At 74.1% G+C, this 57200-nt stretch carries 53 protein-coding genes, 1 pseudogene and 1 riboswitch (1 of these 55 running past the window's edge); of the genes and pseudogenes, 14 read left to right on the plus strand and 40 right to left on the minus strand.

The window, feature by feature from the left end:
• Window positions 1-17: 17 nt before the first annotated feature.
• The 3 genes from AH6_RS11415 (at window position 18) to AH6_RS11425 (ending at window position 4181) form a co-directional block, all read left to right on the plus strand.
• A complete protein-coding gene (locus AH6_RS11415) occupies window positions 18-1460 on the plus strand; it encodes an AllF/FdrA family protein (RefSeq protein ID WP_067478096.1) in 1443 nt (480 codons plus the stop codon).
• Window positions 1450-2868 (plus strand): YlbE family protein, encoded by a 1419-nt coding sequence (locus AH6_RS11420; RefSeq protein WP_245679271.1) that lies wholly within the window; start codon window positions 1450-1452, stop codon window positions 2866-2868. Before AH6_RS11415 ends, AH6_RS11420 begins: the two co-directional genes overlap by 11 nt.
• A gap of 89 nt (window positions 2869-2957) precedes the next feature.
• On the plus strand, window positions 2958-4181 hold the full coding sequence (locus tag AH6_RS11425; protein WP_067478099.1) for a DUF6986 family protein: 1224 nt from the start codon (window positions 2958-2960) through the stop codon (window positions 4179-4181).
• An 18-nt stretch (window positions 4182-4199) separates the two neighbouring features.
• On the opposite strand, the gene AH6_RS11430 is transcribed toward AH6_RS11425, so the two are convergent.
• The 3 genes from AH6_RS11430 to AH6_RS11440 form a co-directional block, all read right to left on the minus strand.
• The gene (locus AH6_RS11430) at window positions 4200-4679 is read right to left on the minus strand and encodes a nitroreductase family deazaflavin-dependent oxidoreductase (RefSeq protein WP_245679272.1); all 480 of its coding nucleotides are present in this window, start codon (window positions 4677-4679) and stop codon (window positions 4200-4202) included.
• A 70-nt stretch (window positions 4680-4749) separates the two neighbouring features.
• Window positions 4750-5772, minus strand: a complete 1023-nt coding sequence (locus tag AH6_RS11435) for a carcinine hydrolase/isopenicillin-N N-acyltransferase family protein (RefSeq protein WP_067478101.1) — start codon at window positions 5770-5772, stop codon at window positions 4750-4752.
• A gap of 45 nt (window positions 5773-5817) precedes the next feature.
• Window positions 5818-6675: a nitroreductase/quinone reductase family protein gene (locus tag AH6_RS11440; protein WP_067478103.1), complete on the minus strand. Its 858-nt coding sequence runs from the start codon at window positions 6673-6675 to the stop codon at window positions 5818-5820.
• Window positions 6676-6781: 106 nt separating this feature from the next.
• Here AH6_RS11440 and AH6_RS11445 point away from each other — a divergent pair, with 106 nt between their 5' ends.
• On the plus strand, window positions 6782-7258 hold the full coding sequence (locus AH6_RS11445) for a MarR family transcriptional regulator (protein ID WP_245679273.1): 477 nt from the start codon (window positions 6782-6784) through the stop codon (window positions 7256-7258).
• Window positions 7259-7261: 3 nt separating this feature from the next.
• Here the strand turns inward: AH6_RS11445 and AH6_RS11450 are convergent, their stop codons facing one another.
• Genes AH6_RS11450 through AH6_RS11465 form a run of 4 tightly spaced genes read right to left on the minus strand, consistent with a single transcriptional unit; the run spans window position 7262 to window position 10994 of the window.
• Window positions 7262-7846 carry a nucleotidyltransferase family protein gene (locus AH6_RS11450; protein WP_067478105.1) on the minus strand — a complete coding sequence of 195 codons (585 nt, stop codon included), beginning with the start codon at window positions 7844-7846 and terminating at the stop codon, window positions 7262-7264.
• A gap of 9 nt (window positions 7847-7855) precedes the next feature.
• The gene (locus AH6_RS11455) at window positions 7856-9007 is read right to left on the minus strand and encodes an XdhC family protein (RefSeq protein ID WP_067478108.1); all 1152 of its coding nucleotides are present in this window, start codon (window positions 9005-9007) and stop codon (window positions 7856-7858) included.
• Complete coding sequence (locus tag AH6_RS11460) at window positions 9000-10103, minus strand: vWA domain-containing protein (protein WP_067478111.1); 1104 nt, start codon at window positions 10101-10103, stop codon at window positions 9000-9002. The genes AH6_RS11455 and AH6_RS11460 overlap by 8 nt, the downstream gene beginning before the upstream one ends.
• A 3-nt stretch (window positions 10104-10106) precedes the next feature.
• The gene (locus AH6_RS11465; protein ID WP_067478113.1) at window positions 10107-10994 is read right to left on the minus strand and encodes an AAA family ATPase; all 888 of its coding nucleotides are present in this window, start codon (window positions 10992-10994) and stop codon (window positions 10107-10109) included.
• An 83-nt stretch (window positions 10995-11077) separates the two neighbouring features.
• Between AH6_RS11465 and AH6_RS11470 the strand changes: the two genes are divergently transcribed.
• The 6 genes from AH6_RS11470 to AH6_RS11495 all read left to right on the plus strand — a co-directional run bounded on the left by AH6_RS11470 (window position 11078) and on the right by AH6_RS11495 (window position 18517).
• Window positions 11078-12361: a sulfite oxidase gene (locus tag AH6_RS11470; RefSeq protein ID WP_083982644.1), complete on the plus strand. Its 1284-nt coding sequence runs from the start codon at window positions 11078-11080 to the stop codon at window positions 12359-12361.
• Between the two features lie 8 nt (window positions 12362-12369).
• A complete protein-coding gene (locus AH6_RS11475) occupies window positions 12370-13770 on the plus strand; it encodes a selenium-binding family protein (protein ID WP_067478115.1) in 1401 nt (466 codons plus the stop codon).
• Window positions 13767-14390, plus strand: coding sequence for a hypothetical protein (locus AH6_RS11480; RefSeq protein ID WP_067478116.1), 624 nt, complete (start codon window positions 13767-13769; stop codon window positions 14388-14390). The genes AH6_RS11475 and AH6_RS11480 overlap by 4 nt, the downstream gene beginning before the upstream one ends.
• A 97-nt stretch (window positions 14391-14487) precedes the next feature.
• Window positions 14488-15405, plus strand: a complete 918-nt coding sequence (locus AH6_RS11485) for a D-alanyl-D-alanine carboxypeptidase family protein (RefSeq protein ID WP_067478119.1) — start codon at window positions 14488-14490, stop codon at window positions 15403-15405.
• Window positions 15405-15764 (plus strand): hypothetical protein, encoded by a 360-nt coding sequence (locus AH6_RS11490; protein WP_067478122.1) that lies wholly within the window; start codon window positions 15405-15407, stop codon window positions 15762-15764. Before AH6_RS11485 ends, AH6_RS11490 begins: the two co-directional genes overlap by 1 nt.
• A 32-nt stretch (window positions 15765-15796) precedes the next feature.
• Window positions 15797-18517, plus strand: coding sequence for a tetratricopeptide repeat protein (locus AH6_RS11495; protein ID WP_157431410.1), 2721 nt, complete (start codon window positions 15797-15799; stop codon window positions 18515-18517).
• A gap of 3 nt (window positions 18518-18520) precedes the next feature.
• Here the strand turns inward: AH6_RS11495 and AH6_RS11500 are convergent, their stop codons facing one another.
• From AH6_RS11500 to AH6_RS11570, 15 genes are all read right to left on the minus strand, one after another.
• Window positions 18521-19495 (minus strand): carbohydrate kinase family protein, encoded by a 975-nt coding sequence (locus AH6_RS11500; RefSeq protein WP_218005780.1) that lies wholly within the window; start codon window positions 19493-19495, stop codon window positions 18521-18523.
• Window positions 19496-19524: 29 nt separating this feature from the next.
• Window positions 19525-19971, minus strand: a complete 447-nt coding sequence (locus AH6_RS11505; protein WP_067478129.1) for a PH domain-containing protein — start codon at window positions 19969-19971, stop codon at window positions 19525-19527.
• Window positions 19964-20839, minus strand: a complete 876-nt coding sequence (gene hisG / locus AH6_RS11510; RefSeq protein WP_067478132.1) for an ATP phosphoribosyltransferase — start codon at window positions 20837-20839, stop codon at window positions 19964-19966. The genes AH6_RS11505 and hisG overlap by 8 nt, the downstream gene beginning before the upstream one ends.
• A gap of 49 nt (window positions 20840-20888) precedes the next feature.
• A complete protein-coding gene (ribH, locus tag AH6_RS11515; protein WP_067478135.1) occupies window positions 20889-21401 on the minus strand; it encodes a 6,7-dimethyl-8-ribityllumazine synthase in 513 nt (170 codons plus the stop codon).
• Window positions 21398-22642, minus strand: coding sequence for a bifunctional 3,4-dihydroxy-2-butanone-4-phosphate synthase/GTP cyclohydrolase II (locus AH6_RS11520; protein ID WP_067478138.1), 1245 nt, complete (start codon window positions 22640-22642; stop codon window positions 21398-21400). The genes ribH and AH6_RS11520 overlap by 4 nt, the downstream gene beginning before the upstream one ends.
• Window positions 22639-23286: a nicotinamide mononucleotide transporter family protein gene (locus AH6_RS11525; RefSeq protein ID WP_067478141.1), complete on the minus strand. Its 648-nt coding sequence runs from the start codon at window positions 23284-23286 to the stop codon at window positions 22639-22641. The genes AH6_RS11520 and AH6_RS11525 overlap by 4 nt, the downstream gene beginning before the upstream one ends.
• Entirely contained in the window at window positions 23283-23921 is a 639-nt protein-coding gene (locus tag AH6_RS11530; RefSeq protein ID WP_067478144.1) for a riboflavin synthase, read from the minus strand. Before AH6_RS11530 ends, AH6_RS11525 begins: the two co-directional genes overlap by 4 nt.
• Before the next feature lie 92 nt (window positions 23922-24013).
• Window positions 24014-24144: riboswitch (FMN riboswitch) on the minus strand.
• Window positions 24145-24282: 138 nt separating this feature from the next.
• Window positions 24283-24927, minus strand: coding sequence for an HAD-IA family hydrolase (locus tag AH6_RS11535; RefSeq protein ID WP_245679274.1), 645 nt, complete (start codon window positions 24925-24927; stop codon window positions 24283-24285).
• A gap of 26 nt (window positions 24928-24953) precedes the next feature.
• Window positions 24954-25637: a ribulose-phosphate 3-epimerase gene (gene rpe / locus AH6_RS11540; protein ID WP_067478147.1), complete on the minus strand. Its 684-nt coding sequence runs from the start codon at window positions 25635-25637 to the stop codon at window positions 24954-24956.
• A 12-nt stretch (window positions 25638-25649) separates the two neighbouring features.
• Window positions 25650-26597: a phosphatase PAP2 family protein gene (locus tag AH6_RS11545; RefSeq protein WP_067478150.1), complete on the minus strand. Its 948-nt coding sequence runs from the start codon at window positions 26595-26597 to the stop codon at window positions 25650-25652.
• Between the two features lie 111 nt (window positions 26598-26708).
• On the minus strand, window positions 26709-28124 hold the full coding sequence (locus AH6_RS11550) for an RsmB/NOP family class I SAM-dependent RNA methyltransferase (RefSeq protein ID WP_067478153.1): 1416 nt from the start codon (window positions 28122-28124) through the stop codon (window positions 26709-26711).
• A complete protein-coding gene (gene fmt, locus AH6_RS11555) occupies window positions 28124-29053 on the minus strand; it encodes a methionyl-tRNA formyltransferase (RefSeq protein ID WP_067478156.1) in 930 nt (309 codons plus the stop codon). The genes AH6_RS11550 and fmt overlap by 1 nt, the downstream gene beginning before the upstream one ends.
• 3 nt (window positions 29054-29056) lie before the next feature.
• Window positions 29057-29602 carry a peptide deformylase gene (gene def / locus AH6_RS11560; protein ID WP_067478160.1) on the minus strand — a complete coding sequence of 182 codons (546 nt, stop codon included), beginning with the start codon at window positions 29600-29602 and terminating at the stop codon, window positions 29057-29059.
• A gap of 70 nt (window positions 29603-29672) precedes the next feature.
• Window positions 29673-31481, minus strand: a complete 1809-nt coding sequence (locus tag AH6_RS11565; protein WP_067478163.1) for a hypothetical protein — start codon at window positions 31479-31481, stop codon at window positions 29673-29675.
• A gap of 25 nt (window positions 31482-31506) precedes the next feature.
• Complete coding sequence (locus AH6_RS11570; protein ID WP_067478168.1) at window positions 31507-33609, minus strand: primosomal protein N'; 2103 nt, start codon at window positions 33607-33609, stop codon at window positions 31507-31509.
• A 157-nt stretch (window positions 33610-33766) separates the two neighbouring features.
• Here AH6_RS11570 and AH6_RS11575 point away from each other — a divergent pair, with 157 nt between their 5' ends.
• On the plus strand, window positions 33767-35467 hold the full coding sequence (locus AH6_RS11575; RefSeq protein WP_245679275.1) for a DUF8823 domain-containing protein: 1701 nt from the start codon (window positions 33767-33769) through the stop codon (window positions 35465-35467).
• A gap of 210 nt (window positions 35468-35677) precedes the next feature.
• Here AH6_RS11575 and metK read toward each other — a convergent pair whose 3' ends face one another.
• From metK to pyrR, 13 genes are all read right to left on the minus strand, one after another.
• Window positions 35678-36871 (minus strand): methionine adenosyltransferase, encoded by a 1194-nt coding sequence (metK, locus tag AH6_RS11580; RefSeq protein WP_067478171.1) that lies wholly within the window; start codon window positions 36869-36871, stop codon window positions 35678-35680.
• A 171-nt stretch (window positions 36872-37042) separates the two neighbouring features.
• Window positions 37043-38293, minus strand: a complete 1251-nt coding sequence (gene coaBC, locus AH6_RS11585; protein WP_067478174.1) for a bifunctional phosphopantothenoylcysteine decarboxylase/phosphopantothenate--cysteine ligase CoaBC — start codon at window positions 38291-38293, stop codon at window positions 37043-37045.
• A gap of 28 nt (window positions 38294-38321) precedes the next feature.
• Window positions 38322-38576 carry a DNA-directed RNA polymerase subunit omega gene (rpoZ, locus tag AH6_RS11590; protein WP_067478177.1) on the minus strand — a complete coding sequence of 85 codons (255 nt, stop codon included), beginning with the start codon at window positions 38574-38576 and terminating at the stop codon, window positions 38322-38324.
• Between the two features lie 99 nt (window positions 38577-38675).
• A complete protein-coding gene (gene gmk, locus AH6_RS11595) occupies window positions 38676-39263 on the minus strand; it encodes a guanylate kinase (RefSeq protein WP_067478280.1) in 588 nt (195 codons plus the stop codon).
• Between the two features lie 94 nt (window positions 39264-39357).
• On the minus strand, window positions 39358-39684 hold the full coding sequence (gene mihF, locus AH6_RS11600) for an integration host factor, actinobacterial type (protein ID WP_067478180.1): 327 nt from the start codon (window positions 39682-39684) through the stop codon (window positions 39358-39360).
• 334 nt (window positions 39685-40018) lie between these two features.
• Window positions 40019-40771, minus strand: a complete 753-nt coding sequence (pyrF, locus tag AH6_RS11605; RefSeq protein ID WP_067478183.1) for an orotidine-5'-phosphate decarboxylase — start codon at window positions 40769-40771, stop codon at window positions 40019-40021.
• Window positions 40768-41790 (minus strand): dihydroorotate dehydrogenase, encoded by a 1023-nt coding sequence (locus AH6_RS11610; protein WP_067478186.1) that lies wholly within the window; start codon window positions 41788-41790, stop codon window positions 40768-40770. The genes pyrF and AH6_RS11610 overlap by 4 nt, the downstream gene beginning before the upstream one ends.
• A gap of 67 nt (window positions 41791-41857) precedes the next feature.
• On the minus strand, window positions 41858-42745 hold the full coding sequence (locus AH6_RS11615) for an iron-sulfur cluster-binding protein (protein WP_067478189.1): 888 nt from the start codon (window positions 42743-42745) through the stop codon (window positions 41858-41860).
• Window positions 42746-42828: 83 nt separating this feature from the next.
• Window positions 42829-46179, minus strand: a complete 3351-nt coding sequence (gene carB / locus AH6_RS11620) for a carbamoyl-phosphate synthase large subunit (protein WP_067478191.1) — start codon at window positions 46177-46179, stop codon at window positions 42829-42831.
• Entirely contained in the window at window positions 46179-47300 is a 1122-nt protein-coding gene (gene carA / locus AH6_RS11625; protein ID WP_067478194.1) for a glutamine-hydrolyzing carbamoyl-phosphate synthase small subunit, read from the minus strand. The genes carB and carA overlap by 1 nt, the downstream gene beginning before the upstream one ends.
• Window positions 47297-48583: a dihydroorotase gene (locus AH6_RS11630; protein WP_067478197.1), complete on the minus strand. Its 1287-nt coding sequence runs from the start codon at window positions 48581-48583 to the stop codon at window positions 47297-47299. The genes carA and AH6_RS11630 overlap by 4 nt, the downstream gene beginning before the upstream one ends.
• On the minus strand, window positions 48580-49521 hold the full coding sequence (locus tag AH6_RS11635; protein WP_067478200.1) for an aspartate carbamoyltransferase catalytic subunit: 942 nt from the start codon (window positions 49519-49521) through the stop codon (window positions 48580-48582). Before AH6_RS11635 ends, AH6_RS11630 begins: the two co-directional genes overlap by 4 nt.
• Entirely contained in the window at window positions 49522-50157 is a 636-nt protein-coding gene (gene pyrR, locus AH6_RS11640; RefSeq protein ID WP_083982637.1) for a bifunctional pyr operon transcriptional regulator/uracil phosphoribosyltransferase PyrR, read from the minus strand.
• A gap of 452 nt (window positions 50158-50609) precedes the next feature.
• Here pyrR and bldD point away from each other — a divergent pair, with 452 nt between their 5' ends.
• A complete protein-coding gene (bldD, locus tag AH6_RS11645; RefSeq protein ID WP_021597992.1) occupies window positions 50610-51104 on the plus strand; it encodes a transcriptional regulator BldD in 495 nt (164 codons plus the stop codon).
• Between the two features lie 266 nt (window positions 51105-51370).
• Here the strand turns inward: bldD and AH6_RS11650 are convergent, their stop codons facing one another.
• From AH6_RS11650 to AH6_RS11665, 5 genes and pseudogenes are all read right to left on the minus strand, one after another.
• A complete protein-coding gene (locus AH6_RS11650; RefSeq protein WP_067478283.1) occupies window positions 51371-52132 on the minus strand; it encodes a hypothetical protein in 762 nt (253 codons plus the stop codon).
• A 136-nt stretch (window positions 52133-52268) separates the two neighbouring features.
• The gene (locus AH6_RS11655; protein WP_169807836.1) at window positions 52269-53543 is read right to left on the minus strand and encodes an MFS transporter; all 1275 of its coding nucleotides are present in this window, start codon (window positions 53541-53543) and stop codon (window positions 52269-52271) included.
• Between the two features lie 180 nt (window positions 53544-53723).
• A complete protein-coding gene (locus AH6_RS47040; RefSeq protein ID WP_373861772.1) occupies window positions 53724-53990 on the minus strand; it encodes an ATP-binding protein in 267 nt (88 codons plus the stop codon).
• Window positions 53991-54220: 230 nt separating this feature from the next.
• A pseudogene (locus AH6_RS47045) lies at window positions 54221-54898 on the minus strand (histidine kinase dimerization/phosphoacceptor domain-containing protein); the annotation flags it as partial.
• Between the two features lie 17 nt (window positions 54899-54915).
• Entirely contained in the window at window positions 54916-56355 is a 1440-nt protein-coding gene (locus AH6_RS11665; protein ID WP_245679276.1) for an MFS transporter, read from the minus strand.
• 115 nt (window positions 56356-56470) lie between these two features.
• Here AH6_RS11665 and AH6_RS11670 point away from each other — a divergent pair, with 115 nt between their 5' ends.
• Complete coding sequence (locus AH6_RS11670; protein WP_067478206.1) at window positions 56471-57067, plus strand: TetR/AcrR family transcriptional regulator; 597 nt, start codon at window positions 56471-56473, stop codon at window positions 57065-57067.
• Window positions 57064-57200: the beginning of a crotonase/enoyl-CoA hydratase family protein gene (locus tag AH6_RS11675; protein WP_067478209.1), read on the plus strand. It continues 736 nt past the right edge of the window; 137 of the gene's 873 nt are visible here — the first part of the coding sequence; it begins with the start codon at window positions 57064-57066; its stop codon lies beyond the right edge, outside the window. Before AH6_RS11670 ends, AH6_RS11675 begins: the two co-directional genes overlap by 4 nt.

Here is a 57200-nt window from a genome sequence, read left to right on the forward strand (position 1 = left end):
TCCGCGGGAGACACAGCATGACGGACTTCGTGGAGGTGCGGCGGGGCGCCTACCACGATTCGGTGACGTTGATGCGGGTCAGCCGCAGGCTCGGCGGTCTGGCCGGGGTCAGCGACGCGATGGCGGCGATGGCGACCGACCTGAACCGGCGGATGCTGGCGGACCTGGGCTTCGCGGTGCCGGACGACGCCGGGCCCGCCGACCTGGTGGTGGCGGTCCGCGCCGACGGCGAGCCCGCGCTCGACGGCGCGCGAGCGGCGCTCGGCGACGTCCTGGACGCCCGGCCCGCCCCCGGGGACGGCCTGCTCGGCGCGGATGTTCCACCGCGCACGGTCGCGTCGGCGGCGGCGCGCGTCAAGGCGACCGTGGCGCTGGTGTCGGTGCCGGGCCCGCACGTGTTCCCCGAGGCGATGGACGCGCTGGACGCCGGGCTCAACGTGATGATCTTCAGTGACAACGTGCCGCTGGCGCAGGAGATCGCGCTGAAGGACACCGCCGCGCGGCGCGGCCTGATCGTCATGGGCCCCGACTGCGGCACCGCCGTGGTGGCGGGCGCGGGCCTGGGCTTCGCCAACGCGGTGCGGCCCGGCCCGGTCGGGGTCGTCGCCGCCTCCGGCACCGGCGCGCAGCAGGTGATGTGCCTGCTGGACGCGGCCGGGACCGGCGTCTCCCACGTGCTGGGCGTCGGCGGCCGGGACCTGTCGCCGGAGGTCAGCGGGCGGTCGGCGCTGGCCGCGCTCAAGGCGCTGGACGCCGATCCGGGCACCGCGCTGATCGTGGTGGTGTCCAAGCCGCCCGCGCCGCGCGTCGCCGACCTGATCCGCGAGGCCGCGCGGCGGCTCGACACCCCGGTGGTGTTCGCGCTGCCCGGCCCCGGCGAGGACGACCTGACGCAGGCGGTGGAACGGGCGCTGGCGCTGCTCGGCCGCCCCGTCCCGGCCTGGCCGCGCTGGCCCGCGCCGCACGCGCGCCCGCGGCCGGGCGGCGGGGCGCTGCGCGGGCTGTTCGCGGGCGGCACGCTGCGCGACGAGGCCGCGCTGATCGCGGGCGCGGCGCTCGGCTGGGACCTGGCGGCGGCCGGGCACCGGCTGATCGACTTCGGCGACGACGCCTACACCCGGGGCCGCGCGCACCCGATGATCGACCCGGCGCTGCGGCTGGCGGCCCTCGCCGAGCACGCCGCCGACCCCGCGTGCGGGGTGCTGCTGCTGGACGTCGTGCTGGGCCACGGGGCCGACCCCGCCCCGGCGGCGTCGCTGGCCCCCGCGCTGGCGGCGGCGCTCGCGGCGCGTCCCGACCTGGCGGCGGTGGTGTCGTTGTGCGGCGTGCCCGCCGATCCGCAGGACCGCGACCGGCAGGCGGGGGCCTTCCGGGACGCGGGCGCGGCGGTGTTCGCGTCCAACGCGCAGGCCGCGCGGCACGCCGTGCGGCTGGCCGAGGGGAAGGACGGTGTTCCCTGAGATGCCCGCCGACGCGCCGCGCCTGGGCGGCCTGCTGACCCGGCAGCCGACGGTGGTGGCGGCGGGCGTGGACGTGCTCGCCGACGCCCTGGCCGACCAGGCGGTGCCGGTGGAGCGGGTCCGCTGGCGTCCCCCGCCGCCCGGCACCGGGGACGACCTCGCCGCCGTCCTGGGCCGTCCCGGGCGCGCCGAGGCCGACGCCCGCGCCGTCGGCCGCATGTTGTCGGCCCGCCCGCACCTGGTGGACGTGCGGCCCGCGCGCGAGGTCCTCGGCCTGGAGCCGGGGACGTTCCTGCACGCCGGGCCGCCGCTGGAGTGGGAGCGGGCGTCCGGCCCGATGCGCGGCGCGCTCGTCGGCGCGATGTTGCTGGAGGGCCTGGCCGACACGCCCGAGGCGGCCGAACGGGCGCTGGACGGCGGCGCGGCGACGTTCGAGCCGTGCCACCACCACGGCGCGGTCGGGCCGATGGCGGGCGTGGTGAGCCCGTCGATGTGGATGCTGGTGGTCGAGGACGCCGAGCACGGCGGCACCGCCTGCTGCTCGCTCAACGAGGGCCTGGGCAAGGTCCTGCGGTACGGCGCCTACGGCCCGGAGGTCATCGAGCGGCTGCGCTGGATGGGCGCGGTGCTCGGCCCGCTGCTGCGCGCGGCGGTGCGGCGGCACGGCCCGCTGGAGCTGCTGCCGCTCATGGCGCAGGCCGTGCAGATGGGCGACGAGCTGCACAACCGCAACCGGGCGGCGTCGGCGCTGCTGTTGCGCGAGCTGGCCCCCGACCTGGTCGCGTCGGGCGGGTCGGCGGAGGTCGCGGAGGCGCTGCGGTTCGTCGGCGGCAACGAGCACTTCTTCCTCAACGTCGGCATGGCCGCCGCCAAGGCCGCCGCCGACGCCGCCCGCGACGTGCCGGGCTCGGGCCTGGTGGTGGCGATGGCGCGCAACGGCACCGATTTCGGCATCCAGGTGTCGGGCACCGGCGACCGCTGGTTCACCGGCCCCGCCGGGGTGCCCGACGGGCTCTATCTGGGCTCCTACGGACCCATCGACGCCAACCCCGACATCGGTGACTCCGCCATCACCGAGACCGCCGGGATGGGCGGGTTCGCGCTGGCCGCCGCGCCCGCCATCGTGCGGTTCGTCGGCGGCGAGGTGCCCGAGGCGATCGCCGCGACCCGCCGCATGTACGAGATCACGCTCGCCGAGCACCCGGCGTTGCGGGTGCCGCTGCTGTCGTTCCGGGGCACCCCGGCCGGGATCGAGGTGACGCGGGTGGTGCGCACCGGCGTGCTGCCCGTCATCGACACCGGCATCGCCGGGCGCGCCGCCGGGACGGGCCAGGTCGGCGCGGGCCTGGTGGAGCCGCCCGCGTCCGTCTTCACCGACGCGCTGCGCGCGCTGGCGGCGACCGGTTGACGGCGGGTTGACGACGAGATGACAGGGACCGGACGAAAAGGACCGCCGCCCGGGATGCCACAAATGCGATCTTGGGGGATCATGACGGGGTGAACCTCAGCGTCTCCTCGATCGACGACCTGTCCGCCCGCATCGCCGCCGTCCGCGACGAGCACGCGGAGCACTTCCCGGGCACGGCGTCGGGCCGCCAGCCGGTGCACACCGTCTACGTGCCGGCCGACCGCTTCTCCCCCACCACGCCCGCCGACTTCGGCGCCGAGGGGCTGCGGCTGCTCAACACCCACACCCCCGGCGCGGGCTCGTTCGGCTCGGCGTTCGGCCTGGACCCCGAGATCGCCGGGCTGGTGCGCGAGCGCGTCGCGGCCAAGCTGGCGGGCGAGCCGGTCGAGGACGTGCGCATCGACTTCGAGGACGGCTACGGCGTCCGCTCCGACGCCGAGGAGGACGCGCACGTCGCCCAGGTGGTGGAGGCGGTCGCGGCCGCCTACGAGGTCAAGAACCTGCCGCACTACTGGGGGCTGCGCGTCAAGTCCTTCGCCGACGGCGGCCACGAGCGCGCCATGCGCACCCTGGACGCGTTCCTGACCGCGCTGCGCGACCGGCTGGGGCGGCTGCCCGGCGGGTTCACCATCACCTTCCCCAAGGTCGTGATGGCCGAGCACGTCGCGCTGTTCGTGGAGTACCTGGAGGAGCTGGAGACCGCGCTCGGCCTGCCGGGCGGCATCCTGCGCTTCGAGGTGCAGGTGGAGACCACCGAGGCGATCGTCGACCACGAGGGCCGGATCGGGCTGCGCGCCATCGTCGGCGCCGCCAAGGGCCGCATGACCGCCGCGCACTTCGGGGTGTTCGACTACACCGCCGCCTGCGGGCTGCCGCCGCAGGAGCAGCGCCTCGACCACCCGGCCTGCGACTTCGCCCGGCACGTCATGCAGGTCACCCTCGCCGGGACCGGCGTCCGGCTGTCGGACGGCTCCACCAACGTGATCCCGCGCGACGACGGCCCCAACGAGGTCAACCAGGCGTGGGCGGTGCACGCCGCGCACGTGCGGCACTCGTTGCGGCACGGCTTCTACCAGGGCTGGGACATGCACCCGGCGCACCTGCCCAGCCGGTACGCGGCCGTCTACGGCTTCCATCTGACGGGCGTGGACGAGGTCATCGGCCGGGTCCGCGCCTGGCACGAGCAGGCCGCCACTGGCAACGGCGTCATGGACGAGCCCGCCACCGTCAAGGCGCTGGTCGGGCGGCTGCGCCGCGCGGTGGACTGCGGCGCGCTGGACGAGAGCGTGCTGCCCGAGTCGGCCCTGCACTGATCAGCGCCCGCACTGCTCTCAGGCGGGCTCGCAGATCACCACCGGGATCTCGCGCTCGGTCCACGCCTCGTAGTCGGTGAAGTCGGGGTACATCTCCACCAGCCGGGGCCAGAGCGCCGCGCGCTCGGCGGCGTCGGCCGTGCGCGCCCGCATCGGCCGCCGGTACCGGCGGACCTGCGCCAGCACGTTCGGGTTCGCGACCAGGTTGTGGTACCAGGCCGGGTGCCGGGGCAGGCCGCTCTGCGACGCCACCAGCACCACGCGCTCGGCGTCGGCCAGGTACAGCAGCGGCACGGTGCGGTGCCGGCCGGACTTGCGGCCGACCGTGGTGAGCAGGCACACCGGCGGCGCGCCGCGCCAGCGGCGCGAGCCCAGCCGGAACCGGCGGCCCAGCGCGCCGCCGGTGGCCTGGTAGAGCGCCACGTGCGCGACGGTGCCGTACTTCATGATCTGCGCGGTGCGGGGCTGGTCGAGATAACCGGGACGCGGCTTGGGCACGGTGACCTCCGCTGTGGGTGGGGAATCCGATCCTAGGCCGGGGCGCGGCGGGCGGGCGGCGGCGAAGCGGTCATCGGGCGAGCCGGGCGGTGCGCCGCCGCCGGAAGTCGCGGTCCAGCGCCAGGTGCACGGTCCCGCCGCGCAGCTCGTACACCGCCGACCAGCGGGTGTGGGCCTGCTCGACCTTCCGCAGCAGGTCCATCGCGCCGTCCACGTCCAGCCGCCCGCCGGTGGCGCGCATCCGCTCGGCGATGGCGCGGTAGCGGCGGTCGTCGGCGCGGCGCTCGCCGGGCGTGGTGGCGAGCACGAAGTTGACCATGTCGTGCCAGTTCCCGGCGCCGGGAACGGTCCGCAAGCGGCCGTCCACGAACTCGACGGCGGCCGAGTCGCCGTTCCGGTCGGCCAGCAGGTAGTGCAGCGGCGGCCCGTCCGCGCCGAAGTCCACGTTGTGGCGGGCGAAGACGGCCACCGCCTCCTCGACGGTGCGCGCCCGGTCCAGCACCAGGCGCTGGATGCGGGCGCTGCCGACCACCGGCCGCCCGGCGAGCCGGGGCGGCTCGCCGGTGGGCACCGCCGCCATCCCGACCGCGAGGCCGTGCTCGTTCATGCCGTCGAAGGGGATGCCGACCGCCTGGAGCAGCTTGCGGCCGACCGCCGCGTCGGAGGTGGCGCGGCGGGCGGCCTCACGGCCGATGCCCAGATAGGACACGTCCACCATCGAGATCGTGCGCGGGCCGCGCGGCGGGACGGTGGTGAGCAGCAGCGCGGCGTTGGCGTCCCAGTCGAAGTTGCGGCCGAACAGCGGGCCCTGCGGCCCCTCGCCCGCCAGGAACAGCGAGCAGGCCCACGGCCGGTCCCGCACCGGGGCGAGCGCGATCTGCCGCATCGGGTCGTAGGGGCCGTACAGGGTCATCGACAGCAGCGGGTGCGCGGCGTCGAGCACCTTCAGGGTGGCGAGGCTGCGCCGCTCGTCGGCGGTGAGCGGCGCGGCGGCGGAGCGGGCGGTGCTCCGCGCGTCCCCTCCGCACCCGGCGGCCAACGCGGCGGGCACGCCCAGCAGGACGGCGCGCCGGGACGGGCGAGGTGGCGTCATCCTTCCCGCTTAACACCGCTCCCCCGTCCCGGCAAGGCCCGATCCTCAGCCGAGCATGTCGTCCAGAGCGGCGACGAGGTGCTTCTCCTCGTAGTCGAAGTGGTCCTCCAGCTCGCCGATGAGCCGGTCGAGTTCGGCGGCGAAGCGGGCGGGATCGTCGGCGGTCTCCTGGCTCTCGACGAGGTCGAGCAGCTCCTGCTTCCGGCGGGCCACCACGACGTGCTCGCGGCGCAGCCGGTCCAGCGCGGGGGCCAGCTCCGGGGCGTGCTCCTGGAGCCGGGGGAAGACGGAGTCCTCCTTGCCGTGGTGCTCGGTCAGCGCCCCGCAGACGGTGCGGCAACGGGCGCGGAGCTGCTCGACCAGGTCGGGCGACGGGCGTCCGCTCTGGTGGACGGCCGTCTCGCGCAGGGCCGCCAGGTCGCGCCGCAGTTGCTCGTGCACCTTCACGAGGAACTCGCCTGCGGCACCGGCCTGGGCGTGCGCGTCCCGGTAGAGCGCGACGACGGGGATCACGCGGTCGGTGCCGCGCTGGTACTCGGCGAAGGCGGGCACCAGCTCGCTCTGCCTCCGGTACACCTCGTCGCGCTCGTCGCCTCGCAGCGGGACGGCGGTCGCCTCGAAGCGCGCCACCTCCCCGTCCTCCCCGATCTCCACGGTGACCTGCGGTTCGGCCAGCAGGTTGTGGTACCAGGCCGGGTTCGTGGGCGCGCCGCCGTTGGAGGCGAACACCAGCAGGCGGTCGCCGTCGGGCGTGCACATCACCGGCGTCGTGCGGCGGCGGCCGCTGCGCGCGCCGGTGGTGGTCAGCAGCAGGAGCGTCGCCCCGGCGAAGAAGCCGCCGACCCGGCCCGCGTTGGCCCGGAACTCCGCGATGATCTGCTCGTTGGTGAACGGCTGGGACATGGGGGGACCTCGTATCCTGACGGCGTACGGCAGATTTGCTTTGCAAGTAAAGCTATTTTGAGGTCAAAGCTATTTGGAGCGCGCAGCGGTGTCAACGCACGATCCCGTGGACCCCCCGGACGCCGACCTGGCGGCGGCCGTCCGCACGATGTTGTTGTCGATGCCCCGGATCGTGGGCACGGTGAAGAAGATCAAGATCCCGGAGGCGCTGCGCTCGTTCGACCTCGCGCCCCGGCACCTGTCGTTGTTGTCGTTCCTGCTGTTCGACGGGCCGCTCGGGGTGTCGGCGCTGGCCGAGCGGCTGGAGGTGGCCCCGGCGACCGTCAGCCTGATGGTCGGCGACCTGGGGCGGCAGGGCATCCTGGAGCGCCGCGCCGACCCCGCCGACCGGCGGCGCGCCATCATCGCGATCGCCGACGCGCACCGCCCGGCCATCGACGCCTGGCTCGCCACCGGCGCGAGCGCCTGGCGGGAGGCGCTGGAGCCCCTGACGCCCGAGCAGCGGCGGATGGTCATCGACACCTTCGCCCGCTACGAACAGGCGGCGGCCCGGAGCCGCACGGCGGCGGAGGGCGCGGGGTGAGGCTCAGCCGTCGGTGAGGGCGGCCAGGTCGGCGGGGGTGTCGATGTCGTCGGGGGCCGCCACGCCGTCGCACGGCACCGGCGTCACCAGGTCGGGGTGGGCGCGCAGGAACTCCCGCGCGCCGACGTCGCCCCGAGCGGCCTCGGCCACGGCCGCGAAGTGCTCGGCGGCGAACAGCACCGGGTTGCGCGGGCGTCCGCCGTAGGTCGCGACGGCGACGCGCGCCCCGGCCTCGTACGCCTCGATCAGGCGGCCCACCGCCCTCGGGGTGACGAGGGGCTGGTCCACCAGCGCGACCACCACGGCCGGGCAGCCCGGCGGCAGCGCGGCCAGCCCGGCGCGCAGCGAGGAGCCCATGCCGCTGCGCCAGTCGTCGTTGGGCACCACGACCGCGCCGATCACCTCGACCGTCGCCGCGCCCGCCACCACCAGCACCGGGGAGCAGCCGCCCTCGCGCAGGGTGCGCACGCCCCGGTCCACCAGGCGCTCGCCGTGCAGCTCCACCAGGGCTTTGGGGCGGCCGAGGCGGCTGCCCTCCCCCGCCGCGAGCAGCAGTCCGGCGGGCAGGTCGGCACCGTGCAGGGTCATCGTTCGAGCCTAGTCCGCGCGCTCGGGCCCGGCGGGGATCTCCCCGTGAATGCGGCCGTCCGTGTCGGTGAGGGGGTGGCCCGAACCACCCCAGCGCAGCTGCACCAGTTCCGCCGCGATCGACACCGCCGTCTCTTCTGGCGTGCGCGCGCCGAGGTCGAGGCCGATGGGCGAGCGCAGCCGGGCCAGCTCCGCGTCGGTCAGGCCCGCCTCGCGCAGCCGGGCGAGCCGGTCCTCGTGGGTGCGGCGCGAGCCCATCGCGCCGACGTACCCGGCGGGGGTGCGCAGCGCGACCTCCAGCAGCGGCACGTCGAACTTGGGGTCGTGGGTCAGCACGCAGACGGCGGTGCGCCCGTCCACGCCGCCCTCGCGCACGGCCTCGTCCAGGAACTTGTGCGGCCACTTCACCACGACCTCGTCGGCGTCGGGGAAGCGCTTGCGGGTGGCGAACACCGGGCGCGCGTCGCACACCGTCACGTGGTAGCCGAGGAACTTGCCGACGCGGGCGACGGCGGCGGCGAAGTCGATCGCGCCGAACACCAGCATCCGGGGCGGCGGCGCGAACGAGTGCACGAACACCGCCAGCTCGTCGAGGCGGCGTTCGCCCTGGCGGCCGTAGTGGCGCTGCCCGGTGAGGCCCTGGGCGAGCATCCCGCGCGCGTCGTCGTCCACGGCGGCGTCGAGCCGGGCGGCGTGCGGCTCGCCGGGGGCCAGCGAGCCGGACGCGCGGTCGGGCCAGACGACCCGGCGCGCCCCCACGCGGCCGGGCCCGGCGACGACGGTGGCGACCGCGACGGGCTCGTGCCCGCGGATGGACGCGGCGACCTGCGGGAACTCGGGGAAGGTCGCGGGCCCGACCGGCTCGACCAGCACGTCCAGGACGCCGCCGCAGGTCAGGCCCACGCTGAACGCGTCGTCGTCGCTGACGCCGTAGCGCTGCACGACCGGCTCGCCGCTCGCCAGGACCCGCTGCGCGAGGTCGTAGACCGCGCCCTCCACGCAGCCGCCCGACACGCTCCCGGCGACCTCGCCGCCCGGTGACACCGCCATGGCCGCGCCGGGCGGGCGGGGCGCGCTGCGGAAGGTGTCGACCACCGTGGCCAGGCCGAAGGTCTCCCCGGCCGTGTACCAGGCGGCGATGTCGCCGAGCACGTCACGCATGTGCGCCTCCCATCAGGCGGGCCAGTTCCTCCAGCGCCGCCAGGCTGTGCCCGGACACGAAGTCGTCGAGATGCGGCAGTGCGGCCTTCATGCCCGCCGTGAGGGGTTCGTATCCGGGACGGGCCTTGTGGGGATTGGCCCACACCACCCGGTGCGCGAGCCGCCGCAGCCGCGCCATCTGCGCGCCGAGCAGCTCCGCGTCGCCGCGCTCCCAGCCGTCGGACGCGATGACGACGGTCGCGCCGCGCGCCATGCCGCGCTGCCCGAACCGGTCGAGGAACTCCTTCAGCTCCTCGCCCAGCCGCGTGCCGCCGCTCCAGTCGGGGACCGCCGCCGACACCGCCGCCATCGCCGCGTCCGGATCGCGGTGGCGCAGCTCGCGGGTCAGACGGGTCAGCCGGGTGCCGACGCTGAACACCTCGGTGGTGCGGCCGCCGGAGCGGGCGGCGGCGTGCGCGAAGCGCAGCAGGGCGTCGGCGTAGGGGGTCATGGAGCCGCTGACGTCGACCAGCAGCACCGCGCGGCGCGGCCGGGTGCGGTGCGCGCGGTGCCGCAGGAGCGAGATCTCGCCGCCGCGCCGCAACGTCTCGCGGACGGTGCGGCCGGGGTCGAGCCGCCCGGTGGGCGCGGGCGCGAAGCGGCGGGAGCGGCGGCGGTCGGCGGCGGCGTCCAGCAAGGCGATCAGCCGGTTGACCTCGGCGCGCTCGGCGGCGGTCAGGCGGGACACGTCGCGGGCGCGCAGCACCTCCACGCCGCTGGCGGTGGCCAGTTCGGCGTTCTCGTCGCGCTCCTCGCCGCCGTTGTCGCGCGCCTGCGGGACGGCGGCGCGCCGCACGACCACCGGCGGCGGGACGCGGCGGCCGGGGCGCGGGACGGCCCCGGAGAAGTAGGCGGCGAAGCAGCGGTCGTAGCGGGCCAGGTCGTCGGGGTCGGCGCACAGGGTGAGCCGTCCGGCCCAGTAGACGTCCACCGGGTCGAGCACGTCGAGATGGTCGAGCGCGCGCACCATCGTCTGGACGCGCTCCGGATCGGCGCTGCCTCCCGCCGCGCGCAGCGTCCGCGCGAACCCGGTGACGGTGGCGACCACGTCCTGCACGCGTCACCCCCCGTTGAGCAGGGCGTCCAGGCCGCGCGCGGTCACCCGGTCCTGGTCCTCGCGGTACTTCAGCACCGTGCCGAGCGTGACGGCGGCGAGATCGGGGTCCAGGTCGCGCGCGCCGAGCGCCAGCAGCGCCTCGGTCCAGTCGAGCGACTCGGCGACGCCGGGCGGCTTGAGCAGGTCGGCGTCGCGCAACCGCTGTGCGGCGCGGGCCACCTGCCCGGCGAGCCGCGCGGCGGCGTCGGGCAGCCGCCGCCGGATGATGGCGACCTCCCGGTCGAAGGAGGGATGCTCCAGCCAGTGGTACAGGCAGCGCCGCTTGAGCGCGTCGTGCACCTCGCGGGTGCGGTTGGAGGTGACCACGACCACGGGCGGACGCTCGGCGCGGATGGTGCCGAACTCGGGCACGGTGATGGTGAAGTCGCTCAGCACCTCCAGCAGGAACGCCTCGAACTCGTCGTCGGCACGGTCGATCTCGTCCACCAGCAGCACGCTGGGCGCGGTCTCCAGCGCGCGCAGCAGCGGCCGGGCCAGCAGGAAGCGCCGGTCGTACAGCCCGCCCTCCAGCGCGGCCACGTCGCGCGCCCCGGCGGCCTCGGCGGCGCGCAGGTGCAGGAGCTGGCGGGGGAAGTCCCAGTCGTAGAGGGCCTGCGAGGCGTCCAGGCCCTCGTAGCACTGGAGGCGGATCAGCGGCGCGCCGAGCACCGCCGCCAGCGTCTTGGCCAGCTCGGTCTTGCCGACGCCCGCCTCGCCCTCCAGGAACAGCGGCCGGCCCATGCGCAGGGCGAGGAAGCAGGCGGTGGCCAGTCCGTCGTCGCAGAGGTAGGCGTGCCGGTCGAGCAGCTCGGCCAGTTCCGCTGGCGAGGTGACGGTCGGGGTGTCGGCCACGTCACACAGGCTACAACCCAAAAATCATGTTAATTCAGTAGGGAAAGTTGACTTCAAGCGCGCAGATCAGCAGCATCATGGGCATGGACGCAGACCTGACCGACGAGGCCGTCTACGAGCAGATCCGTGCAGAAGAGGCCCACCCCGGAGCGTTGTCCCGGCGCGGGTTGCTCCGCCTTTCGGCGGGCGCGGCCGGTGCGGGCCTGGGCGTGGTGCTCGCCGATCCCGCGCGCGCCGCCGCCCCCGCGCTCGCGGCACCGGCCGCCGCTCCCGCCACCGGGATCGTCAAGCCGCTGCCGCCGGAGCTGTTCGTCCCGCAGGGCACCAACGCCGAGATGCGGTGGGAGGCGATGCGCGGTCAGGGCTACACCACGCCCAACGACCGGTTCTTCGTGCGCAACCACGTCGCCACGCCGCTGATCGACGCGCGCACCTGGCGGCTGAAGTTGTGGGGCACCGGTCTGCACGGCTCCCCTGGCGAGGACCGGCCCGTCGAGTTCTCCTACGAGGACCTGCTCCGGATGCGCGCCGAGACGCTCACCGCGTTCATCGAATGTACGGGCAACAACCGCAGCTTCTACGCCTCCCAGCAGGGGCAGCAGGTGTCGGGCACCCCCTGGGGGCGGGGCGCGGTCGGCGTCGCGCGCTGGCGCGGGGTGCGGCTCGCGACCGTCCTGGAGCGCGCCGGGCTGACCCGGCGGGCCGTCGACCTGCTGCCGCGCGGCCTCGACGCCGACTACGTCGACAAGGGCGAGAACCTGGGCCGGGTGCGCCGCCCGCTGCCGCTCGCCAAGGCCCTCAAGGACGTGCTGCTCGCCTACGAGATGAACGGCGCGCCGCTGCCGCCCGACCACGGCTTCCCGGTCCGGCTCGTGGTGCCGTCGTGGGTCGGGATCGCCTCCGTCAAGTGGCTCGGCGACATCGAGGTGGCCGACCGGCCGCTGTTCTCGCCGTGGAACACCCGCTACTACCGGTTGTTCGGGCCGGACCAGCCCGCCGAGGGCAGCGCGCCGCTGACCCGGATGAACGTCAAGAGCGCGTTCGAGCTGCCGTTCGACGCGACGTTCGCGGCGGGCCGCGCCCACGTCCTGCACGGCCGCTCCTGGTCGGGCAACGGGCGCGTCCGGCGGGTGTCGGTCAGCGTGGACGGCGGCGCGAGCTGGCGGCCCGCCCACCTGCGCGGGCCCAACCACGCGCGCGGCTGGGTGCGCTGGGAGCTGCCGTGGCGGCCGCGCGCCGCCGGGCGGTACGAGCTGCTGGCGCGCGCCACCGACGAGACCGGCGCGCGGCAGCCCGACGTCGCCCCCTACAACACCCTCGGCTACCTCTTCGGGGCGGTCGTGCGGCACCCCGTCACCGTCAGATAAGGACCCCCATGGCGTTCTGGAAGCCCGACCCCACCTTCTACGCCTCCCCCCGGGACGCGGTCGCCGCGCCGCCGGAGAAGCTCGCCTACGTGGCCGCGTTCGACCGGTCGGCCACCGAGCCCGACGCCATCGCGGTGCTGGACGTCGATCCGGACTCGGCCTCCTACGGGGAGGTCGTCGGCTGGACCGAGCTGCCCTTCACCGGCGACGAGCTGCACCACTTCGGGTGGAACGCGTGCAGCAGCGCGTTGTGCCCGTACGCGCCGCACCCGCACGTGGAGCGCCGCTACCTGATCGTGCCGGGGCTGCGGTCGTCGCGGATCTACGTCATCGACACCAAGGAGAAGCCGACCTCCCCCGAGATCGTCAAGGTGATCGAGCCGGAGGAGCTGGCCGACAAGGCGGGCTACTCGCGCCCGCACACCGTGCACTGCGGGCCGGAGGGGCTGTACGTGACGGCCCTCGGCGGGGCGCACGGCAACGACGGGCCGGGCGGGATCGCGCTGCTGGACCACGACTCGTTCGAGGTGCGGGGCCGCTGGGAGGTGGACCGGGGGCCGCAACACTTCGCCTACGACGCCTGGTGGCACATCGCCCACGACGTGCTGGTGACCTCCGAGTGGGGCACCCCGTCGATGGTCGAGGACGGCGTGGTCGGCGAGCTGCTGCTCGGCCGCAAGTACGGCCACGCGCTGCACTTCTGGGACCTGCGCAAGCGCAAGCACGTCCAGACCGTGGACCTGGGCGACGAGCACCAGATGGTCCTGGAGCTGCGGCCCGCGCACGACCCGACCAAGCAGTACGGGTTCGTGGGCGTGGTGGTGAGCGTCGAGGACCTGTCGGCGTCGGTGTGGGTGTGGCACCGCGACGGCGACGCGTGGGCGGCCAAGAAGGTCATCACCATTCCCGCCGAACCGGCCGACGCGGCGGACCTGCCGCCGGTCATCCAGCCATTCGGCGCGGTCCCGCCGCTGGTCACCGACATCGACCTGTCGGTGGACGACCAGTGGCTCTACGTCTCGTGCTGGGGCACCGGCGAGCTGAAGCGCTACGACGTGTCCGACCCGTTCAACCCCGTCGAGGCGGGCTCGGTGCGCATCGGCGGCATCGTGAACCGCACGCCGCACCCGGCGCAGCCGGACGTGCCGCTGGCGGGCGGCCCGCAGATGGTCGAGGTCAGCCGCGACGGCAAGCGCGTCTACGTCACCAACTCCCTGTACGGGTCGTGGGACGACCAGTTCTACCCCGACGGCGTCGGCGCGTGGATGGCCAAGCTCGACTCCACCCCCGGCGGCTTCACCTTCGACGAGCGCTTCTTCCCCAACGGCGCCGACTTCCGGGGCCGCCGCCCCCACCAGACCCGCCTCCAGGGCGGCGACGCCTCCTCCGACTCCTACTGCTACCCGTGACCGACGGCTCCCTGGCCGCCCTGGTGGCCCTGGGCGCCTTCCACGGACTGAACCCCGGCATGGGGTGGTTGTTCGCGGTCGCCCGGGGCCTCCAGGAACGCAGCCGCGCCCTGGTGTTGCAGTCGTTGCCCGCCATCGCCGCCGGGCACGCCGCGTCGGTGGGCGCGGTCGCGGTGCTGGTGGCGCTCACCCGGTCGGTCGTCGCGGCCCAGGCCGTCGCGATCGGCGGCGGGCTGCTGCTGACGGCGTTCGGACTGTGGCGGCTGCTGTCGCGGCGGCACTTCCGCTGGGTCGGCATGAAGATCTCGCTGCTCCAGCTCGCCGGCTGGTCGTTCCTCATGTCGTCGGTGCACGGCGCGGGCCTGATGTTGCTGCCCGTGCTGACCTCCGCGCCCGCCCCCGAAGGCCACGACCACGGCCTGGGCGGCGACCTGTCGGCCGGGCTGTTCGTCACCGGCGTGCACACCCTCGCCATGTTCGCCGTCGCGGGGCTGATCGCGGTGCTGGTGTACGAGGTGGTGGGGCTGGCGGTGCTGCGCCGCGCCTGGTTCGACCTCGACCGGGTGTGGGCGGTCGCGCTCGTCGGCGCGGGCGCGGCCACCCTGTGGACCGCTTTTTGATCACGATTGCGGTGATCTGCTTGCCCCCGTCCGGGCGGCCTGCCACGCTCCGTAGTTCATTCGCGGGGCCCGCGGGGGCCGAGGGAACGGGGTCGACATGAGGGCGTCAGCACGCTGGACCGGACGTTGCGCGATCGCGGTGGTCACCACCGCCCCGCTGGTCGCGGTGCCCGCGCTCACCGCCGACGCCGCGGCCGGGCCCGCCGGGGTCGGCGCGAAGTCGGCCTACCTGTGGGACATCGGCGGCAAGAAGACCCGCTGGAACCGGGCCGCCGACACCCGCCGCCCCATCGCCAGCATCACCAAGGTGATGACCGCCGCCGTCGTGCTGCGCAGCGGCGGGCTCGACCGCGTCCTGACCGTCAAGCAGAAGCACCTGGACTACGCCTTCCGGCAGGGCGGCAGCTCGGCCGGGCTCCGCGCGGGCGACCGGCTGACGGTGCGCCAGCTCCTCAACGCGATGATGTTGCCCTCGGGCTGCGACGCCGCCTACGTGCTGGCCGACGCCTACGGCCCCGGCTGGCGCGGGTTCGTCACCAAGATGAACAAGACGGCCCGCGCGCTGAAGATGTCGCGCACCACCTACGCGAACTTCGACGGGCTGCCCTGGCCGTCGGCGACGTCGACGAACTCCACCGCGCGCGACCAGATCAGGCTGGGCCACTACCTGATGCTGGGCAAGGAGTTCCGCGCGATCGTGGGCCGCAAGACCTACAACCTGCCCGCCAACCGCTACCACAAGGCGTACTACTGGCGGAACACCAACCGCCTGCTGGGCTCCTACAGCGGCGCGGCCGGGGTGAAGACCGGCTCCACCAACGCGGCCGGGTACTCGCTGCTGTTCACCGCCCGGCGCGGCAACCGCAACCTGCTCGGCGTCGTGCTGAACAGCTCCACCACCAACGAGCAGGCCCGCTTCACCGACGCCGCGAAGATGCTCAACTGGGGCTTCGGCGTGCGGACCATGAGCGCCTACCGCGTCCCGGAGGTTCCGGCCGGGGCGAACGTCGACTGATGCGCAGAACCCTCGTCCCACTGCTCGCCGTCCCCCTCCTGGCCGCCGCGCTGACCGCCTGCGGCGGCGAGGAGAAGAAGGCCCCGGCGGGCCACCCGTTCGCCGGGACCTGGCGCAGCGGCGAAGGGGCGTCGCCCGGCGCGGGCGGCACCACCCTGACTGTGGACGCCAAGGGCGGCCTGCGCTTCAAGAGCAGCCGGGAGTGCACGGGCACGGTCGACGGCGGCGGCCCCTACCGCTTCGCGATCGACTGCGGGGAGAACAAGCTGACGGGGACGTCGGCGGGCCCGCCGACGTCCGGCGCGTTCACGATGACGTGGCCGGACGGCGACACCAGCGAGTTCCGCGCCGCGTCCTGACCGTCAGCCCACCAGGCCCCGGTCCCGTTCCGTTGGCCGTCTTCTACCTGCATGATGAAGGCCAGGGGACGCGGAACCTCGGACAGGTGGTCACGATGAGTGCCGACGGCGTGCGGAACACCTTCTCGGGCGTGGTGATCGGGCCGGTGATCATGGGCCGGGACATCACCCTGACACTGCCGCCGGTCGTGGCCCCGTCGTTGTACGGTCTGACCACCCCGGCGACCCACTTCGTCGGGCGAGAGACCGAACTGGACGGCCTGCTCAGCGTGCTGGCCCCTGCGGCCCCGCAGCCGGGGCGGGTCCGCGTCGCGGCGGTGGCGGGCCTGGCCGGGGTGGGCAAGACCGAACTGGTGCTGCAAACCGCGCACCGGGCCCTGGAGCGGGGATGGTTCGCCGGCGGGGCGCTGATGGTGGACCTCCAGGGCTACCAGGAGGGCGGGGCGCGCCTGCCGGTCACGGCGGTCCTGACCCGCCTGCTGCACGATCTGCGCGTCCCCCACCAGCACATCCCCTCCGACGCCGACGGCATGGCGACGATGTACCGGTCGATCCTGGCGGAGTACGCCAAGCAGGGCCGGCCGGTGCTGGTCGTGCTCGACAACGCGCCTCCGGCGGAGTCGATCCGGCCGTTGCTGCCCAACGCCGGGGCCGCCCTGGTGACCTCCCGGCACATCATGGCCGCCCTGGACGCGCGCCTCATGGACCTGCACCCCCTCGGCTCCGCCGCGGCGGTGGCACTGCTGGAGCGCCAGCTGCGGCACGCGCGCCCGGACGACCAGCGGGTCACCCGGGCGCCAGCCGACGCCCTGGAGATCGTCAGGCTCTGTGACGGGCTGCCCTTGGCCCTGGTCATCGTCAAGGCGTTGCTGACCGCCCATCCGACCAAGCCCTTGGATCATCTGGCCGCCGAGCTGCATGCCGAACGGACACGGCTGAGCCGTCTCCAGTACGGAGAGCTGAAGGTACGCGCGGTGTTCCAACTTTCCTACAACGCGTTGAACGACGCCCAACGGTTCCTGTTCCGCCTGTTGAGCATCAACCCGGGGCCTCACGTGTCCATCGACGCGGTGGCCGCGGCCGCCTCATGGGAGCGCGCCCCGGCCCGGCAGGTGCTGGAGGAGCTGGCAAGGGCCCACCTCACCGAACCGGGCGCCCTCTACGGTCGATGGCAGATGCACGACCTGGTCCGCTTGCACTCCTCCGAACTCGGGCGGGCCCATGCCAAAGCCGACGGGCGGGCTCCGGCGCTGGACCGGCTGCTGCGGTACTACCTGGACGCGACGAACGCCGCCTGCGACCGGCTCGATCCTCGCATGGCCGAGCGTGGATCGGACGGCTCGGTCCCCGCCCGGGCGGTCCAGACCGCTCCACAGCCCGACGGCCCCGCGCACGAGCTGGCATGGCTGGATGCGGAATTGCCCAACCTGATGGCCGCGATCGGCCTCTCGGCCGACCGGAGTCCCGGGATCTGTGTGCAGACGTCGCTCAGCCTGGCCGACTATCTGGAGCTGCGTCGGCACTTGAACGAGGCGCTCACGTTGTTCCCTCTTGCGGAACAGGTCGCGATAAGGATCGGCGACCAGCAGGCCGCAGGTCACGCCTGTAACAACTTCGGCAACGCACTGGTCCAGGCCGGCTCGTACGACGAGGCCGCCGACGCCTACCGCCGCGCCCTCGGCCACTACCGTGGAACCGGCGATCGGCAGGCCGCCGCGACCACGCTGAGCAATCTGGGAACAGTACTCCTGGACAAGAGCAGGCCCGCCGACGCGGCCGGCTGCTTCATCCAGGCGGACGAGGAGTTCACCGCGGTGAACGACCCGCACGGCCGAGCCCTGGCCTTGACCAACCTGGGCAACGCGATGCGGGAACTCGGCGCCCCCGAGCAGGCGTTGCGCGCCTACAAGGACGCCGGTCGGTTGCACCACGCGCTGTCGAATCCACGAGGTCTGGCCTTGGCGCTGACCAACACGGGCTCCCTCCTCATCGACGTCGGAGAGGCCGCGGAGGCCGTCCGCGTCTTCGGCCAGGCGCTCTCCCTCTTCCGCCAGCAGCACGACCGACCCAACGAGGCGAAGACGATGATCGGCCTGGGGATCGCCCTGCGCGTCATCGGCGACATCGACCGGGCACGTGAACTGCACGAGCGTGCCGCCGACCTCATGCACTTCTTAGGCGACCCGCGCGGCGAAGCGAACGCCCTCGACCAACTGGGCAACGATTTCCAGGATGCGGAAGCGGGCGGGGAGGCCATCGCGGCGCACGAGCGGGCGGCTCTCCTGTACCGGCGGCATGGCGACGCAAGGGGCGAAGCCGAGGCGTGCCACAACGGGGCCATGGCGCTGGCCACGCTCCAGAAGTTCGACGAAGCGATCCCGCTCCTCCGGCGCGCCGCCGACCGCTACCGAGCGGTGGGCGACGGGGAAGCGGCCGTCGAAGCCACCGGTGACCTGGGCATGGCGCTGGCGGCGTCCAAGAAGTACGCCGAGGCGATCGAACTTCTCACAACGGTCGCAGACCACTTCCGTGAAATGGGCAAGGGCCATTCCGAGGCCATGGCGTTGATGAACCTGAGTCAGGCTTTGCACCATGCCCACCGAAATGACCGGGCTCGCGTCGCTGCTGAACGCGCAGCCTCCCTGTTCAGGGCCGCTGGAGACCACGAGTCCGCACGGTTGGTCACGCGTCGCCTGAAAAAGTACGGCGCGCGGCGGGCCCTGCGTCCGAAGAGGCGCCGCGGACCCGGCTGAACACTATGCGCGACCGGGCATCGACAAGGCGCGGACGGCAGGGTCCAGCCGCTCGGCCCACGGCGGGTCGGCTCCCGGGACGCGGCAGGTCTCGGCCGCGACGCCGGTGGCGAACCCGAGCGCCCGCTCCAGGTCCGCTTCGGTCAGCGCCTCCAGCCGCCCGCCGAGGAACCCGCCGTGCCGGAAGGCGTGCAGCAGCCCGGCCATGAACGCGTCCCCCGCGCCCACGGTGTCCACGACCTCGACGGGCGGCGCGTCGACGCTCACCCGCCGCCCGTCCAGCGACGCCGTGACCCCGGCCTGCCCGCGCGTGACCACCACCAGCCGCACCCCGTCCCGGTGCCAGGCGTCGCAGACGGTCTCGGCCCGCTTGCCCGGCGCGAGGTGGGCGAGGTCCTCCTCGCTCAGCCGGACGACGTCGGCCAGCCGCGTCCAGCGCCCGAGCCGCGCCCGGTAGTCGGCGGCCGGAACCATGCCGGGCCGCACGTTGGGGTCGATCGAGATCGTCGTACTGTCCCGGACCTCGGTCAGCAGGTCCTCGATGAGCGGCCCGCCCGGCGGCAGCACCAGCGCCAGCGACCCGGTGTGCACGCACGCCGCCGCGTCGGGCCGCCGCGCCGCCAGCTCGGCGCGCGTCCACTGCCAGTCGGCGGTGCCCCCGGCGTAGAAGTCGTACCCGGCCTGCCCGGCGGCGTCGATGGCGGTGACGGCGAGCGTGGCGTTCTCGGGCGCGTCCACGCACCCCGACACGTCCACGCCGGACGAGACGAGATGGTGCCGCAACAACCGCCCGAACGGCCCATCACTGAGCCGCCCGAGAAACCGCGCGGGCGTCCCGAGCCGCGCAAGCGCGACGGCCGTATTGGCGGGCCCACCGCCCGCCCGCACAGCGAGCCGCAACCCGTCCCCGCCCCCGGCCTCGCCACCAGGCAGGAACGCGTCGGCCACCGCCTCCCCGATCACCGCGATGTGCTCCATGGACGCCATCATGGCCCACCCGAGCCCGGTCAGGAGGGGTCGGGGGCCTCGCCGTGTTCGTGCAGGAGGGCTTGCAGCTCGGCCAGCTGGCGGGCGGCCAGGGCCTTCTCGGTGCCGTTGATCCCCATCGCGCCGACCGAGGTGCCGTCGGCCAGGTCCAGGGTCGGCCACGGCTCGCCGACGCCCATGTCGGCGTCCACCACCTCGGCCCAGGCCAGGCGGCGGGTCCGGAAGGCGTTGACGACCGTCAGGCCCTGCTCGGTCGCGATCACGCGGCAGCGGGCCAGCATGTGCAGGATCCAGCCGATCAGCACGCCGGACAGCACCATCATGACGCGGTCGAACAGCTTGAACTGGGGCGCCACCACGACGGCGAGCACGATCAGGCCGAGCATGATCGCACCCGCCGTCGCGTAGGCGACGACGCGTGTGGTGCGCGGGCGCCACACGGTCGGCAGGGTCGGCGTCTCAGTCAACGATCTTGGAGATCGGGATCTCGAGGATGTCGTGGGCGCCGGCCGCCTTCAGGGCCGGGATGAGCGTGTTGACGCCGCGCTTGGCGACCACGCTCTCCACCGCGTTGCTCTCGCCGCCGGCGAGGGAGGTCACGGTGGGCGAGGCCATCGCCGGCATGATGCCGAGCACGGCCGCCAGGTCGGCGGCGGCCACGTTCAGCTTCAGCAGCACGTTGCCGCGCGCCCGGATCGCGCCCTGCAGCAGCAGCGCGACGTCCTCCATCGCCGCGCGCTTGGCCGGGTCCTCGTAGGCCTCGCGGTTGGCGACCAGCTCGGTGTAGCTGGTCAGCAGGGTGTCGAGGATGCGCAGGCCGTTCTTGCGCAGCGAGGAGCCGGTCTCGGTCAGGTCGACGATCGCGTCCACGATGTCGGGGACCTTGGCCTCGGTCGCGCCGTAGGAGGGCACCACCGTGGCCTTGACGCCGTGCTGCTCCAGGAAGCGCTTGGTCATGGCCGGGAACTCGGTGGAGATCCGCACGCCCTCGGGCAGGTCGGCGACGCTCTGCCAGGGCGCGTCCTGCGGCACCGCCATGATCACGCGGACCGGGTTGGAGGTGGCCTTGGAGTACTTCAGCTCGCCGAGGCTCACCACGTCGGAGTCGGTCTCGGTGATCCAGTCGCGGCCGGTGATGCCGAGGTCGAACAGCCCCTGCTCCAGGTAGGTCGGGATCTCCTGGGGACGCAGCACCCGGACGCGGTCGATGCGCGGATCGTCGATCTGCGCGCGGTAGTCGCGGTCGGAGGTGCGCCGGACGGTGAGGTCGGCGGCGTCGAACAGGGCCAGGGTGGCCTTTTCCAGGGAGCCCTTGGGCAGGACGAGAGACAGCACGGTGGAACCCTCTTTCACGGGTGGGACGGTCGGGACGGTCCGGAGGCGGTCAGGAGCCCAGATGCTCCACGCCATGCCCGGTGTGACCGTGATGCCGCAGTCCTCGCAGGGTCAGTGCCGTGTCGAGAGCGGCCACAGTCGCCTCCCATCCCTTGTCCTCGTGGCTGTCCGGCAGCCCGGCGCGGTCCAGCGCCTGCTCCATCGTGTCACACGTGAGCACGCCGTTGCCCACCGGAGTCGCCTCGTCGAGCGCGACGCGGGTCACACCGGCGGTCACCGAGTCGCACACGTAGTCGAAATGCGCCGTCTCGCCCCGGATGACCGCGCCCAGGCACACCACGGCGTCCAGGTCGCGGGCGAGCTGCTGGGCGACCACCGGGATCTCCAGCGCGCCCGCCACCCGCACCACGACGGGGGTCTCCACGCCGCAGGCGAGCGCGGCCTCGACGGCGCGGGCCAGCAGCCGGTCGGTGATCTCGCCGTGCCAGCGCGTGCACACGACGCCCAGCGTCAGCCCGGCCGCCTCGACGACGGTGTCCTCGGGACGTCCCGCTCCGCTCATCCGTCCAGGCCCTCGATCCGGTGTCCGAGACGGTCGCGCTTGACCGTCAGGTAGCGGCGGTTGTGCTCGGTGACGACGACCGGCATCGCCTCCCGGCCGCGCACCTCGATGCCGAACCCGTCCAGGCCCTTGAGCTTGGCGGGGTTGTTGGTCAGCACCCGGACCGAGCGTACGCCCAGGTCGGCCAGCATGTGGGCCGCGTTGGAGTACTCGCGCGCGTCGGCGGGCAGGCCGAGCTCCAGGTTGGCGTCCACGGTGTCGGAGCCGGTGTCCTGGAGCGCGTACGCCTGGAGCTTGGCCAGCAGGCCGATGCCCCGGCCCTCGTGGCCGCGCAGGTACAGGATGACGCCCCGGCCCTCGGCGGAGATCCGCTCCATGGCGGCGTCGAGCTGGGTGCCGCAGTCGCAGCGCTCGGAGTGCAGCACGTCGCCGGTCAGGCATTCGGAGTGGGCGCGGACCAGCACGTCCTCGCCGTCGCCGAGGTCGCCGTGGACCAGCGCGACGTGCTCGCCGCCGTCGATGGCGCTGGCGAAGCCGACCGCGCGCCACATGCCGTAGCGGTTGGGCAGCCGGGTCTCCACCACGCGCGACACCATGCGCTCGGTGCGCTTGCGGTACTCCACCATCTGGTCGATGGAGATCAGCTTGAGGCCGTGCTCCTTGGCGAACACCTGGAGTTCGGGCAGGCGCGCCATGGTGCCGTCCTCGTTGACGACCTCGGCCAGCACCCCGGCGGGCGACAGCCCGGCCATGCGGGCGAGGTCCACCGCGGCCTCGGTGTGGCCGCGGCGGCGCAGCACGCCGCCCTCGCGGTAGCGCAGCGGGAAGATGTGGCCGGGCCGCACCAGCTCGTGCGGCTCGGTGGCCGAGTCGCTCAGGGCGCGGATGGTGCGGGCGCGGTCGGCGGCCGAGATGCCGGTGGAGACGCCGTCGCGGGCGTCCACGCTGACGGTGTAGGCGGTGCGCATGCGCTCGTTGTTCTGCGCGGTCATCAGCGGGATCTGGAGCCGGTCCAGGTCCTCGCCGGTCATCGGCACGCAGATGACGCCGCTGGTGTAGCGGATGGTGAAGGTCAGCAGCTCCGGCGTCGCCTTGGCGGCGGCGAAGATGATGTCGCCCTCGTTCTCGCGGTCCTCGTCGTCGACCACCACGACGGCCTTGCCCGCCGCGATGTCGGCGAGCGCCGCCTCGATGTCGTCGAAGATGCCGGTGTTGTCGATGCCGTCGTTGATGCCGCTCATGCGGTCACCGCCTTGTTCCGTTCCGCCAGGTCATTGTGTTGCCGGGACTCGCGCAGCCAGTTGCGGAAGCCCACCGCCACCATCACGAAGAAGATCCCGTAGACCGCGCCGGACACGTACAGCCCGGACTTGAGGGCCAGCGGGACGCCGACCAGGTCCACCAGGACCCAGATGATCCAGAAGTCGACGAGGGCGCGGCTCTGGGCGAAGGTCGCCACCGCGCTGCCGACGAAGATGTAGGCGTTCGCCCACGGCGACCAGGCGATCTGGAGCCAGGTCAGGTGGACGAACAGCTGGGCCACCAGGACGGTGCCCAGCACCAGCGCCGCGATCAGCACCAGCCGCTCGCGGGCGGTCGCCTGCCGGATGAACAGGCCCTCCTCGGCACGTTGGCGGCGGCTCCACATCCGCCAGCCGTAGGAGGCCAGCACGATGAACAGCACCTGCTTGAGGGCGTTGCCGGGGGCGTGCGCGTGCAGGGAGGCGGCGAGCAGCAGCGCCGCGCCGGTGATCTGCACGGGCCAGGTCCACAGCGTCTTGCGCATCGCCAGCCAGACCACGGCCAGCGACAGGGCGTTGCCGAGCAGGTCGGTCCACAGGATGTGCTCACCGAAGACGGTGAAGCTCGCGTTCAGCCAGTTCATGCCCGGCCGCCGATCGCGCCGGTGTCGATCGCACGGGTGTCGACCGCCCGGTCGCCGATCATGCGCTCGACGTACTTGGCCACCACGTCGACCTCCAGGTTCACCGGGTCGCCGGGGCCCTTCAGCCCGAGCGTGGTGAGCGCGAGGGTGGTGGGGATGAGGGAGACGGTGAAGCGGTCGGCCCCGGCCTCCACCACCGTCAGGCTGACGCCGTCGATGGTGATCGAGCCCTTGTCCACCACGTAGCGGGCGAGCGCGGCCGGGAGCGCGACGGTGACCACTTCCCAGCGGTCGCCGGGCTCGCGGGAGACGATCTCGCCGACGCCGTCCACGTGCCCCTGCACCAGGTGGCCGCCGAGGCGGTCCGACAGCCGGACGGGCCGTTCCAGGTTGACGCGGGAGCCGGGCGCGAGCGCGCCGAGGGCGGAGCGGTCGAGGGTCTCCTTCATCACGTCGGCGGTGAACGCCTCGTCCTTGGTCTCCACCACGGTGAGGCAGACGCCGTTGACGGCGATCGAGGCGCCGTGCACGGCGTCCCGCGTGACCAGGGGGCCGCGGATCGTGAAGCGGGCCGAATCCCCCTCGGGTTCGACCGCCACGATCTCGCCGAGCTCCTCGACGATGCCGGTGAACATGTCCCGGGCCTCCTCATATGCCTGTGCATAGGGGCTCCGGGGACGTGCAGGAGGAAACGAAGACGACACACCCCTGGTGTGGCAGAGGTGTGCAGCGCGCTGCCTCCCATCCGGACTTTCACCGTCGGTCCCGGAATTCCACCGGATCAACCGGCCGATGGCTTCGGCCGGGTCGCGGACTGTCACCGCCGGTTCGGAATTACACCGACCCCGGAGCACGCGTTTCACTGCTTGGCAACCAGTGTGCCATGCCGGGCATTCCCGTTCCCATGTGAGGATGCCCACGGCCGCATTTGGCCAACCAAGCGCTCGCTCGGTTTAGAATGGCGCGCCGCTCCCCCGCGACGGGGAAAGGAACAGGTCAGCGGGCGACGCGCAGGCCGCCGGGCACCGCCCGCACCGACCGCAGGTCCGGGACGACGATCTGGGCCTCGGCGAGCCGGTCGGCGGTGTGGCTGGTGGTGACGGCGATGACGGCGGCCCCCGCCGCCCGGCCCGCCCGGACGCCCGCCGGGGCGTCCTCCACGACCGCGCACGCGGCCGGGTCCACGCCCAGGCGGCGCGCGGCCAGCAGGTATCCGGCCGGGTCGGGCTTGCCCTCGGCCACGTCCTCGGCGGTCACCACCACCTTGGGCAGCGGCACCCCGGCGGCCCCGGCGCGGACGGCGAGCTGCCCGGCGTCCATCGAGGTCACCAGGGCCCAGGGCAGGCCGTCCAGCGACGACAGCAGCTCCACCGCGCCGGGCAGCGCGGTCACGCCGGAGGCGTCAGTGGCCTCCAGGGCGTCCAGGCGCTCGGTGGCCGCCCGGACCTCGCCGGGCGGCAGGAAGTCGGCGATGCGGTCGCTGGTGCGGCGGCCGTGCGCGCCGGAGAGGTACTCGTCGGGATCGACGCCGTACTCGGCCGCCCACACGCGCGCCGCGCGCTCCACCAGCGGGGTGGAGTCCACCAGCGTGCCGTCCACGTCGAACAGCACCGCCGCGCACGACACGGGCAGCTCGTCCACGCCTCTCCTCTCCGGCGCGCCGGACGTCAGGCGGACCAGGCGGCCGCTTCGGTGGCCTTCTGCGCCTGGGCGCGCAGCCTGCGGACGGCCTCGGCCGGGTCATCGGCGCCGTAGACGGCGCTGCCCGCCACGAACACGTCCGCGCCCGCCTCGGCGCAACGCTCGATCGTCTCGGCGCTGACGCCGCCGTCCACCTGGAGCCACACCGGCTTCTCGGAATCGGTGATGAGCTGCCGGGCGCGCCGGATCTTGGGCAGCACCATGTCCAGGAACTTCTGGCCGCCGAAGCCCGGCTCGACGGTCATCAGCAGCACCATGTCGACCTCGCCGAGCAGGTCGGCGTAGCCCTCGATCGCCGTGCCGGGGTTGATCCCCAGCGAGGCGCGCGCCCCGGCGGCGCGGATGGCGCGCAGGGTGCGGACCGGGGCCTTGGCGGCCTCGGCGTGGATGGTGACGCTGCCCGCCCCGGCCTCGGCGTACTGCGGCGCCCACCGGTCCGGGTCCTCGATCATCAGATGGCAGTCCAGCGGCAGGTCGGTGCTCTTCAGCAGCGCCTCCACCACCGGCAGGCCGAGGGTCAGGTTGGGCACGAAGTGGTTGTCCATCACGTCGACGTGCGCCCAGTCGGCGTCGTCGGCGATCCGCGCGACGTCGGCGCCCAGGTTGGCGAAGTCGGCGGACAGGATGCTGGGTGAGATCTGCGGAGCCATGATGCCCCGAGTCTAGGGCCGCACCTCGACCCGCTCCTCACCCGCCCGGGTGAGCTCGGGGGTGGTGCGGGTCGCCAGCCGCAACCGCACGAAGCTCTCGGGCGCGCCCGCCGCCCCCCACAGCCCCAGCGCCGCCTGCACGATGAACGCCTGCACCGGCTGGGTGCCCAGGAACAGCCCGACGGTGTAGATCGCCAGGGCGCCCGCCGCGCCGACCGGGACGCGGGCGACCCGCCGCCACAACTCGCCGCCCGCGTCGTACCAGCCGCGGTGGGCGGCGGCCGACAGCCCCGCCAGGATGCCGAACAGCCCGCCCGCCGCCGCCGCACCCTCCGACAGCGTGATGGGGGCGACGTCGCCGCCCGCGCGGGTGATCGCGTTGACCCAGGCGTCCGGCCAGCGCCAGCCGTCCAGCGTCTGGAGGCCCGCCCACGCCGCGCCCACGCACACCAGGGCGACCGCCAGGGCCAGCCCGAGCTGCGCGGACATCGGACGGCGCGACCACCACGGCACCACGACCGGCTCCAGCCAGAGCGCGGCGGCCAGCAGCAGCGCGCCGACCGACCAGCCGACCAGGACCTGGCCGAGCGAGTGCACGCCCAGGTAGATCCGGGAGACGCCGATCAGCACGATGACCACCAGGGCCGCCGCCCACACCGCGCGCCGCCGGAACCGGCTGCTGAGGAAACCCCAGGCCACCACCGAGTTCTGGGCGTGCCCGGACGGCATCCCGAACGAGTCGCGGCCCTCGTACCCGGTGGTTCCCGGATCTGTCCAGAACGGCCGGGGCGCGTGGAAGAACAACTTCAGCACCGTGTTGACGACGCCGCTGAGCGTCAGCAGCACCGCCGCCCGCGCGCCGGTCCGCGGGTCCACGCACCAGTAGACGGCCATCAGCAGCGGCACGTAGAACGCGGCGCTGCCGACGAAGGACATCACGTGCATGAAGCCGGTGAGCACGGCTCGTCTCCCCCAGAGGGTCCAGGTTTCCGCTACGTCGCTGCGAGGCTACTTAGTGGACACCTCGTCAACGGACGAGCAACACGTAAAGGATCCCTGGAAGCCGGGAGGTTAAACGCGGCGCAGCAACGCCAGGAACATCGCGTCGGTGCCGTGCCGGTGCGGCCAGAACTGCGCCGAGGGCCCGTCGCCGAGCCCGGCCAGGCCGGGCGCGACCGAGGCCAGCACGGCCGGGGAGTCCAGGCGCTCGACGTCGTCGCGGCCGCGCAGCACGTCGTCGACGACCACGCGGGTCTCGGCGAGGTGCGGCGAGCAGGTGACGTAGGCCAGCACGCCGCCGGGCCGCAGCGCCGCCAGCGCGCGCTCCAGCATCCGGCGCTGCAGGTCGCTCAGCTCGGGCACCGAGCCGGGGCCGCGCCGCCAGCGGGCCTCGGGGCGGCGGCGCAGCGCGCCGAGGCCGGTGCACGGCGCGTCCAGCATGATCCGGTCGAACGCGCCGGGCTTCCAGGCGGGCTCGGTGCCGTCGGCGACGACGACCCCGGCGCGGTCGTCCACCGCGCGGCGGACCAGCGCGGCGCGGTGCGGCTGGAGGTCGGCCCCCAGCAGCCGCGCGCCCCGCTCGGTGGCGGCGGCGGCCAGCACCCCGGCCTTGCCGCCGGGACCCGCGGCGATGTCGAGCCAGCGCTCGTCGCGGCCCTCCAGCGGCGCGGCGGCCAGGGCCAGCGCGACGAGCTGGCTGGCCTCGTCCTGGACGGCGGCGCGGCCCTCGCGGACGGCGGCGATCGCGGCCGGGTCGCCCTCGGGCAGCACGGCGGCCGTCGGCGCGTAGGGGGCGGGCTCGGCGCCCGCCTCCAGCAGCTCGGCCACCTCGGCGCGGCCGGGGCGGGCGACCAGCGTCACCCGGGGCCGGGCGTTGTCGGCGGCCAGCAGGTCGGCGATCTCGCCGCGGTCGGGGCCGAGCGCGTCGCGCAGCGCCGACACGATCCACTTGGGGTGGCTGTGGGCGACCGACAGGCGGGTGGTCTCGTCGGAGCCCTCGGGCGCGACGATCGCCAGCCAGCCGTCCAGGTCGCGGGTGGCGACCTTGCGCAGCACCGCGTTGGCGAACTTGGACTGGCCGGGGCCCGCCACCGAGCGGGCCAGCTCCACGGCGGTGCCGACGGCGGCGTGCGGCGGGATGCGGGTGGCCAGGATCTGGTGGGCGCCGAGGCGCAGGACGTCCAGCAGCGGCGCGTCGACGCGGCGCAGCTCGCGGTCGCTGCACAGCGCGAGGATCGCGTCGTAGGTGCCGCGGCCGCGCAGCGTGCCGTAGGTCAGCTCGGTGGCCAGGGCGGCGTCGCGGCCGGTCAGGCCGCGGTCGCGCAGCCGGGCGGGCAGCAGCAGGTTGGCGTAGGCGTCGCGGGTGTCCACGGCGCGGATGACGTCGAAGGCGGTGCGGCGGACCAGGTCCTGCGGCCGGCCGGTGCGGCGCGGGCCGCCGGGCCGCCGGTTGTCGCGGTTGCCCCGGGTGTTGCGTGCGGGCGGCATCAGTGCAGCGCGTCCTTAGCGGTGAGGTCGAGGCCGCGGGCCCAGTCGGCGGCGTTCATGAGCCGCTTGCCCTGGGGCTGGACCTGGCCCAGCGCGACCGGATGGGTGGCGGTGCCGGCCAGCACCGCCTTCTTGGTGACGTGCAGCTCCCCGGGGGCGAGGGAGACCTCCGCGTCCGGCGCGGGCCGGACGGGGCCGAGCTTGAGCCGCTGGTCGCGGAAGGCGGTCCACGCGCCGGGCGCGGGCGTGCAGGCCCGCACCAGGCGGTCCACGCGGTGCGCGGGCGCGGTCCAGTCGATCCGGGCGTCCTCGGGCTTGATCTTGGGGGCGAGCGAGACGCCCTCGGCGGGCTGCGGGCGGGGCTCCAGCACCCCGGCCTCGATGCCGTCCATGGTGTCGGACAGCAGCCGCGCGCCCGCGACGGCGAGGCGGCCCAGCAGTTCGCCGGAGGTGTCGGTGGGCAGGATCGGCTCGGTCAGCACGCCGTAGACCGGGCCGGTGTCCAGGCCCTCCTCGATCTCGAAGGTGGCCGCGCCGGTCATGTCGTCGCCGTGCAGGACGGCGTGCTGGACGGGGGCCGCGCCGCGCCAGGCGGGCAGCAGCGAGAAGTGCAGGTTGACCCAGCCGTGGCGCGGGATGTCCAGGGCCTCGCGGGGCAGCAGCGCGCCGTAGGCGACGACGGGGCAGCAGTCGGGGGCGATCTCGCGCAGCCGGTCCAGGAACTCGGGGTCGCGGGCCTTGGCGGGCCGCAGGATCTCGATCCCGGCCTCCTCGGCGCGCTGCGCGACGGGGCTGGCCACCAGCTTGCGGCCGCGTCCGGCGGGCGCGTCGGGCCGGGTCACCACGGCCACGACCTCGTGCGAGGACGCCAGCAGCGCCTCCAGCGACGGCACGGAGGTCTCGGGAGTACCCGCGAATACCAGCTTCATGGCTTAGATGGCCTTCCCGAAGGTGCGGTGCGGCGACTGCTTGACGACCGGCGCGGGCTCGCCGAACCACTCGGCCTCGCGGATCGCCTTCATCGCGGACTTGCGCTGCTCGGGGTCCATGCGGTCGATGAAGATGATCCCGTCCAGGTGGTCGGTCTCGTGCTGCACGCAGCGGGCCAGCAGGTGGGTGCCCTCCAGCGTGATCGGCTCGCCGTGCATGTTGAAGCCCTTGGCGACCGCCCGCACCGAGCGGGGCGTGGGGAAGGCGAGGCCGGGCAGCGACAGGCAGCCCTCGTCGCCGGTCTCGGTCTCCTCCGACAGGTCCAGGGTGGGGTTGACCACGTGCCCGAGCCGGTCGTCCACGTAGTAGGTGAACACCCGCAGGCCCACACCGAGCTGCGGTGCGGCGAGGCCCGCGCCGGGCGCGTCGATCATGGTGTCGGTCAGGTCCTTGACCAGGCGGCGCAGCTCCTTGTCGAAGTCCTTGACCGGCTCGGCGGGCGTGCGCAGCACCGGATCGCCGAAGATGCGGATGGGCTTGACGGCCAACGAGGGCTCCGTTCCGGACGGCGTGCGGGTGTGGGCGGGTGGTGTGGTCGGGGTCCAGTCTACGAAGCGCTCAGGGAGCGCCACGCACCGAACGCGCCTTGTAGGCGGCGGTGCGCGCCGCCTTGGCCACCGCCCGGTCGGGGTGGTGGTCGCCCAGGGCGGCCAGCACGGCGGCGGTGTCGGGGTGGTCGGCGCGCCACATGCCCTCCACGGCGGCGCCGAGGTCGGCGGCCTCGGGGGCCTCGGCGAGGGCGGCGGCGACGGCCTCGTGCGGCTCGGCGGTCTCCAGCATCGCGGCGACGGTGTCGATGAACACCCACACGTACTCGTCGCGGCTCAGCGCGCCGCCCAGGCCGTGCCCGGCCAGCCACAACGAGGCGTAGGGCCGCACGGCGGGATGGTCGGCGGCCGCGCGGACGGCGTCGGCGGCCTCGGGGCCGACGCGTTGCAGGACCCCGGCGGCGAGGTTGCGGGCGCCCGGCCCGCCGTCGCGCATGACCGCCAGCAGCTCGGCGGCGGCCCGGTCGGCGGGACGGCCCGCCAGCCAGCCGGTGATCTCCTCGTCGGCGGTGTCGTGGCGGTGCCAGAGGAGGCCCGCGACCAGCTCGGCGGCCGGGGCCGAGGCCAGGTCGCCCACCACCGGCGCGACGAACCCGTCGGCCAGCAGCAGTTCGCGCACGCCCCACACGCCGAGCGGCGTCAGGACCAGCCCGCCGCCGGCGGCCCGGACCGCGCCCCAGGTCTCCAGGTCGGCCAGCTCCAGCCGCAGCGCCTCGGCGACCGCGCCGGGCAGGCCGCCCGCGTCGGCGACCTCGTAGGACTCGGCGATGTGGTCGATCAGGGTGGCGGTCAGGTCGGCGGGCTCGGCGGGGCCGTCGTGCTCGTACAGGTGGATCAGCACGCCGGTCAGCTCGTTCTGCACCAGCTCGACGGCGTCCAGGCCGTCGGCGGGGTCGTGCTCGGGCACGGCGGCGGCGTCGAACAACATGAGCCAGGTCGCCAGCACGGCCTCGTCGCCGCCGTCCAGGTCGGGCAGCGCGGGCCCGGGGCGGGCCGTGCCGCCGGCGACCTCGATCACCTCGGCCTCGACGGCGGCCCACCAGAGCCGCTCCAGCTCGGGCAGGTCCGACAGGTCCTCGACCTCGGGCGAGCGGCGCGGGACGGGCAGGCCGAGCGCCTCGACGGCGGCGGCCGCGTCCGCCGGGCCCGGCTCCTCGTACTCGTCGACCGCGCGGCCCTCGCCGAGCCAGGCGACCAGGGCGCGGGCCTGCGCGGTCAGCGCCGACGCCCGCGCGGCGGCGGCCAGCTCGGCGCGGGGGGCCAGCCGCACCGGCGGCACGACCAGCTCCTCGGCCTGCCGTAGGTACTCCTCGGTGCGGGCGTAGCGCTCCTCCTCGGGCAGGGCCTCGAAGTCCCGCACCCAGTGCTCGACGGCCGCGCCGTCGTCCAGGTCCACCCCGTCGGCCGCCATCAGCCCGGTGACCACCTCGGCGGCGGTGCGGCGCTCGACGGTGTCGGTGTCGGCGACGCTCGCGGCGAACTCGGGGGCGACGCGGTCGAGCTCGTCCTCCAGCGCGGCGGCGCGCGCGGCGTCCAGCTCCCCGGCGTCGCGCAGGAACTCCACCGTCCGGCCGAGCGTGGCGAGGATCGAGGGCACCTCGTCCGCGCCCGCCACCACCGTGTCGGGGAACACCTCCAGCAGCAGCCGCCGCAGCAGCTCCGGCGTCAGCCCGCCGGGCCCGGCGAGGCCCAGCTCCTCCTGCGCCAGCTCCAGCAGCAGCCGCGCGCCCTGCACGTCCATGACGCCGTGTTCGGCGGCGCGCTCGTCCGCCCACCGCCGCAGGTCCCGCGCGGTCGTCTCCACCCAGTTCTCGGCCACCGGGAAACCCTAGTGCGTCCGGCCGTCAGATCAGCTCCAACGGGTCGATCTGCACGCGGACGGTCTCGGTGGCGCGCTGGACGCTGCGCACGCCCTGGGCCTCCTGGAGCGCGCGGGACAGCGCCAGGCCCGCCGCGCGGGGCACCCGCACCAGCGCGCGCTCGCGCTCCTCCTCCCCCATCACCGGCACCGGTCCCAGCACCTCCGCGCCGTCGGGCAGCCGGGCGTCGGCCACCAGGTCGCGGATAGCGGCCGGGGTGCCGGTCAGCGACGCCATGCGCGCGGCGGGCGGGAAGCCGACCTCGCGGCGCTCGGCCAGCTCGCGTTCGGCGAAGGTGACCGGATCCCAGCGGATCAGCGCCTGGACGGCCGGGAGCGAGGCGTCGGCGGACACCACGACCTGGCCGCCGGGGCGCACCAGCGCGGCGGCGTTCATCCAGCGGCGCAGCGCCTCCTCGGCGGCGCGCAGGTCGGCGCGGCCGAGCAGCGCCCAGCCGTCCAGCAGCAGCGCGGCGGCGTAGCCGTGGTCGGCGGGCGGCTCGGCGCCGGGGGTGGACACCACCAGCGCGCGGTCGCCGACCCGGTCGAGGATGCCGTCGCGGCCGGAGGTCTTCACCGGGACGCCGGGGAAGGCCCGCCCCAGCTCCTCGGCGGTGCGCTTGGCTCCCACGACGACGGCGCGAAACTGGGGGGAGCCGCACTCGGGGCAGCGCCAGTCGCCCGCGATGTGCCCGCACCAGCGGCAGTACGGCACCGCGTGCGAGGACCGCAGCGCCAGCGGCCCCTGGCAGGCGTTGCAGTGCGCCGGGGTGCGGCAGCGCAGGCAGGCCAGGGCGGGCAGGTAGCCGCGCCGGGGCACCTGGATCAGCACCGGGCCGTCGGCCAGCGCGGCGCGGGCGGTCTCGAAGGCGGCCTTGGTGAGCCGGGCGGCGCGGGCCGCGCCGTCGCGGGCCAGGTCGGTGTCGTCCCCGGCGGTGCGCACGCGCGGCATGGCGGCGCGGACGGTCGCCCGGTCGGGGGCCAGCGCGTGCGCCCAGCCGGTCTCCACGAGCTGGGTGGCGTCGGTGGTGCGGGTGAACCCGCCGATCAGCGCGCCCGCGCCCGAGCGGTGGGCGCGCAGCGCCAGCACCTCGCGCGGGTGCGGGTAGGGGGCGTGCGGCTCGGCGTGCACGTCGTCGCCGTCGTCCCACAACACCACCAGGCCGAGGTCGGCGACGGGCGCGAACATCGCGGCGCGGGTGCCGACCACGGCGCGGACCGCGCCCCGGCGGACCGACAACCAGCGCCGGTAGCGCTTGGTGGGGCCCAGCTCCGCCATCAGGGCCGCGTGCCGCCCCTCGCCCAGCTCCTCGGTGAGGGCGGCGTCGACCCGCGCGACGTCGCGGGCGTCGGACATCACCACCAGCGCCCCCCGTCCGGCGGCCAGGACGGTGGCGACGGCGCGGGCGATCGCGGCGGGCCAGGCGGGGCCCGGCAGCGCCGTCCACACCGCGCGGGGCGCCTTGCCCTCACCCAGGGCCGTCAGGAACGACGGCCCGGCCGGGTACTCGGCCCAGGGGCCCGGCCCCTCGGGCGCGGGGGCGGGCTCGGGCGGCTCGGCCGGGGTCTCGGCCTCCACCTTGGCCATGCGGGGCGGGATCGCCAGCCGCACGACGTCGGCGAACGTGCCCGCGTACCGGTCGGCGACCTCGCGGGCCAGCGCGGCGATCTCGGGCGCGAGGACCGGTTCGGGCGAGATGACCTGCTCCAGGAACTGGAGCCGCCCCTCGAAGTCGCTCTCGGCGACGCGCTCCAGCAGGAAGCCGTTCACGGACTGCCCCGCGAACCAGACCCGCACCCGGCAGCCCGGCACCGCCTCGTCGTCCAGGTCGGTGGGCACCAGGTAGTCGAAGGGGCGGTCCAGATGCGCCAGCTGGATGTCCACCGCGACGCGCGCGACGGGCAGGTCAGGGGCGGGCTCGCGCGCGCCCTTCTTGCTCCGCGCCTTCGCCCCGGCCTTCCGGTCCGCCTTCGCGCCGCCCTTGCCGGGCGGTACGGTCTTCCCTGACGTGCCCTTCCCGCCCTCCGGCGCCCGGGGCAGGTCCCCCAGGCCCGGGATCAGCTCGGTTCCCCCGCCCTCGTTGCTCACGTCCCCGTCCTACCAGATCAGCACGACAGGACCGGCGCGCGGCCACCGCGGCGGGTTTGAACCGGGCCCGCCGTTCTTGGATCATTGCCCGACACCCGCGCCCCGCCCTTCACCAAGGCCCGTCACGAGGCCCTTCACCGAGAATCATGCAGGCACCTTGACCACAGCGCAGACCCCGTCCCGCGCGGACACCCCGTCCGCCCGCGCGGCGGACCAGACCGGCGTCCGCCCCGCCCGCCGCTTCGACCGGCGGCACTGGGCCCACCCGCGCAACCCCGTGACGGCCGCGACCGTCGCGAGCCTGGCGCTGCACCTGGTGTGGGCGCTGCTCCTGGCCAGCGAGGGCGGCGACCTCGCCGCCCAGGCGGCCTGGACCGACTTCGCGGGCAAGCACCCCAGCGCCGCCTACAGCATGGCCTGGTACGGGGGCATGCACCCGGTCTCCTACAGCGTGTTGTCGCCCTACCTGATGGCCTGGTTCGGCATCCGCACCGTCGCGGTGGTCGCCGGGACGTTGTCGGCCACCATGACGGCGATGCTGCTGGTGCGCTTCCGCGCGCCGGTGCCGCTGCTGGCCTCGCTCTGGGGCGCGCTCGCGCTGTGGTGCAACGCCGCCTCCGGCCGCGTCACCTTCGGCCTCGGCCTGGTCTTCGCGCTGGGCGCGGTCATGGCCGCCCACTCCCCGCGCGGCACGCCCGCGCTGCGCGCCGCCGTCATGGTGGGCCTCGGCCTGCTGGCCACCCTCGCCAGCCCCGTCGCGGGGCTGTTCATCATGGTGGTGGCCGCCGCGCTGCTGCTGACCGGCCGCCGCCGGGCCGGGTTCGCGCTGGCCGCCGGGCCGCCGCTGGTGGTGGGGATCACCACGCTGCTGTTCCCGTTCAGCGGCAAGCAGCCCATCGGGTTCACCTCCATCGTGCTGCCCGCCGTCACCAGCGTGATCGCGGTGCTGCTGTGCGCGCCCAAGGGGTGGCGGGTGATCCGCGTCGGCGCGGCCGTCTACCTGCTCGGCATCACGCTGACCTTCCTGATCCCCTCCCCCGTCGGCAGCAACGTCGAGCGGCTGTCGCTGCTGTTCGGCGGCGTGGTGCTGCTGACGGCGGTGGCCCGCACCCGGCACCGCGGCAAGCTGGCGGTGTTGTGCGCGGCGTTCCTGGTCACCGGCGCGTGGATGGTGGTCAAGCCCGTCGACGACCTGATCCACACCCGGCCCGCCTCGACCGCCGCCGCCCACTCCGACGGCCTGTTCGCCGAGCTGGACCGCTACGGGGCGCGCCGCAGCCGCGTCGAGGTCGTCCCGCTGCGCTCGCACTGGGAGGCGTCCGGGTTCACCCGCCGGTTCATCCTGGCGCGCGGCTGGAACCGCCAGGTGGACGCCGAGCGCCACGCGCTGTTCTACGAGGAGGGCGCGCTCACCCCCGCCTCCTACCGCGACTGGCTGCACCGGTGGGCGATCCGCTTCGTGGTGCTGCCGGAGGGCATGGAGAACGACTGGGCGGGCCGCGCCGAGGCCGAGATGGTGCGCGGCGGCCTGCCCTACCTGCGGCAGGTCTGGCGCGACCGGCACTGGCGGCTCTACGAGGTCGCCGACGCGACCCCGCTGGTCGACGCGCCCGCCACCGTGGGCCACGTCAACCCCGACGAGCTGGTGGTGGACGTGCCCGACCGCGGCTCCACGCTGCTGCGCATCTCCTGGTCGCCGTGGTTGCGGGTGCGCGGCGGCGAGGCGGGCGGGGCCTGCCTGACGCGCGAGGGCGACTTCGTGCGGCTGCGCACTTCCGGCCCCGGCCGCTACCGCATCGCGGCGCGTTATTTCGAAGCCTCGGCCCAGGGGTGCTCGCCTGACGGCTCGCCCCCCTGACCGTGTCTTGGCGAGTGCCACATCGCTTCGCGATCCGCTCTGCCGAGGCTTGCCTACGGCTTTGCCCCGGCAGAGCGGTTAGGCACTCGCGCGACCGCTGAGGCCGTGAGACGGCTCCCACAGACCGAGGAAGGCCCGGAGGCGATCGCCTCCGGGCCTTCCTCCGCGTTCGTGGCCCATACCGCCGCGCTTACCGCGCAGGCGTGAAGGTCACAGACCGGCGGCGCTGGCGAGGGCCTCGGCGCGGTCGGTGCGCTCCCAGGAGAAGTCCGGCTCCTGGCGGCCGAAGTGGCCGTAGGCGGCGGTCTGGGAGTAGATCGGGCGCAGCAGGTCCAGGTCGCGCACGATGGCGGCCGGGCGCAGGTCGAACACCTGCTGCACGGCGGCCTGGATCTTCTCGACCGGCAGCTTCTCGGTGCCGAAGGTCTCCACGAACACGCCGACCGGGTGGGCCTTGCCGATGGCGTAGGCGACCTGCACCTCGGCGCGGTCGGCCAGCCGCGCGGCGACGATGTTCTTGGCGACCCAGCGCATCGCGTAGGCGGCCGAGCGGTCCACCTTGGACGGGTCCTTGCCGGAGAAGGCGCCGCCGCCGTGCCGGGCCATGCCGCCGTAGGTGTCCACGATGATCTTGCGGCCGGTCAGCCCGGCGTCGCCCATCGGGCCGCCGATCTCGAAGCGGCCGGTGGGGTTGACCAGCAGCCGGTAGCCCTCGGTGTCGAGGTCGAACTCGGCCAGCACCGGGTCCACGACGTGCTCCTTCACGTCGGGGGCCAGCAGCTCCTTCAGGTCGATGTCGGGAGCGTGCTGGGAGGACACCACGACGGTGTCCAGGCGCACCGCGCGGTCGCCGTCGTACTCGATGGTGACCTGGGTCTTGCCGTCGGGGCGCAGGTAGGGCACCACGCCGCCCTTGCGGACCGCCGACAGGCGCTGCGACAACCGGTGCGCGATGGTGATCGGCAGCGGCATCAGCTCGGGGGTCTCGCTCGTGGCGTAGCCGAACATCAGACCCTGGTCGCCGGCGCCCTGGCGGTCCAGGTCGTCCTGCTGGCCCTCCTCGCGGGCCTCGTAGGCGTCGTCCACGCCCTGCGCGATGTCGGGCGACTGCGCGCCGATCGACACCGACACGCCGCAGGAGTTGCCGTCGAAGCCCTTCTTGGAGGAGTCGTAGCCGATCTCCAGGATCTTCTCCCGGATGACGCCGGGGATGTCCACGTAGGTCTCGGTGGTCACCTCGCCGGCGACGTGCACCTGGCCGGTGGTGATCATGGTCTCGACGGCGACCCGGCTGGTCGGGTCGTCCTTCAGCATCGAGTCGAGGATGGCATCGCTGATCTGGTCGGCGATCTTGTCGGGGTGACCCTCGGTCACCGACTCAGAGGTGAAAAGGCGGCGAGACACGTACGTGAACTCCTTGCAGCGGCTGCTGACTGTCGTCGCAGAACGGACTGTTCATCGGCTTCGGCGGGACGGGCCCGCCCGGACTTCGAACCAAGGTATTCCGTCGAAGTCTATCGGGAATGTCCGCTCGGACAGGTATCACCGACGACCCGGTGGGTAGAATTCTTGGTTTCAGGTGGTGGCGGGGAGCGGGACGGCGGGTGGCTTGAGCCGGGCCGCCACCAGGTCCCACACGGTGTCGGCCAGCGCCTCCTTGGGGCCGCGCGGGATCTCCGTCGGCGGCCCCTCGGCGGCCAGCACCACCGCGGCGTTGTCGGGGCGGCCGAAGGTGAGGTCGGCCCCCACCTGGTTGACCACCAGCAGGTCGGCGCCCTTGCGGGCCAGCTTGGCGCGGCCGTTGGCCAGCACGTCGTCGGTCTCGGCCGCGAACCCCACCACGACCTGGTCGCCGCGCGGGCGCGCGCCCAGCTCGGCGAGGATGTCGGGGTTCTGCACCAGGCGGATCGGCTCGGGGCCGGTGCCCGGACTCTTCTTGATCTTGGAGTCGCGGTAGTCGGCGGGCCGGAAGTCGGCGACCGCGGCGGCCATCACGACCGCGTCGGCCTCGGCGGCCCCGGCGGGCCGCGCCGCCGCCAGCACCGCGGCGCGCATCTGCTCGGCCGACTCGACCCGCACCACCGTCGCGCCCGCCGGGTCGGGCAGCGCGACGTTGGCCGACACCAGCGTCACCCGGGCGCCCCGCGCCACCGCCGTGCGGGCCAGGGCGTACCCCTGGAGCCCGGAGGAGCGGTTGCCGAGGAAGCGGACCGGGTCCAGCGCCTCGCGGGTGCCGCCGGCCGACACCACGACGTGCCGCCCGGCCAGGTCGTGGTCGACGCCGCCGCGCGCCAGCACCGCGCGCGCCACCTCGAACAGCTCGGCCGGGTCGGGCAGCCGCCCGGGGCCGGTGTCCTTGCCGGTCAGCCGCCCGGAGGCGGGCTCCACCACGATCGAGCCGCGGGCGCGCAGCGTCGCCACGTTCGCCTGGGTGGCGGGGTGCTCCCACATCTCGGTGTGCATGGCGGGCGCGAACACCACCGGGCAGCGCGCGGTCAGCAGGGTGTTGGTGAGCAGGTCGCCGGCCAGCCCGTGGGCGGCCCTGGCGAGCATGTCGGCGGTCGCGGGCGCGACGAACACCAGGTCGGCGTGCTGGCCGAGGCGCACGTGCGGGACCTCGGAGACCCCGTCCCACACCTGGGTGGAGACGGGGTTGCCGGAGAGCGCGGCCCACGTGGGCTCGCCCACGAAGCGCAGCGCGTCGGCCGTGGGCACGACGTGCACGTCGTGCCCCGACTCGGTGAGCCGCCGCAGCAGCTCGCAGACCTTGTAGGCGGCGATGCCGGCGCTGACGCCGAGCACCACGCGGGGCTTGGGGGCTGTCATGCGGCAGACTCTAGAACGCCCGGAGCGCTCAGCCCTCGATCGGCTCGGCGTGCAGCAGGCCCTCGCGGGTCTCGCGCAGCGCGATCGACAGCGGCTTCTCCTGGACCTGCGTCTCCACGAGCGGGCCGACGTACTCCAGCAGGCCCTCGCCCAGCTGGGCGTAGTAGGCGTTGATCTGCCGGGCGCGCTTGGCCGCGATGCTCACGAGACCGTACTTGGTGTCGACGACCTCCAGGAGCTCGTCGATCGACGGGTTGGTGATGCCTTCACTGCTGGTCGCCACGCGGTGGCCTTCCCCTAGGTAACGATCCTCCGCCGCCGGACGCGGCGGGCGCCGTCGCGATCCCCGCCCGCCGGGGCGGGCGGAGCTGTCATCAACGAATCAGCGGACAGCCATCAAGGTTAGCAGCTCGTGGCACACGTCCCGGACGGCCGTGTTGACCAGCGTGACGTCGAACTCCTTCTCGGCGGCCAGCTCCACGCGGGCGGCCTCCAGGCGGCGCTCGATCACGTCGGGGGGCTCGGTGCCGCGGCCGGTGAGGCGGCGCACCAGCTCCTCCCACGAGGGCGGGGCGAGGAAGACGAGCCGGGCCTCGGGCATGGTCTCGCGGACCTGCCGGGCCCCCTGCAGGTCGATCTCCAGCAGCACGGCCTCGCCGCGGGCGAGCCGCTCCTCCACGGGCCCGCGCGGGGTGCCGTAGCGGTTGCCCGCGAACTCGGCCCACTCCAGCAGGTCCCCTTCGGCGATGAGCCGGTCGAAACCGGCGTCATCGACGAAGAAGTACTGCACACCGTGGACCTCGCCCGGCCGGGGGGACCGGGTGGTCACCGAGACCGACAGCCACACCTCGGGGTGCGCACGCCGGATCTCGGCGACGACCGTGCTCTTGCCGACGCCCGACGGCCCGGACAGGACCGTCAGCCGCCGCAGGAGCGGGTCATGCGGTGGGGAGCCGCCCGGCGCAGTCATGGGTGCGCCGGGGCTGAACGAGATGGAGCCGGAGCCGGGCACACCCGGGCCGGCCGCGACGGCAGCACCGTCGCGCCCGTTCGCGGTTCGGGGGTCAGCGCTTTCCACTGTCTCCGAACTCACGCTCCAGGGAGGCGCGCTGGTTGGCGCCGAGGCCCCGCACGCGGCGGGACTCGGCGATACCGAGGCGCTCCATGATCTGCTTCGCACGGACCTTGCCCACGCCGGGCAGCGATTCCAGGAGGGCCGACACCTTCATCTTCCCGATGACGTCGTCGGTCTGCCCCTCCTTGAGAACCTCGGCAAGGGTGGTTCCCCCGTGCTTCAGCTTGTTCTTAACCTCGGCACGCTCCTTGCGGGCCTTGGCAGCCTTCTCAAGGGCTGCGGCGCGCTGTTCGGGGGTTAGGGGCGGAAGAGCCACGCCGGGTCACCTCAGGTTTCCACTCGACGGAGTCGGACGGGTTCGGAAACTAGCGAGTTCACGCCCCATAAGGCAACGTGAAGTGCCGTTTAGCCCGCCACAAAATCACGAAAATCACTCCTTGAAGTGTCCTGAATACCGAGTGTACCCAACTCGGGCCCTTCCGGGGGTCGTTCCCGCGTCTTGCAGGGCATTCGCAAGATCGTCAAAAACCGCCCACACCGGCCCCGGAAATGTCACCCGGCACCCCTGTCACGTTCCGTCCCCGACCGAGCGGTCCGCGTGCGCTCCGCGCGGGCGCGCCGCCGGCCGCGCGGACCGAAAGCGATCTTGGTCACGTCCGGCGCGCGGGCCCCTCGGCGGAGCCGGGCCCGGCGGCCGGGGCGGCCCGCTCCGGCCGCCGCCGCAGCGCCGCCGCGAGGGCCGCCGCGGCGGCCCCGGGGTCGGGCGCGCCGGTGATCGGGCGGCCGATCACGAGGAGGTCGGCCCCGGCGGACAGGGCGGCCTCGGGGGTGGCGATGCGCGTCTGATCGTGTGAGGCGGCCCCTGCGGGCCGAACACCCGGTGTGATGAGGGTGATACCGGGTCCGACCTCCGCGCGGACGGCAGCGGCCTCCTGAGGCGAGCAGACCAGGGCCCGCGCGCCCGCCCCGACCGACAGGGCCGCCAGGCGGCGCACCGCGTCGGAGGCGGGGCCCGCCATGCCGAGGGCGGCGAGGTCGGCGTCACCCAGGGAGGTGAGGACCGTCACCGCGGCGACGGTGGTCTCGGGGGCGGCCTCGACGGCCTCGCGGATCATGGCGGGGCCGCCGGCGGCGTGCACGGTCAGGTAGGCGGGCTTGAGGCGCGCGACGGCGCGGGCCGCGCCGCGCACGGTGGCCGGGATGTCGTGCAGCTTCAGGTCGAGGAAGACCTGCACGCGGCTCGCGCCGCGCACGCTGGCGACCACGTCGGGGCCGTAGCGCAGGTACAGCTCCAGGCCGACCTTGACGGTGCTGACGTGCGGGGTGACCAGGCTCGCCCAGCGGGCGGCGGTCTCCAGGTCGGGCGCGTCCAGCGCGACGGCGATGGGGGCGGTGGCGGTCACGGGGTCGTCTCCTTGCTGCTGTCCCCCGCCGCGACGGCCGCCGGGGCGGCCTCGGCGGCCGGCGGCTCGGGCCGCACCTGCGGCGGGACGTATCCGGCGGGTTTGTGGGCGAGCCCGACCGCGTCGGCCAGCCGCATCTTGCGGGCGGCGAGGGCGTCCTCCAGCTCGCGCAGCACGCGGGTGGCGGCGCCCGGCTCGTGGAACAGCGCGGTGCCGACGGCCACGGCCGACGCCCCGGCGAGCACGAACTCCAGCGCGTCCAGGCCGGAGGCGACGCCGCCGACGCCGACGATCGGCACGTCCGGCAGCGCGGCGTGCACCTGGTAGACGCAGCGCACCGCGATCGGCCGCACCGCGGGCCCCGACAGGCCGCCCGACACGCCGGTGAGGGCGGGCCGCAGGGTGCCGGTGTCGATCGCCATGCCGTCCACGGTGTTGATCAGCGTGAGGCCGTCGGCGCCCGCGTCGGCGCAGGCCAGCGCGACGGTGACGATGTCGGTGACGTCGGGGGCGAGCTTGGCCAGCACCGGGACGCCGGGCTTGGCGTGGGCGCGCACCGCGCGCACCGCGGCGGCGGCCGCGCCGGGGTGCCAGGCGAACATGCGGCCGCGGTCGGCGACGTTGGGGCAGGCGGTGTTGACCTCGATGGCGGCGACGCCGGACACCCCGCGCAGCCGCCGGGCCAGCTCGGCGAACTCCTCGACGCTGTTGCCCGCGACCGACACGACGGTGCGGATCTCCTGCTCGTGCAGCCAGGGCAGGTCGCGCTCCAGGAAGCCCTCGACGCCGGGGCCGGGCAGGCCCATGGCGGTGAGCAGGCCGCTGGGGGCCTCGGCGGCGCGCGGCGTGGGCCGCCCGGCGCGCGGCTGGGTCATCACCGAGGTGGTGACGAACGCGCCGAGCCGGGTCAGGTCGCAGAACGGGGCCAGCTCGCGGCCGGTCCCGCCGCACCCGGAGGCGGTCAGCACGGGGTTGGGCAGCTCCAGCGACCCGATCCGGGTCGTCATCCGGTCGCTCACTGCGCCTCCTCGCCCAGCGGCTCGAAGACCCGTTCGCGGGGCTGCCGTGTTGACTGGTTCGCTCCGCTCACTTGGAGCCCCCTTCCGAGGCGCTGAGGACGCGCGGCGCGCCGAGCGCGTCGAACGGGATCGTGCCGAGGTCGCCCCACCGGACGCGGTCGCCGCGCAGCACCGGCCCGTCGTGGCAGGCCCGCACCATGCGGGTGACGCCGTCCTCGCCGTGGACCGGCAGCACGCAGGTCATGCAGACGCCGATGCCGCACGCGCCGGTCTGCTGGAGGAACTCCTCCACCGACACCTGCGAGGGCAGCCCGTACTCCCCGGCGACCTGGGTGACCGCGCTGAGCAGGCTGGTGGGGCCGCAGCCGTAGACGACGTCGGCGCCGGTCTCCTGGATGACGCGGGGCAGCACCTCGCGGACGCCCGCGCGCTCGCCCATGGTGCCGTCGCGGGTGGTGACGGTGGCCGAGTCGCCGATGCGCTGGGCCATCCGGGAGCCGAACACCTGCCGGGAGGTCGGGCCGCCGAGCACGAAGTGCACCTGGCAGCCGCGCCGGTGCAGGATGTCGGCCAGCGCGAACAGCGCCGCGCCGCCGGGGCCGCCGCCCACCAGCAGGCAGTTGACGGGGTCGCGGGGCAGCCGGAACGGGCGGCCGAGGGGCCCCAGGACGTCGATCTGGTCGCGGGCGCGGCGGCCGGCCAGCCAGGCGGTGCCGGGCTCGGTGTCGGCGAAGACCAGCTCGACGGTGCCGCCGTAGTCGGACTTCACCTCGTACACGCCGAAGCAGCGCCGCACCAGCCGGCCCGAGTGCGCGTCGCCGATCGCGACCGCCACGAACTGGCCGGGCCGGAACCGCTCGGCGATGGCCGGCGCCACCAGCGTGATCGCGTGGTAGTCCTGCACCTGGCGGACCGTCAGTACCGTCGCCGACGTCTGCACCGGTGTGTCGGACACCCGTCTCCCTCTCGTCGTCATGTGGCCGGCCCGGCGGCGGGACCGCGTGGTCCCGCCGCCGGGCCGGCCTCGTCAGCCGGGCCTCACCCCTGCTCCGGCCCCTGGCCCAGCACGCCGTGCGCGCCCCGGAGCCGCTCGGCGTGCTCCTGGAGGGACCGCACGCCGACCAGCCCGGCGGCGATCGCCTCGATGCCCTGCACGGCGGCGGCCAGACCCTGGACGGTGGTGACGCACGGTACCCCGCGCAGCACCGCCGCGGTGCGGATCTCGTAGCCGTCCAGACGGGGCCCGGACTGACCGGGGCTGCCGAAGGGAGTATTGACGATGAGGTCCACCTCGCCGTCGAGGACGCGCCGCACGATGGTGGGCTCGCCCTCGGGACCGGCGCCCGCGCTGTGCTTGCGCACGATCTTGGCACGCACGCCGTTGCGGCGCAGGACCTCGGCGGTCCCCTCCGTGGCAAGAATCTCAAAGCCCAGGTCAGCAAGGCGCTTGACGGGGAAGACCATGTGACGCTTGTCCCGGTTCGCCACCGACACGAACACCCGGCCCTTGGTGGGCAGCGAGCCGTAGGCGGCCTGCTGCGACTTGGCGTAGGCGGTGCCGAACACCTCGTCGATGCCCATGACCTCGCCGGTGGAGCGCATCTCCGGCGACAGGATCGTGTCGACGAACTGGCCCTCGCGGTCGCGGAAGCGGTCGAAGGGCAGCACCGCCTCCTTGACGGCGATCGGCGCGTCCAGCGGCAGCGAGCCGCCGTCGCCCGACTCCGGCAGCAGGCCCTCGGCGCGCAGCCCGGCGACGGTGGCGCCCATCATGACGCGGGCGGCGGCCTTGGCGAGCGGCACGGCGGTGGCCTTGGACACGAACGGCACGGTGCGCGAGGCGCGCGGGTTGGCCTCCAGGACGTACAGGACGCCCGCCGACAGCGCGTACTGGACGTTCATCAGGCCGCGCACGCCGATGCCCTTGGCGAGGGCCTCGGTGGACTCGCGGATGCGCCGCACGTCGTCGTGGCCGAGGGTGATGGGCGGGAGCGCGCACGCCGAGTCGCCGGAGTGGATGCCCGCTTCCTCGATGTGCTCCATGACGCCGCCGAGGTAGAGCTCCTCGCCGTCGTACAGGGCGTCCACGTCGATCTCGATGGCCTCGTCCAGGAACCGGTCGACCAGCACCGGGTGGTCGGGGCTGGCCTCGGTGGCCTTGGCCATGTACGACTCCAGCGTGGCGTCGTCGTACACGATCTCCATGCCGCGGCCGCCCAGCACGTAGGAGGGCCGCACCAGGACCGGGTAGCCGATCTCGGTGGCGATCTCGCGGGCCTCCTCGTAGGAGGTGGCGGTGCCGTGCTTGGGGGCCAGCAGCCCGGCGCGGTGCAGCACGCGGCCGAACGCGCCGCGCTCCTCGGCCAGGTGGATGCTCTCCGGCGAGGTGCCGACGATGGGCACGCCCGCGTCCTTGAGCTTCTGGGCCAGGCCGAGCGGCGTCTGCCCGCCGAGCTGGACGATCACGCCCGCGACCTCGCCGGACTTCTGCTCGGCGTGCACCACCTCCAGGACGTCCTCCAGGGTGAGCGGCTCGAAGTAGAGCCGGTCGGAGGTGTCGTAGTCGGTGGAGACGGTCTCGGGGTTGCAGTTGACCATGACGGTCTCGTAGCCCGCCTCGGCCAGCGTGAACGAGGCGTGCACGCAGGAGTAGTCGAACTCCACGCCCTGCCCGATGCGGTTCGGCCCGGACCCGAGGATGATCACCTTGGGCTTCTGGCCGGGCGGGACCTCGGTCTCCTCGTCGTAGGCCGAGTACAGGTAGGGCGTGCGCGCGGCGAACTCGGCGGCGCAGGTGTCGACCGTCAGGTAGACCGGGCGGACGCCGAGGGCGTGCCGCAGCTCGCGGACCACGTCCTCGGACAGGTTGCGCAGCTCGCCGATCTGCACGTCGGAGAAGCCGTGCCGCTTGGCGCGCAGGATCTTGTCGCGGGTGAGGGCGTCCTCGGCGGTGCGGATCTCCTCGGCGATCTCGTTGATGCCGATGATCTGGTCGAGGAACCAGGGGTCGATGCTGGTGGCCTCGTAGGCCTGCTCGATGGTGGCCCCGGCGCGCAGCGCCCGCTGCACCTTGCGCAGCCGCCCGTCGTGCGGCCGGGAGGCGGCCGCCAGCAGCTCGGCGGCGTCGCCGGGCTCGCCCGCCCAGGTGAAGGTGGTGTCCTTGGCCTCCAGCGACCGCAGCGCCTTCTGGAGCGCCTCGGGGAAGTTGCGGCCGATCGCCATGGCCTCGCCGACCGACTTCATGTGGGTGGTGAGCGAGCCGTCGGCGCCGGGGAACTTCTCGAACGCGAACCGCGGCACCTTGACCACCACGTAGTCGAGCGTCGGCTCGAACGAGGCGGGGGTCTCGGCGGTGATGTCGTTGGGGATCTCGTCCAGGGTGTAGCCGATGGCCAGCTTGGCGGCGATCTTGGCGATCGGGAAGCCGGTCGCCTTGGAGGCCAGCGCCGACGAGCGCGACACCCGCGGGTTCATCTCGATGACGATCATGCGGCCGGTGCCCGGGTGCACCGCGAACTGGATGTTGCAGCCGCCGGTGTCGACGCCGACCTCGCGGATGACCGCGATCGCGACGTCCCGCATGTTCTGGTACTCGCGGTCGGTGAGGGTCATCGCCGGGGCGACGGTGATGGAGTCGCCGGTGTGCACGCCCATCGGGTCGAGGTTCTCGATGGAGCACACGATGACCACGTTGTCGGCGCGGTCGCGCATGACCTCCAGCTCGTACTCCTTCCAGCCGAGGATGGACTCCTCCAGGAGCACCTCGGTGGTCGGGGACGCGTCCAGGCCCGCGCCCGCGATGCGGCGCAGGTCGGTCTCGTCGTGGGCGAAGCCGGAGCCCGCGCCGCCCATGGTGAACGACGGCCGCACCACCACGGGGTAGCCGAGCTCGGCGGCGGCGGCCAGCACCTCGTCCATGGTGTGGCAGATCTTCGAGCGGGCCGACTCGGCGTTCAGGCCCTGCTCGCGGGCGACCTTGCCGACGATCTCCTTGAACTTCTCGCGGTTCTCGCCGGCCTGGATCGCGTCCACGTCGGCGCCGATCAGCTCGACGCCGTAGCGGTCCAGCGCCCCGCTCTCGAACAGCGCGATGGCGGTGTTGAGGGCGGTCTGGCCGCCCAGCGTCGGCAGCAGCGCGTCCGGCCGCTCCTTGGCGATGATCTTCTCGACCACCTCGGGGGTGATCGGCTCGACGTAGGTGGCGTCGGCGATCTCCGGGTCGGTCATGATCGTGGCGGGGTTGCTGTTGACCAGCGTGACCCGCAGGCCCTCGGCCTTCAGCACCCGGCACGCCTGGGTGCCCGAGTAGTCGAACTCGGCGGCCTGGCCGATGACGATCGGCCCGGAGCCGATGACCAGGACGCTCTTGACGTCTTCGCGGCGCGGCATTACTTGGACGCCTCCATGATCTCGCAGAACTGATCGAAGAGGCCGGTGGCGTCGTGGGGGCCCGCCGCCGCTTCAGGATGGTACTGAACGGAGAACGCGGGCCGGTCGAGCAGGCGCAGGCCCTCCACGCAGCCGTCGTTCAGGTTGACGTGGCTGACCTCGGCGCGGCCGTAGGCGGTGTCGAAGGGGCCCTCGACCGGCGCGTCCACCGCGAAGCCGTGGTTGTGCGCGGACACGTCCACCTTGCCGGTGCGCCTGTCCTGCACCGGCTGGTTGATGCCCCGGTGACCGAAGCGCAGCTTGTAGGTGCCGAGGCCGAGCGCGCGCCCGAAGATCTGGTTGCCGAAGCAGATGCCGAAGAACGGCTTCCCGGCGTCCAGCACGCCGCGCAGCGCGGTGACGGGGCCCTCGGCGGCGGCGGGGTCGCCGGGCCCGTTGGAGAAGAACACCCCGTCCGGGCCCAGCGCGAGGATGTCCTCGGCGGTCGCGGTGGCGGGCAGGACGTGCACCTCGCAGCCGCGCTCGGCCATGCGGTGCGGCGTCATCGACTTGATGCCGAGGTCCACCGCCGCGACGGTGTAGCGCTTCTCGCCGATCGCCGGGACGACGTAGGGCTCGGTGGTGGCGACCTCGCGGGCGAGGTCGGAGCCCTCCATCTTCGGGCTGGCCAGCACCTTCGCCACCAGGTCCTCGGCGGACGCCGTGGCGGCGGGCCCGCTGAAGATCCCGGCGCGCATCGCGCCGCGGTCGCGCAGGTGGCGGGTCAGGGCGCGGGTGCCGGGGATCGCGATCCCGACCACGCCCTGGGCGCGCAGGGCCGAGCCGAGCGACCCGGTGGCGCGCCAGTTGGAGGCGACGCGGGCCGGCTCGCGGACCACGTACCCGGCGACCTGGATGCGCGCGGACTCGGGGTCCTCGTCGTTGACGCCGGTGTTGCCGATGTGGGGGGCGGTCATCGCCACGATCTGCCGGGCGTAGGAGGGGTCGGTGAGGGTCTCCTGGTAGCCGGTCATGCCGGTGTTGAAGACGATCTCGCCGAAGGTCTCCCCCTCGGCCCCGTAGCCGACCCCGTGGAAGGTCCTGCCGTCTTCGAGGACCAGTACTGCGGGGGGTGGGGTCACTGGAGCTTTCCTTCCAGAACGGTCGGCCGGCCGCGCAGGAACGTCGCGACGACGCGGCCGGGCAGCTCCAGCCCCGCGAACGGGGTGTTGCGGCTCTTGGAGGCCATCGCCGTGGGGTCCACCGCGCGGCGCGGCGACGGGTCGTACAGCGTGATGTTGGCGGGCGAGCCGGCCTCCAGCGGACGACCCTGTCCGCTCAGGCGGCCGATGCGGGCGGGCGCGGCCGACATGCGGTCGGCGACCCCGGCCCAGTCCAGCAGGTCGGTGTCGACCATGGCCTCCTGGACGACCGACAGCGCGGTCTCCAGGCCGATCATGCCCATGGCGGCCACGGCCCACTCGGTCTCCTTGGCCTCCACCGGGTGCGGCGCGTGGTCGGTGGCGACGCAGTCGATGGTGCCGTCGGCGAGGGCGTGCCGCAGCGCGGTGACGTCGTCGGCGGTGCGCAGCGGCGGGTTCACCTTGAAGACCGGGTCGTAGGACCCGGCCCGGGTGTCGTTCAGCAGCAGGTGGTGCGGGGTGACCTCGGCGGTGACCGGGCAGCCCTTGCTCTTGGCCCAGCGGATGATCTCCACCGAGCCGGCCGTGGACACGTGGCAGATGTGCAGCCGCGAGCCGACGTGCTGGGCCAGCAGCACGTCCCGGGCGATGATCGCCTCCTCGGCGACCGCGGGCCAGCCGCGCATGCCGAGCGCGGCCGACATCTCGCCCTCGTTCATCTGCGCGCCCTCGGTGAGGCGCGGCTCCTGGGCGTGCTGGGCGACCACGCCGTCGAACGCCTTGACGTACTCCAGCGCCCGCCGCATGATCACCGCGTCCGAGACGCAGTGGCCGTCGTCGGAGAAGACGCGAACGCGGGCGGCCGAGTCGGCCATCGCGCCGAGCTCGGCGAGCTGCTCGCCCGCGATGCCGCGGGTGACCGCGCCGACCGGCTGGACGTCGCAGTACCCGGCCTCGCGGCCCAGGCGCCAGACCTGCTCGACCACGCCCGCGGTGTCGGCGACCGGGTCGGTGTTGGCCATGGCGTGCACGGCGGTGTAGCCGCCCATGGCGGCGGCGCGGGTGCCGGACTCGACGGTCTCGGCGTCCTCGCGGCCGGGCTCGCGCAGGTGGGTGTGCAGGTCCACCAGGCCGGGCAGGGCGACCAGGCCGGTGGCGTCCACGACCTGCGCGCCGGCGGCGTCGAGGTCCGGGCCGATCTCGGCGATCGCGCCGTCGCGGACCAGGATGTCGGCGGGGTCCCCGCCCAGGATGCGGGCGTTCTTGATGACGTAGGTGCTCACTCGGAGACCTCCTTGCCGATGGCAGGCTCGGAACCGCCGAGCAGCAGGTACAGGACGGCCATGCGGGCGCTGACGCCGTTGGCGACCTGCTCGACGATGGTCGAGCGGACCGAGTCGGCGACCTCGGCGGCGATCTCGACGCCGCGGTTCATCGGGCCGGGGTGCATGACGATGGCGTGCTCGGGCAGCACGTTCATGCGCGCCACGTCCAGGCCGTAGCGGCGGCTGTACTCGCGCACGGTCGGGAAGTAGGAGGCGTTCATGCGCTCGTGCTGGACGCGCAGCATCATCACCACGTCGCTCTTGGGCAGCACCGCGTCCAGGTCGTAGGAGACCTCGCACGGCCAGGTGTCGATCGCGACCGGCAGCAGGGTCGGCGGGGCGACCACGGTGACCTCGGCGCCCAGGGTGTCCAGCAGCAGCACGTTGGAGCGTGCCACACGGCTGTGCAGCACGTCGCCGACGATGGTGACCTTGCGGCCCTCCAGCCCGCCGAGGCGGCGGCGCATGGTGAAGGCGTCCAGCAGGGCCTGGGTGGGGTGCTCGTGGGTGCCGTCGCCGGCGTTCACCACGCTGCCCTGCACCCAGTTGGCCAGCCGGTGCGGCGCGCCGGAGGCGCTGTGCCGGATGACGACGCCGTCGGCGCCCATCGCCTCCAGGGTGAGCGCGGTGTCCTTCAGGCTCTCGCCCTTGGAGACGCTGGAGCCCTTGGCGGAGAAGTTGATGACGTCGGCCGACAGCCGCTTGGCGGCGGCCTCGAACGAGATGCGGGTGCGGGTGGAGTCCTCGAAGAAGAGGTTGACCACGGTGCGGCCGCGCAGGGTGGGCAGCTTCTTGATGGAGCGGCCGGAGATCCGGTCGAGTTCCTCGGCGGTGTCGAGGATGAGCAGGGCGTCGTCCTTGGTGAGGTCGGCCGCCGAGATGAGGTGACGCTTCACTTACTTCTCCCCTTTGTCGCCCAGGGGGGACGACCCCCCTGAACCCCCCGACAAACCGCGCAGAGCGGCCGTCGCTTCGCTCCGGCCACTTGCGGGGCCCAAAAGGACGGCGTCGCGCTCGTCGTTCTCGGCCAGCAGGACCTTCACCGTCTCGCGCATCGAGGTGGGCAGGTTCTTGCCCACGTAGTCGGCGCGGATCGGGAGTTCGCGGTGTCCGCGGTCGACCAGGACCGCGAGCTGGACGGCGCGGGGGCGGCCCAGGTCGTTCAGCGCGTCGAGCGCGGCGCGCACGGTGCGGCCGGAGAACAGCACGTCGTCCACCAGCACGACCACGCGGTCGTCGACGCCCTCGGCGGGCAGTTCGGTGCGGCCGAGCGCGCGGGCGGGCTTCATGCGCAGGTCGTCGCGGTACATCGTCACGTCCAGCGAGCCCCACGGGACGGGCCGGCCCTCGACCTCCTCCAGCTTGCCCGCCAGCCGTTCGGCCAGCGTCACGCCGCGGGTCTGGATGCCGAGCAGGACCACGTCGTGGCCGCCCTTGGTGCGTTCGAGGATCTCGTGCGCGATCCGGGTCAGCGCGCGCCTGATGTCCGGGCCCTCCAGAACGGCCTTGGGCCGGGGGTCACCGTCTGCCACGCGCTCCCCCTCCGGCCCTTCCGGCCGGTAGGCAGCATTCACCACCACAACCTCCTTCCCCGCCTCACGGGACGGGCCTTAAAGGACGCCTTGTCCCCCTCACCGTAGCAGTGAACCCTCCCTGCCCAGTACCCGGCCCGGACAACGTCTTGCCTGGTGAGAGGGGTCACACTGGGAAGATCGCGAGGGCGCGCGCGAGGCCGTCGCAGGGCCCGGGACGCCCTGCGCGCGGGGGTTGGCGGCGATCCGGACGGCCCGGATCGAGACCGGTAGATTCGACCGCTTTTTTCCAATCGGCTTGACCTGAGGCCGTCACCGTTTTACCGTCACTGTCCGTAACCATCCCTGGAGACGGACTCCGGCGGCCGAATGGCCCATGGAACCGCCTCCCCCCGGAACAAGATCCGGGGGCCAGTTTTAACGACGACGAAGTGAGCCTGGGGGGCCGCAAAATGCCGTCTGAATACGCTAAGGCTCTCGGCGCGCGCCTGCGCGCCATCCGCACCCAGCAGGGGCTGTCCCTGCACGGTGTGGAGGAGAAGTCCCGCGGCCGCTGGAAGGCCGTCGTCGTGGGTTCGTACGAGCGGGGCGACCGCGCCGTCACCGTTCAGAAGCTGGCCGAGCTCGCCGATTTCTACGGCGTGCCGGTCTCCGAGTTGCTGCCCGGCGGAGCCGCGCCGAGCCCGCTCGGGCCTACGCCCAAGCTCGTCATCGACCTTGAGCGCCTGCAGCAGCTTCCGAAGGACAAGGCCGGTCCCCTCGCCCGCTACGCCGCGACGATCCAGAGCCAGCGGGGCGACTACAACGGAAAGGTCCTGTCGATCCGTCAGGAGGACCTGCGTTCGCTCGCGGTCATCTATGACAAGTCCCCGACCGAGCTGACCGAGGAGCTGATCGGCTGGGGCGTCCTGGACCCGGAGGCGCGCCGCGCCGTCGAGTCCTTCTGATTCCGTCCATTCCATCCGCACACGTGTTCGGGCCCCGGCAGGCGAATTCCGCCCGCCGGGGCCCGAGCGCGTTCGCCGCCCTTTCCGCCTCGTTTCTCCGGCCCCGGCGGCGCTTTCCGGACAAGTCATGCCACCGCTGCCCCAGCGGGGTTCTGTGGTCTCACCCAGCGTTACGGGGTGCTCGGAACCGGTCGCTGGGCACCGGTTAGAGTCGTAGCAGGATGCCGGTTTCCGGGTGTCCGCAATAGGTTTCGGCTGAACGCCGGTCAACTCCCGGCGGTGGGCCGTCCCGCGACGAGGTCGCCCAGCGCCGTGGTGAGGCGCGCGACAGGCCGCCGCCAGCGGTTCTCGCGGGCGACGGCGCGGGCGAGCTTGCGCGAACCCTCCCGGTAGCGCCACCGGGCCCACGGCGACCCCGGACGGGCGAGCCGGACCGCGCCCACGAGGGAGAACAGGCCGACGAACAGCCCGAGCAGCCCGGTGTAGACCTTCCCCTTGAGCAGGGTGACCGTCGCCGTGCACAGGTTGAGCAGCAGCGACAGCCCGATCACCACGGCCCCGACGGCGACGCCGTCCTCGTCGTCCTGGCCGAGGTCGTCGAGCCCCAGCGGCCGCAACCCGAGCAGCGCGAGCCCGCACAGCGCGATGGCGACGAACACGACCTGCACCGACAACCGCCCCTGCTCGGACCAGTAGACGTCGTCGAGGTGGAGCACCAGCGCGAACTCGTCCAGCACCAGCGCCGTCCCCACTCCGAAGATCCCCGCCGTCACGGCCGCCGCCACCGACGCCTCGTCGGGCACCACCAGCCCCCCGACGCCGCCCACGCACATGAACACCAGCCCGAACACCACGTGGTGGATGTGCCGCCCGCCGGGCGTGACGTTCCCCGGCCACCACCGCACCTGCCGCCGGATCATCCGCACGCTGAACCGGATGAACAGGAACGCCGCGATGAACGCCACCAGGAACACCATCAGCCGCAACCGCCCGGTGCCGACGATCTCCCGCGCGAACCACTCCCCCATGAACCGGCCATACCCGCCCACCTCGGCCACGGCCACCGCTTTGCCAGGAATTCACCCTCGGGTCAGGGGGCGACCAGCCCCCCGCCGACCAGTGGGCGGGGGGCTGGACACGGATACGCCGCGGCCTCGGCGGGGCTCAGCCCGTCGCGGGCTCGCTCGCGGCCCCGCCCGTGACGATGGGCGCGACGGCCTTCGCCGGCTTCGGCACCCGGACCAGCAGGGCCGCCAGCGCGCAGACGATGCTCACCACGCCGAAGAAGCCCCAGGCCATCGGGTACCCGGCGGACGGGACGATCCGCCCGAACAGGAACGGCAGCAGGAACCCGCCGATCGCCGAGACGCTGAGCATCAGCCCGATCGCGGTGCCGATGTTCTCCTCGGAGATGCCGCGCGCCGAGCCCGGCACCGTCTGCCACACCGAGAAGCCGAAGTTGAACATGAAGCCGATGCCGAACGCGGGCAGCCAGAACCAGCCCGGCCCGCTCAGCGGCACCAGGAAGAAGAACAGGCCCTCCACCATCGCCGCGACCGTGAAGACGGTGCGCACGCTGGCGAACCGGTCGCCGATCCAGCCGCCCAGGACGCTGCCCGGCACCCCGGCCACGCCGATCAGCAGCGCCGCCAGGCCGACCTCGCCCGAGCTGAAGTGCCGCTCGTCGGCACCGTACCCGGCGATGAGCTGCGAGCCGCCGAGGAAGGCCCCGTAGGCGCCCAGGAACGCCACGCCGTACAGCCACATGTCCCGGTTGCCCAGCGTCTCGCGCACGGCCTGGCGGGTGAGGCGCACGCCGTGCAGGCGCTCGCTGCCCGCCGGGACGCGGAACCAGACGGCGCTGACCGCCGCCACCACCAGGCAGAGCGCGCCGCCCAGCGCCAGCGCGCCGCGCCAGCCGAGCGCGCCGGTGACCGGGTCCCACACGTACAGCCCGAGCGCCGAGCCGACCGCGAAGCAGGCCGAGGTGACGCCGAGGGCGAGCGCGTGGTGCCGGTGCTGGAACCACACGCTGACCGCCGCGACGCCGATCGCGGCGAACACCGACGCGCCGATCCCGGCGACCACGCGCACCGCCATCAGCGTCCAGTAGTCGGGGGCCAGGGCCGAGACCACCGCCGCCAGGCCCTCCACGGCCAGGCCGAGCGCCAGCACCGCGCGCATGCCCCAGCGGGTCGCCACGAAGCCGCCGGGGATGTGGAACACCCCGTAGCCGATGACGAACACCGAGATCAGCAGGGCGACCTGCGGGATCTCCAGGCCGAACTCGTCGCTGATCTGCCCGAAGCCGGGCGCGATCGCGAACCAGTTCATCGTCATCATCAGGAACCCGGCCGACACGATGGCCAGCATCGGCCACTTGTGCCGGTCGTCCGCCGCCTCCGGCCCCGCTCCGATGACCCCGGTGCGACCCGTCATCCTCACCACCGCCCTGCCCTCGTCCGGGACGTGCTCCCGGTCCATCCGGTCGCAGTCATCGTGACTCCGTGCGACATGCGTCACAAATGCTTCTTGAGGGGCGAGCTATGTGCGAACGGTTATACGGAAGGGGCCCGGCACGACGGAAACGGCACCGGAACGGCGTGCGGGACGGGCGGTTCAGACGGGTTCGCCGGCTCCGTAGGGCAGCCGGGCGCGCACCCGGAAACCGCCGTCGGGCTTGGGTCCGGCGGACAGCTCGCCGCCCAGGGCGCGGGCGCGCTCGCGCATCCCGACGATCCCGCTGCCGTCCGCCGCGCCCGCGCCGCGCTGGTCACGGGGCCCGGCCGGGGCGCCCGCGCCGTCGTCGTCGATCTCCAGCCCGAGGCCGCCCGCGTCGTAGTCGACCAGCACCCGCACCGTCCCGGCCGCGGCGTGCCGGACCACGTTGGTGATCGACTCCTGGAGGATGCGGTAGGCGGCCAGGTCGAGGTGGCGGGCAGCGGCCGGGGCGCGCCCCGCACCTCGACGGCGGCGGCGAGCCCGGCCAGCTCGGCGTGGCGGGCCAGCTCGTCCAGCCGGGCGAGGCCGCCGGGCGGGCGGACCGGCGCGTCCTCGTCCACCTGCCGCAACACGCCCAGCGTGGCGCGCAGCTCGCGCAGCGTCTGCTTGCTCGCGTCCTTGATCACCGCGAGCGCGGCCTCGGCGCGGCCGGGGTCGGCGGCCAGCCGGTGCAGCGCGGTGCCCGCCTGCACGTTGATCATCGAGATGTTGTGGCCGACCGCGTCGTGCAGCTCGCGGGCGATGCGCAGCCGCTCCTCGGTGGCGCGCAGCCGGGCCTGCTCGGCGGCGCGCTCGGCGGCGGCCCGCAGCGCCTCGCGGCGGTTGTGCCCGGCCGCGCCGAGCGCGACCATCGCCACGACCCAGCCGGTCATCATCACCAGCGCGACGCCGTTCATGTCGTCGTTGCCGCGCAGCGAGCCGAGCGCGACGCCCGCCACGGTCAGCGCCGCCAGCACCGCCGCCGCGACCGTGCGGCCGGTGGCGGCGACGCCGTACAACGTCACCATCAGCACCACGATCAGCGGCCCGTCCACCGGGCTGGTCACGTAGTACACGCCGGCCGCCACGAGCACGTACAGGCACGCCGGGACCGGGTGCGCGCGCACCACGGCCATCGCGCCGCAGGCGGTCAGGATCAGCGCCCAGTCCAGGACGGTGCGCGCCGGGGTCTGCGCGGGCGAGTTCAGCGCCTGCCCGGCGGTGGCGGCGACCACCAGCACGACGACGCCCGCCGCGACGGCCGTCTCCAGCGAGGGGCGGCGGGACGCGCGGGGCACTGCGGGGGCGTCCATGGCCCCAGCATAGGAACTCAGCGCTCGGCGGCGGGGGCCGGTTCGGCGGGCGCCTCGGCGCGGCACGCGCGGCGGCGGGCCCCGGCGCGCGGCGCGAGCAGGGCCAGCGCCAGCACCCCGCCCATGACGGCGGCGCTGACCGCGAAGCCCCGGGCGAAGCCGCCCTCGGCGGGCAGGCCGGTCGCGGCGGTCGCCGAGGCCGCCACGATGACCGCGCTGACCTGGGTGCCCAGCGACGCCCCGACGGTGCGCAGCAGCGTGTTGATGCCGCTGGCCACACCGGTCCGCTCGGCGGGGACGGCCGCCACCACCAGCGTCGCGACGGCCGCGTAGGCGAAGCCGAGGCCGACGCCGCGCGCGATCCCGCCCACGTACAGCTGCCACATCTCGTGGTGCGCGACCACCACGAACGCGTAGCCCGCGCCCGTCAGCACCGCGCCCAGCAGCAGGACGGCGCGCGAGCCGATCCGGCGGTCCAGCATCCCGCAGGTCATCCCGGCGGCGGTCATGCCGATGCTCGCCGGGATCTGGAGCAGCGCCGCCTGCGTGGCCGTGCCGCCGAACCCGAACCCGGTGGACTCGGGCAGCTGCACCAGCAGCGGGAACAGGATGCCGCCCGCCATCAGCGCGTACCCCGACAGCAGCGAGGCGGCGTTCGCCGTCCACACCCCGCGCCGCCGCATCAGCCGCAGGTCGACCAGCGGGTCGGTGACGCGCGACTCCACGCGCAGCCACACGGCGGCGAAGACGGCCGCCAGCCCCGCCAGGCCGAGCACGCCGGGCGACGTCCAGCCCCACGCCATGCCCTGCGTCAGCGCGGTCAGCGCCGCCACCAGGCAGGCCGCGAACAGGCCCGCGCCCCACCAGTCCACCCGCCCGGCCGGGCGGGGCGCGGCCTCGGGAACGATCCACCAGGCCGCCAGCAGGCCCGGCACCAGCCCGAACACCGGCAGCCACAACAACCAGCGCCAGCCGAGCAGGTCGATGATCGGCCCGGCCACGCACCACGACAGCGCGCCGCCGAGGCCCAGCATGGACGACATCAGCCCGATCGCCGAGGCGGTGCGCGCGGGCGGGAACACCTCGCGCACGATCGTGTAGGCCAGCGGGAACACCCCGCCGCCGACGCCCGCCAGCGCCCGTCCCGCCAGCATCACCGGCAGCGTGGGGGCCGCCGCGGCGACCACCATGCCCACCGTCGCGACTCCCAGCACCGCCAGCAGCACCCGGCGTGGCCCGTACAGGTCGCCCAGCCGCCCGGCGACCGGCGTGCTGACGGCCGCCGACAACGTCATCGCCGTCAGCGCCCAGGCGGCCCCGGCGGCGGTCGTGCGCAGCCCGGACTGGAGCAGCGGCAGCGCCGGGGTGACGACGGCCATCGCCAGCGAGTAGGCCATGACGCCCAGGAACGCCAGCAGGGCCACCAGTCCGCGCCCGCCGGGCTCCGCTCGTCTCACGCCCCACATTGTCACGGCCGGGCAAAGGGACGGTCGCACCCGGCCCCTTCCCTCCGCCGCCGCGATGTGCGAGGGTCGCTTTCACAGTCAACTCTGACGGTGAAAGGGGCGCGGCATGACCCGGCGCGACGACCAGCGGGAGGCGACCCGCGCCCGCCTGGTGGAGGCGGCGGTGGAATCCCTGGTGGACCGGGGCTATGCCGCCACCACGACCCTGGAGGTGCAGCGCCGCGCCGGGGTCAGCCGGGGCGCGCTGCTGCACCACTTCCGCACCCGCGAGGAGCTGTTCGGCGCGGCGATCGGCGGCCTGGTCGAGCGCAACGAGCGGGCCGTCCGGGCGGCGCTCGCGGACGCCCCGCCCGGTGCCGACCCGGTCGCCCGCGCGCTGCGGGTGCTGCGCGCGGCGCTGCTGACGCCCTCGTTCGGCGCGGAGCTGGAGTTGTGGGCCGCCGCCCGCACCAGCCCGGCGCTGCGCGCGGTGCTGCGCCGGGCCGAGGGCGCGGCCCGCCGCGACCTGCACCGGGTGATCGAGGAGGTGGTGGGGCCCGCCGTCACGGCCTCGCCCGCCTACCCGCTGATCGCCGACCTGACCGTGCAGCTGCTGCGCGGCATCGCCATCTCCGACGTCCTCTACCGCGACGGCGCCGACCGCGCGGCGCTGCTCGACCGGTGGGCGGACGTGGTGCGGCTCATCATGAAGGAGAATCCGTGACGTTCGAGACGATCGAGTACGAGACCCGCGACCGCAAGGCGTACCTGACCCTCAACCGGCCCGACCGGCTCAACGCCATCGACTTCCGGATGCCCGGCGAGCTGCGCGCCGCCGTGCGCCGCGCCAACGACGA

The sequence above is a fragment of the Actinomadura hibisca NBRC 15177 genome (assembly GCF_001552635.1).
Classification (GTDB): Bacteria; Actinomycetota; Actinomycetes; order Streptosporangiales; family Streptosporangiaceae; genus Spirillospora; species Spirillospora hibisca.

Excerpts from the sequence above, each read along its gene's own strand:
- AH6_RS11550 (WP_067478153.1), bottom strand. The coding sequence starts at position 28,124 with ATGCCGCCCGCACGCAACACCCGGGGCAACCGCGACAACCGGCGGCCC.
- bldD (WP_021597992.1), top strand. The coding sequence starts at position 50,610 with ATGCCGTCTGAATACGCTAAGGCTCTCGGCGCGCGCCTGCGCGCCATC.
- ribH (WP_067478135.1), bottom strand. The coding sequence starts at position 21,401 with ATGAGCGGAGCGGGACGTCCCGAGGACACCGTCGTCGAGGCGGCCGGG.
- AH6_RS11655 (WP_169807836.1), bottom strand. The coding sequence starts at position 53,543 with ATGACGGGTCGCACCGGGGTCATCGGAGCGGGGCCGGAGGCGGCGGAC.
- AH6_RS11470 (WP_083982644.1), top strand. The coding sequence starts at position 11,078 with ATGGACGCAGACCTGACCGACGAGGCCGTCTACGAGCAGATCCGTGCA.
- coaBC (WP_067478174.1), bottom strand. The coding sequence starts at position 38,293 with ATGACAGCCCCCAAGCCCCGCGTGGTGCTCGGCGTCAGCGCCGGCATC.
- AH6_RS11500 (WP_218005780.1), bottom strand. The coding sequence starts at position 19,495 with ATGGAGCACATCGCGGTGATCGGGGAGGCGGTGGCCGACGCGTTCCTG.
- AH6_RS11435 (WP_067478101.1), bottom strand. The coding sequence starts at position 5,772 with ATGACGCCACCTCGCCCGTCCCGGCGCGCCGTCCTGCTGGGCGTGCCC.
- AH6_RS11670 (WP_067478206.1), top strand. The coding sequence starts at position 56,471 with ATGACCCGGCGCGACGACCAGCGGGAGGCGACCCGCGCCCGCCTGGTG.
- gmk (WP_067478280.1), bottom strand. The coding sequence starts at position 39,263 with ATGACTGCGCCGGGCGGCTCCCCACCGCATGACCCGCTCCTGCGGCGG.
- AH6_RS11485 (WP_067478119.1), top strand. The coding sequence starts at position 14,488 with ATGAGGGCGTCAGCACGCTGGACCGGACGTTGCGCGATCGCGGTGGTC.
- AH6_RS11450 (WP_067478105.1), bottom strand. The coding sequence starts at position 7,846 with ATGACCCTGCACGGTGCCGACCTGCCCGCCGGACTGCTGCTCGCGGCG.
- AH6_RS11530 (WP_067478144.1), bottom strand. The coding sequence starts at position 23,921 with ATGTTCACCGGCATCGTCGAGGAGCTCGGCGAGATCGTGGCGGTCGAA.
- AH6_RS11525 (WP_067478141.1), bottom strand. The coding sequence starts at position 23,286 with ATGAACTGGCTGAACGCGAGCTTCACCGTCTTCGGTGAGCACATCCTG.
- AH6_RS11520 (WP_067478138.1), bottom strand. The coding sequence starts at position 22,642 with ATGAGCGGCATCAACGACGGCATCGACAACACCGGCATCTTCGACGAC.
- AH6_RS11650 (WP_067478283.1), bottom strand. The coding sequence starts at position 52,132 with ATGGGGGAGTGGTTCGCGCGGGAGATCGTCGGCACCGGGCGGTTGCGG.
- AH6_RS11475 (WP_067478115.1), top strand. The coding sequence starts at position 12,370 with ATGGCGTTCTGGAAGCCCGACCCCACCTTCTACGCCTCCCCCCGGGAC.
- rpe (WP_067478147.1), bottom strand. The coding sequence starts at position 25,637 with ATGGCTCCGCAGATCTCACCCAGCATCCTGTCCGCCGACTTCGCCAAC.
- AH6_RS11490 (WP_067478122.1), top strand. The coding sequence starts at position 15,405 with ATGCGCAGAACCCTCGTCCCACTGCTCGCCGTCCCCCTCCTGGCCGCC.
- AH6_RS11440 (WP_067478103.1), bottom strand. The coding sequence starts at position 6,675 with ATGTCCCAGCCGTTCACCAACGAGCAGATCATCGCGGAGTTCCGGGCC.
- fmt (WP_067478156.1), bottom strand. The coding sequence starts at position 29,053 with ATGAAGCTGGTATTCGCGGGTACTCCCGAGACCTCCGTGCCGTCGCTG.
- carB (WP_067478191.1), bottom strand. The coding sequence starts at position 46,179 with ATGCCGCGCCGCGAAGACGTCAAGAGCGTCCTGGTCATCGGCTCCGGG.
- AH6_RS11415 (WP_067478096.1), top strand. The coding sequence starts at position 18 with ATGACGGACTTCGTGGAGGTGCGGCGGGGCGCCTACCACGATTCGGTG.
- AH6_RS11455 (WP_067478108.1), bottom strand. The coding sequence starts at position 9,007 with ATGCGTGACGTGCTCGGCGACATCGCCGCCTGGTACACGGCCGGGGAG.